The organism is Ignavibacteriales bacterium, from assembly GCA_026390795.1.
In the GTDB taxonomy this organism is placed as follows: Bacteria; Bacteroidota; Ignavibacteria; order Ignavibacteriales; family Melioribacteraceae; genus Fen-1258.
In genome coordinates this window covers 57,672-115,342 of sequence record JAPLFG010000001.1, presented here as the reverse complement: position 1 = coordinate 115,342, position 57,671 = coordinate 57,672, and the positions used below count along the sequence as shown (strand labels likewise).

Below are 57,671 nucleotides of genomic sequence, written 5' to 3'. Positions count from 1 at the left end.
TTTAACCAATTCCCTATTGATTGAATCAATCTCGGCTGCAATTTTTGTCGTGTCTTTCTTATCAAACATTTCCGGTTTGACATAAACAACATCAAAAATATTTTCGATTATTCCGTTACCCATTACACGGTCCGAAGCGATCAAAATATCTTCACCATATAATTCGTTCTCATCAAGTTCGATTGTTTCATCAGAAACAACCATAGGGCGTACTTGAAGAAATCCAAATCGAAGTTTGCGTGGTTCATTAGTTATGGTTACTGCAAATTCAATTTCAACAGGGCTGGAGAGAGCATCTTTGCAAACGATTAAAAGTTTCTTTATCAAATCATTGAAACGGAATTCATTCATCCACAGCAATTGAGAAAAATTTAATACTCGCGGTCCCGCATTTCCGGTTCCCATAACAATCCGCTGGGAAGAAATATCATAAGTGGAAGCAATATATTTAAGTGTATCATCATAATCGGCTTCGCTCAAATTTGCTTGAACCATAAACTCAGCTTCTTTGGTAGGATCATACTCTGTAAAGGAGCTCATATTTACAGCCCAAAAATTTGTCTGAGTATTTTTCATGATATCGGTTGGATCTCCAAATGGAGCCGGAGATTTTGGATGTGCCGGTGAATAACTCCACACTATTCCGCCGTCAACAATTGTCTTACCGAGACCAAGAGCAAGGTTAACAACACCTTGTTCAGGTTTAGCCATACCGCTAGGATAAAAATTAAACGAACGTGCCACACCGGAAAAGTTTGGGTAAAAACGTTCATTGTACCTTTGACCAACCACTTCCTGAATTATCACCGCCATTTTTTCTTCTTTAATTGAGTGCGATGAAATTTTAAAATAATCCTTCGATGCTTTGAAAAATGTTGACGCAAAAACAAATTTAATTGCTTCCGTTAATTTTTTGAATCTATCATCGGTACTTGGAAGATTATTTGGAATCATCTTGGTGGCAAAAATGCCGGCAAACGGATCGAACTTTGCATCTTCCAGCATACTCGAAGAACGTACTGCCAATGGGAGATGAATATTTTCGATTAATCGGAATAAGTCGCCAAGAATTTCGGTAGGTAAATCTGATTGAAGAAATGCAAGAATGATCTGATCATCGGTTTTGTCCGAATAAGCAATCTCATAAAGTTTATTTCTTTCCATGAACCAATCGAAGACTTGAGTTCGCAGAACAACCATACGTGGTATATTGAGAATTATATCCGGAAATTCGGCATGATCAATTTTCTGTTGAAGAATTTTATTGGCAAAAGCTAGACCGCTTGCCTTACCGCCGGGTGACCCTTCGCCGATCCAGGTAAAGTGTTCGTCCGATTCAAAAATCATTTCATCCGAGCGAGAAGTAAAAATACTTTTCTTTTCCAAGTCATCCATAGAATTTTAATTAATTAAAAAGCCGGAAACTGTTTGAACAAGTCGCACAATTTCCGGCTTAATTTAAAGAACTAAATCAATATCTCAAACCCATCCGCGGTCTTTGCATGCTTGAGCAACTCTGCTTATAGAAATTACATAAGCAGCATCCCTCATATAAAGTTTTCTTTTCTTTGCAAGATCGCTAACTGCATGGAATGCAGCAGTCATCTTAACATCTAATTTCCCAAGCACTTCATCTTTTTCCCAGAAATAATTCATGTTGCTCTGAACTTGTTCAAAATAACTGCATGTAACACCGCCGGCATTAGCTAAGAAATCCGGTATAACAAATATTCCTCTCTCTTGAATAACTTTATCAGCATCAGGAGTAGTAGGACCATTGGCGCCTTCAGCAATAATTTTAACTTTCTTACTCATCTTGTTAACATTATCGCTATTGATTTGGTTTTCCATAGCTGCAGGAATTAAAATATCAACTTCTTGTTCAATCCATGCACCACCGTCAAGAACTTCATAACCAAGTCCTTTTGCTTTAGTCTTATCAATACCGCCGAACTTGTCTGTAATTTTCAGGAGTTCCTGTAAATCAACACCGCTAGCTTTTTTGAATGTGTAAGAGCATTTATCATTCTGATCCCAGCTGGAAACACAAATAACTTTACCGCCGAGCTGTTGATATAATTCTATTGCGTATTGAGAAACATTTCCGAATCCTTGTACCGCTGCAGTTGTATCTTGTGTACGAATTCCCAATTCTTTCAATGCTTCGCGAAGGGTGAATACAACACCGTAGCCGGTTGCTTCTGCTCTGCCTAAGGAACCACCCATTCCAACCGGTTTGCCGGTAATAAAGCCTGGGAATTTAGCGCCATGAATTACTTCAAATTCATCTAGCATCCATAACATATGTTGTGCATTTGTCATAACATCAGGTGCAGGAACATCATTCAATGGACCAACATTTTTTGCCATTTGACGAACCCAGCCGCGGCATATCTGTTCTTGTTCTTTCATACTAAGATTATGAGGATCGCATATAACTCCTCCTTTACCACCGCCTAAAGGAATATTTACAACAGAACATTTCCAAGTCATCCACATGCCAAGGGCACGAACCGTATCAATAGTTTCTTGTGGATGAAACCGGATTCCGCCTTTAGCTGGACCACGAGCATCGTTATGCTGAACTCTAAAACCACGAAATACTTTTGTTGTACCGTCATCCATTTTGACTGGAATACTAAAATGAAATTCTCTTAATGGATTTCTTAATAATTGTCTCGTTGCATCATCAAGATTTAAGATTTCCGCAACGTTATCGAACTGGGCTTGAGCCATCTCGAAAGGATTAAAAGCTTTGTTGCTACTCATAAATTAACCTCAAATAAGAATTGATATTTTGATTGTTGGATGCCGAAAAAAGAAGGAAGTTTTTACAGAATTATTATATTGAATGAATCTATAAGTCGAATAATTAAAAACTTTCTAATCAACGGCTAAATTTTCTTTTACGAAAATTTTACTAAAGAAAAATAGACACGTTTGACTTGTGATGCAAGGAATTGATAATGCAATTCTCCTTTAAAGAGAAGAATTCCTAGAAAAGTGCTTATTTGATAGATTTTTGAGGATTTCGGCGGCTAATTCCGGTGTTAAGTCTCTTTGAGCCATCGCGAGCATTTCATAACCAACCATGAATTTCTTTACACTTGCAGAACGTAAAAGGGGCGGATAGAAATGAATATGCCAGTGCCATTCAGGATGTTCATTTGAGTCCGTTGGTGATTGATGAAATCCCATTGAATATGGGAAGGATGTTTCGAACAAATTATCATATTTAACTGTCACCACGCTTAAAATTTCTGCTAATGATTTTTTCAATTCATCAGATAGAGACAAAATATTTTGCGAATGATTTTTTGGAATGACAAAGGTTTCATACGGCCAGATTGCCCAGAAAGGAACAAGTAGAGCAAAATGTTCATTCTGAAAAATAATACGTTGATTAAGTTCAGATTCTTTCTTCAGATAATCACAAAGCAAACAACTTTTCTTTTCATCAAAATATTTTTTTTGTTGAACCGATTCTTTTAACGGCTCATTTGGAATTGAAAATTGCGCCCAGATTTGCCCATGCGGATGTCTGTTGCTACATCCCATCAATTCACCCTTGTTCTCGAATATTGTGACGTAGTTTATCCCATCGATCAAAGAAAGAGCCCGGTATTCATTAATCCAAGTATCAATTATCTTCAATAAATTTTCTTGATCCATTTCGGCAAGAGAAAGATCATGACGGGGAGAGAAACAAACTACCTTGCAAATACCGGATTCAACTTCCGCACGGATTAATCCATTATGGTTTATTGTTCCAGAATTCGATTCGGGTGTAAGAGCGCTGAAATCATTTTCGAATACAAATGTGTTTTTATAATCGGGATTTATGACTCCTCCTGCCCGAGAGTTTTTAGGACAGAGATAACACTCGGGGTCGTAGGTGAGTAAATTTGCTTTTGCAAACTGTTCAATCTTGCCCTGCCAGGGTCTTTTTGATCTGTGAGATGAGACTAATATCCATTCATCAGTGAGAATATTGTAACGTTTGTGTGTTCTGTTTTCGATATCAAACATTAGATTATATTTTTCTCTATTGGTTTTGATGCAAAGGAATTCTATTTTAAAATTAAGCAACCAAAAGATCAGTTCAAAGATAAGTAAGGAGCAAAGAAATGAAAAAATTATCAATGATTTTATTATTGATACTGTTTGCGTTTACATTTACAAACGCACAAAAAATTAAATATCCCGAGACAAAAAAAGTTGACCATGTTGATGATTATCATGGCGTTAAGGTTCCGGATCCGTACCGTTGGTTAGAAGACAATAATTCAAAAGAAACTGCCGAATGGGTTGAAGCGCAAAACAAAGTTACGCAAGATTATCTAGCACAAATTACTTTCCGCGATGCGATGAAAAAGAGATTAACCGAACTATGGAATTATGAAAAATATTCCGCTCCTTCCAAACACGGAAGTTATTACACGTTTTCCAAGAACGATGGCTTACAGGAACAAAGTGTAATCTATATTCAAAAGGGATTAAACGAGACTCCGGAAGTATTACTTGATCCTAATAAACTCTCCAATGACGGTTCTATCAGTCTTGGCGGACTGGCATATTCAAATGATGACAAATATGTGGCTTATGGCATTTCACGCGGCGGGTCGGACTGGCGTGAATTTTATGTTATGAATGTTGAAACAAAAAAACTTACAGACGATGTAATTAAATGGTCTAAGTTCAGCGGCACTGCCTGGTATAAAGATGGTTTTTATTACGGACGATATGATGAACCAAAACCGGGCGAAGAGTTAAAACAAAAAGTCGAATTTCAAAAACTTTATTACCATAAACTGGGTACTCCACAGTCAGAGGACTTGCTTGTCATGGAGGATAAACAAAATCCAAGATACGGATTTGGTGCCGGCGTAACTGATGATGAAAGATTTCTGATAATTTATGTCTCACAAGGAACAGCCCCGGAAAATCTTCTTTATTACAAAGATCTAAATTCCAATATGCCGATCACTCCGGTTTTCACAAAATTTGAGGCGGAATATAATTTAATTGATAATCTTGATGATAAATTCTTAATATCGACAAATTACCAAGCACCAAATAATAAATTGATCTTGGTTGATCCTAAGAATCCGGCAAAAGAAAATTGGAAAACTATAATTCCCGAATCAAAAAATGTAATGCAAAGCGTCTCTTTTGTCGGCGGTAAATTGTTTGTTACATATTTAAAAGATGCAACAAGTAAAGTTTCTGTTTATGATGTGGGTGGGAAATATTTATACGATGTAAAATTACCCGGTGTGGGAACTTGCGGAGGATTTGGCGGCAAAAAAAATGAGTATGAAACATTCTACACATTCACCTCATTCACTTATCCTCCTACAATTTATAAGTATGATATTAAAAACAATAAATCGGAATTATTTAGAAAAGCAGCAGTAAAATTTAATCCGGTTGGTTATGAGACCAAAGAAGTTTTTTACAAGAGCAAAGATGGTACAAAAGTGCCAATGTTCATTGTTCACAAAAAGGGGTTGAAACTTAACGGAAACAATCCTACCCTTTTGTATGCTTACGGCGGATTCAATATTTCGCAGCAACCGGGATTTAGCGTTGCAAGAATTCCATTACTCGAAAATGGAGTTGTTTATGCTCTAGCATGTTTACGCGGCGGAAGCGAGTACGGAGAGGAATGGCACAAAGCAGGAATGTTCGAGAAGAAACAAAATGTATTTGATGATTTTATTTCGGCGGCAGAATATTTAATTAAAGATAAATATACAAGTCCAAGCAAACTCGCAGTTCAGGGCGGCTCAAACGGCGGATTACTAATTGGCGCTGTAATTAATCAAAGACCGGATTTGTTCAAAGTGGCATTTCCGCAAGTCGGTGTAATGGATATGCTGCGCTTTCATAAATTTACAATCGGCTGGGCGTGGGTTTCGGAATATGGTTCGAGCGATGATCCCGACCAATTCAAATATTTAATTAAGTATTCACCTCTTCACAATATTAAAAAAGGTGAGACTTATCCGGCTACAATGGTAACAACAGCAGATCACGACGACCGTGTTTTTCCTGCACATTCGTTTAAATATATTGCCACACTTCAAGAAATGAGCGACGGGAAAAATCCAACTTTGATACGTATCGAAACCAAGGTTGGGCATGGCGCAGGAACAAGCACATCAAAATCAATTGATTTGGTAACTGATCTTTACTCATTCATGTTTTACAATATTGGACTTACACCGAAGTTTTGATGAATTGCCAGCTCGAAGAGCCAAATTATATTTTAATGAGACGGTTCATAGAATCGTCTCATTTTTTTAAATTTTTTCGAAATATACGGGGAACAATTTTCAAGAGCGAAATCGCTCCTCTCATCCGTAAAGAGAGTTTCTTATTGTAGAGCATATTCATAGCGCCTTTCAATCCATCATAAATACTTTTGTTGAATGGATGCCACCACAAATCTTTCTTAACAAATGGTAGAATATCACGGACGATTGTTAATGGCTGAGTCATTCCTTCGAAGCCGATTCTTCCATGGGTCCTTCCGATTCCCGAATTCTTGAATCCACCCCATGTTGATTCTGCCATGCCGTGGCTTACAGAATGATCATTTATTGTTACAACTCCTGCTTTAATCTGTCTTGCTATTTCTTCCCCACGTTTTGAATTTGTTGTCCACACGGAGCCCGTGAGTCCGAGTTGTGAATCATTGGCTAATTTAATCGCTTCATTGTAATCGGAAAATTTCATTACTCCGACAACAGGACCGAAGGTTTCATCGCACATAACCAGCATTTCGTGATTAACATTTGTAAGAACAGTTGCCGGAAGGAAATTTTTGAGTTTAACATTTTCCGGTACTTTAGATTGAGCAAATATTTTAGCTCCTTTACTCAACGCGTCTTCTACGTGCTTATTAACAGTTTCTATCTGCCGTTCGGTTGTCATACATCCGACATCGCAATTAAAGTCTTTATCATAATCAACGCGCAGCTTTTCTATTTTCTCTTTTAATATGCTCATGAAACTGTTATAAATTTTTTCGTGAACATAAATACGTTCGATGCCGCAGCATGTTTGTCCCGCATTCTGAAATCCTCCCCAAAGTGCCCCCACGGCAGCCCGGTAAGGATCAGCATCTTCACAAACAATCATTGCATCATTACCGCCAAGTTCAAGCACAATCGGGGTTAAAGTTTGTGCGGCTTTTCCCATCATGTATTTTCCAACTGATACTGATCCGGTGAAATATATTTTATCTAATCCGCAAACAATAAAAGCATCGCCTGCTATTTTGCCCGGAAGATTCACAAAATTGAAAATCCCTTTCGGAAGTTTAGCGTATTCGATTACTTCTTTAAGTATCAGTCCAACCATTTGTGTTTCTGAAGCGGTTTTTAATATCACCGCGTTTCCGGCAAGTAATCCCATTACGACTTCAGAAAATGGAATTGAGAACGGATAATTCCACGGGGAGATAATTCCTACAACACCGAATGGAACGCGTATGACCTTACTTCGTTTATTGATGAGAATAATATTTCCGTCGGAATTTTTTTTATCAGATAAAAACCGTTTAGCATTTTTGCAGTAATAACTAACCGCCATGGATGCCGGTAACACTTCCGTTGCCATTGCGTCAATTCGGGTTTTGCCGTTATCTCTTGAAATTGTTTCGGCAATTCGGTCGGCATTTTCAACTAGAAAATCTCTAATCTTTAGTACACGCTTAACTCTTTCATCAACAGAGAATTGTTCCCAAAGTTTTTGAGACAATCGTGCTTGTAAGATCATCTCTTTTAGATCTTCGACAGAATGCAATTTGGAAAAACCAATTGTTTCTCCTGTTGCAGGGTTGAACGATTCTGATTGCTTTTGCATACTAACTCCAAAAAGATTTGAGTTTTTGTCCTTGAAGATAAGAAAAGATGAGTCTTAAAAAGCTAGATAGTAATAACTTCTTTTGTTTAAAATATTAGTATGAATTCAGTTTAAAGTTTACCGATAAATCCGTAAAGCTATATCAAATTAGAATATTAGTTAGTCAACAATTCCATTGTGGATGTTAAAACAGTTCTTACTCCGGATTTAATTGTATTCTCAAAATCTGGTTTGAAATTTGGCGAATGTACAAAAGGAATATTCCAGCCACCTTGCTTCTTAGCCCAGTCTTCAGCAGATGCGGAACCAACCCAAATCATAAATGAAGGTACTTTTTCTTTAGTTCTTCCATATTGAGAAAAATCTTCCGATGCTGACCATGGTTGCGATTGAATTATATTACTCTCACCAAATTCCTTTTTAAGTATAGGTACTAACCTGTTAACCAGTTCATGATTATTGTAAACTGCAGGAGTTTGTTCTGAAATAATTATTTCCGGCAATTTATCACTGCTCAATCCAAAACTTTCCGCAATCTTCTCTGTTTTGGTTTTTATTGAATTGAGAATTTTCTTTTTAACATCATCATTAAAAGTTCGTACTGTAAGCCCCATCTCAACTTCATCCGGTATGATGTTATGTTTAGTTCCTCCTTTAATATATCCGACCGTTATTACAGCAGGATCAAACGGCGAAGTTTCTCTGCTGATGATTGTTTGATAACTTAAAATCATTTGAGCTGTCATCACAATCGGATCAACGGCTAATTGAGGACTTGCACCATGCCCGCCGATTCCTTTTACTTTTATCGTAATACTGGTTGCATCAGACATTGCATAACCCGGACAATATAAATCCGTTCCAACTTTAGCCGCTGGAGAAACATGAATAGCCAATGCATAATCCGGAACGCCGAATTTTTCATATAGACCTGCATCCAACATCATCCTGGCACCTTTTCCGATTTCTTCGGCGGGTTGGCCAATCATCATGATTGTCCCTTTCCATTTATTTTTATTTTCAGCAAGCATTCTTGCGGTTCCAATAAAAACAGACATGTGAACGTCATGTCCGCACGCGTGCATAACACCATTATTTTTGCTGGTGAAAAGAAGAGAGGTATTCTCTTTTACTGGCAAGGCATCAAGATCTGTTCTAATCAGTATTTTTTTCCCCTCACCGTTTTTTAGAATTCCTACTACACCATATCCGCCGAATCTTTCTGTTACTTCAAATCCGAGGTTTTTTAATTCTTGAGCAATTCGAGCGGAAGTTCTTTCCTCTTTTAGTGAAAGTTCAGGATCGGAATGCAAATCCTTGCAAAGTTTTTCCAGATCTGGGTAAATGGAATTTATATTTTGGGCATTTGTTCTGAGTGCAAATAAAATAAATATTGAAAGGATTATTTTTTTCATTTCAATTACTTTCTATTATACATATTGAAGATAAAAAAATATTCATAGTAAAAAGTAAATAAAAAAAATAAGCCCAAAGGCAGTGATCGCAATCTGTCTTTAAGCTTATTTATTACGTGGCGGAAAGGGGGGGATTCGAACCCCCGATACCGTTACCGGTACAACAGTTTTCGAGACTGCCGCATTCAACCACTCTGCCACCTTTCCAAACTGTTACTTCACATCTACTTCCTTATTTACGAATCGCAACTTACAAAACTGAATCGAAATACAGAAATTTGTGATTTACATTCTATTTGATTCATTATTCTTATTGTACGATTGGATTAATTCTACTCAATTATTAAATTAAGATAGGCACTAACTGAAATAATTTTTTAAAACTCCCTATGAAAAGCGACGAATTACAAAAAATAATTAAAGCAGCAGAATTGGTTAACTCCAATCTCAGTGTTAAAGAAGTTTTAAATAATATTGTTAAAGTCGCAGTTGAACTTACCAATGCCGACCGAGGCACTCTATACCTTCTGGATGCAGAAAAAAATGAGTTATGGTCTCTCATTGCGGTTGGAGTAGAGACACAGGAAATCCGGTTGAAGATTGGGCATGGTCTTGCCGGCTATGTGGCTAAAAGCGGTGAGACAATAAATATTGAAAATGCTCAAGATGATTCCCGTTTTAATTCAGAATATGATCTATTAAGCGGTTACAAAACTCAAAGTGTAATTTGTTTTCCCATTAGAGATAGTAAACACGAAATAATCGGGGTATTACAATTAATCAACAATCAATTTGGAAAATTTTCTCAGCGCGACGAAGATTTTCTGAATGCGCTTTCAATCCATTCTGCAATCGCTATTAATAATGCATTGATGCATCAAGAACAAGTAATTATCAATCAAAAATTAGAATTGGCAAAGCAGGAAGCGGAAAAATTTGAAATGTTGAAAAATCATTTTCTCTTGCAAATGTCTCATGAAATCAGAACTCCATTTAACATTATTTTAGGAAGTATTGAAGTCCTCAAGAATGAAAAGTTATTTCTAAAATCCAACGAAATGAAAGAAATATTTGAAATGCTGGAACACGGCAGCAACAGAATAATTAGAACAGTCGACGAAATAATGGAAATGTCGAAAGTTAGATCTGGCAATTATGAAATCCATATTGAAAAGATTAAACTTGAAGAAGACATTTTAAGTCATGTTATTAATAGTTATAAGCTGAACGCAGAAATGAAAGGTCTTCAATTTTTCTTTGAAAAGACCACCGATCTGAACGAAGTCCAATGTGATAAATTTATGACATATCAGATATTTCAAGAAATTATTGATAACGCTTTGAAATTCACAACACATGGGAGTGTGTACGTTAAACAATTCAAGAATGAAGAAGATAAATTGTGCGTTAGCATAAGTGACACTGGAATAGGAATTTCGCCCGATTATCTTGAGCATATCTTTGAACCATTTTCACAAGAAGATACCGGTTACTCCAGAAAGTTCGAAGGAAATGGATTGGCGCTTGCTCTTATTAAGAAGTATGCAGAATTAAACAATCTTTCTATCTCTGTAAAGAGCGAGAAAAATGTGGGATCTGAATTTTTAGTTGCCTTTTTATGACCGTAGTTTAATTTCCAATTTTTTTCTGTTCCCAATTCTTAATATATTTGCGCCCGAAATACAAGGAGAGGTGCAGGAGTGGTTTATCTGGCTACCCTGGAAAGGTAGTGTACCTGCAAGGGTACCGAGGGTTCGAATCCCTCTCTCTCCTCTAAAATAAAATCATCTAAATTATGAGAAGAATATTCATAGTCCTTTTACTCTTCATCACAATAGGTTTATTGCATGCTCAATCATCCACCGAGAATTGGGTACCAATAGTTATCGAACAAGATGAATCTCTTTTTATCAATATTACCGGACTATCCACCTACAAGGGTGACGAATTTTTTGTTTGGTCTTTGCAGGAATTGAAATCGCCAATGACAATGGAAGGAGTGGATGGAGATATTTACAAAATAAAAACTTACTACCATATTAATAAAGAGATGATGCGTTACAGCATATTACAAATTATCTATTATGATAGACAGAACAACGTTATAAAACAATACAGTTATGAGCATAATGTTAACAAACCAGAATTTATATTTAACTATCCTATAACAAACAATTCCGATGTTGCTAAAATATTGTTGAAAAGTTTCGAATATTTAAATCCAGGTGTAGAAAAGAAATAAATCTAATAATCAATATCTTCTTTTAGAATTTCCACTCCGCCAATTGAATTCATTTGCTGTAGAATATTATCCCTTCTATTAATTAAATATGAAGTTGGTTTTCTTGGATCGCGTTTTTCCGGATTGGGTAGAATAGCAATGATTGTTGCGGCTTCCGAAGGATTCAATTTAATTGATGGTTTACCGTAATATGTTTTTGATGCTGCTTCGATCCCATAAATTCCGTTCCCCATCTCAGCCACGTTCAAGTAAACTTCTATAATCCTTTCTTTACTCCATAGTAGCTCAAGAAGAAGAGTATAATAAGCTTCCACTCCTTTGCGGATTAGATTTTTACCCGAGAAAAGAAACATATTTTTAGCTACTTGCATTGAAACCGTGCTTGCACCTCGCACTCGTTTCTTTTTTAAGTTTTTTTTCATCTCATTCTCTTTCATAGCTTTTTCAATCTGTTCAAAATCGAATCCGAAATGTTCAAAAAATTTTTGGTCCTCCGATGCAATCACTGCGAGTGCCGCATATTTAGATACGTTTTGAATCTTTACGGATTTTTGATTCACATCCGAAAAGGAGAATAATCCTAATAACGGTTCAGTTTTTGAATTTATAAATGCAGTAACAGGCGGGTCAATTATTCTGAAAAATAATATCACAAAAACTGAAAATGCTGTATATAATAAAAAGAATGATAATAAGAATTTGATTGTACGCCAGATAAACTTCATTACTCCTCGGGTATAAAGATTTTGCCAATATTTTAAAGCTGCAATGGTAAGATCGAACTCATTTACCAAACAGAACTATATATAACCATTTGGTGTTGCTTAAATAAGAATTTGAATTATTAACTGCAAATGAATAAATTGTTCCAAAATAAAATCAACTAATTATTAAAAATCTGAGAGGTAAATATGATTTCTGACAAAATGCAAAAAGCACTAAATGATCAAATTAATGCAGAGATTTTTTCTTCCTACCTATATTTAGCTATGGCTGCTCATTTGGAAAGTGAAAATTGGAACGGAATGGCTGCCTGGATGAAAATTCAATCCGGTGAAGAATACGGTCACGCAATGAAATTTTATAAATATGTTCACGATGTTGAAGGAAAAGTTACACTTACTGCAATCGAAAAGCCGAAATCAACGTGGAAATCCCCGCTCCAGGCATTTGAAGAAGCACTAAAACATGAACTTTATATTACCGATCGGATCAACAAACTTGTAGCTCTTGCACTCCAGGAGAGCGACTACGCGACGAACATTTTCTTAAATTATTTTGTAACCGAACAGGTTGAAGAAGTTTCTACTTCAACTCAGATTGTTAATAAATTCAATATGCTTGGCGATAACAAGACTTCCCTCTTTTTACTTGACCGTGAACTTGGAATGCGGGCTAAATAAGTTCAAGTCTGTCTAAAAGGCGGTTTAATAGCCGCTTTTTATTTTTAAAAAATATTTTTTCGGTAATATATTTTTTACTATTTTTCGCCACCAAAAATTGAAACAAAGAGGTTTTTAAATGGCTAGAAAATGTCAGCTATCTGGCGTTGGTCCGGTGAGTGGTCATAGCATTTCTCATGCACACAATAAAAGCAAAAGAAGATTTTTACCAAATCTTCAAAAGAAAAGAATATGGGTTAAAGAATTGAATAAATTCGTTACCGTTAGAGTTACTGCTGCCGCTTTGAGAACTGTCTCGAAAAACGGAACCGCTGATCTTGCTAAACTCGTTATTGAGAAAAAAGTTAAAGCTAGATAAGATTTTGCATTTGTGAAAACCCTCGGCTCTGCCGGGGGTTTTTTGTTTTAAATTGCGTTTGATTTTGATTTGTACCGAGTATAACTTTGCCCGCAAATAATTTTACGAGGCATGTTTTGATCTTCATAAAAATTACTCCTAAAAATTTATTCTCGATTCTTCTCATTTCTTTTTACTTGTTTACAACAATTAACGCACAACAATTAGAAAAAAATAAATTACAAAGTTATAATCAAATTGCTCGAACAATTGTCCGAAATGCATTAACTGAAAAGCGAGGATATGATTGGCTTAAAGAACTCTGCACTATAGGTCCCAGATTAAGCGGTTCCGATAAATCCTTACGTGCAATTCATTGGGCGGAACAGAAAATGAAATCACTTGGTTTCGATTCTGTCTGGTTGCAGCCCGTTATGGTTCCAAAATGGGAACGCGGTAAAATTGAAAAAGCTTTCGTCTCTAATTCTAAAAACTTCCGAAATAAAAAACTTACAATTGTTTCATTTGGCGGCAGCGTTGGAACATCCCCAAAAGGAATTACAGCTCAATTAATAGAAGTAAAAAGTCTTGATGAAGCGAAATCTCTCGGAGAAAAAGCTAAGGGGAAAATAATTTTCTACAACCGCCCATTCGATAACGGGTTACTTAATACTTTTGAAGGATATGGTAAAGCCGTTGATCAAAGAATTAATGGTGCTATTGAAGCGGCTAAAGTTGGAGCGATTGGCGCAATCGTTCGTTCGGTGCAATCCAGTTATGATAACATTCCGCACACCGGCGTAATGAATTATCAGGATGGTATTCAAAAAATTCCTTGTGCCGCAATTAGTGTAATTGATGCTGATTACTTGAGCAAGGCAATAAAGGAAGAACCAAAATTAGAAATTACCATCAAGATGAGTTGCGAAAATTTTCCGGAAGTACAGTCGTATAATGTTATCGGGCAATTAACTGGTTCTGAAAAACCGAACGAAGTAATTGTTGTTGGAGGACATTTTGATAGCTGGGATAAAGGTTGCGGTGCTCACGATGATGGTGCCCCATCTCTTCAAACTATGGAAGCTCTCGATCTATTAAAGCGTAATGGTGTAAAACCGAAACGAACAATCCGGTGTGTACTTTTCATCAATGAAGAGAATGGATTGCGAGGCGGAATTGAATATGGAAAATTTTCTGAATCATCTAATGATAAACATTTAGCAGCTATTGAATCGGACCGAGGTGCATTTACTCCTCGCGGATTTAATGTTACAACTGATTCTTTATCATTCAAAAAAATGCAAAGCTGGTTACCGGTTTTAAACTTAGCAGATATCGATTGGGTTAGGAATGGCGGAAGCGGCGGCGATGTTGGACAAATTAAAAATGCAAAAGCCCTTTTGGGGTATGTCCCGGATGATCAGCGCTACATGGATTTACATCATTCGGACAATGATGTTTTTTCGGCAGTTAATCCGAGAGAAATGGAACTTGGATCTGCAGCAATTGCTATTATGAGTTTGTTATTGAGTGAAGAAGGTTTATGAGTCGTCCTAAAATGATGTGAAGAAACACAAATTGGTTGCAAAACCATATTTTGTTTATTTCAGTAAAGTGAATTTTCTCAAATGAATCAAACAATTTAGATTATAGATTTAAGATCAATTGTTCGAATACAAAATTAGTATTTATAGACTTCAACATTAGAAATGCATTTACTGCAGAAAGTGTTTCCTTTTATATCTACTTCTTCAATCCCATTTGATGCATGCATAACACAATCCCAGTCCGCGCAATGACGGAGACCATAATTATGGCCAAGTTCGTGAAGAGTTTCTTTAATTGTACGTTCCAATAAAAGATCATCGTTCGATATGCCGGAATAAAATTCTTCGTGCAAGCGGCAGACAGAAAGAATGGAATGTTTTCCATTAAGCTGCGCTTCTCCAAAAACAAAAGTTAATGCTGGCACAAAAATATCAACATCGGTCACCATAATTATTTTACCGTTATATATATCGGTTAGCTTTATTGCTTCGGCAAGTATCTGTGTAGAAAAATATTGTTTGCGCTCTATTGAGAAGAAATCATCTAGATTTACATTTAGGATAATGACATGAATTTTGCAAAGAAATCTTTTCGATAATTCAGTAATAAGGTTTTGCAGTAGTAAATTGTTGTGAAATTTAATGGGTGCTATAAAGATATCCATCAAAATTCTTCTTTGCGGAGTTCGTACTTATTTATTTTATTGTAAAGTGTGACCCTGTCAATCTCAAGTAACTGAGCTGATTTAGAAATATTCCAGCTATTCTCAAGTAAAGTTTTGAGAATATATTTTTTTTCCATTGAAGAAAGGCTCTTCGAATCACCATCCAAATCAAAATTATTCTTCGAAACATGAAATGGGAGGTCATCAACAATAATAGAATCAGATTTACCAACCACCATCGCTCTTTCTATAGCATTCTCCAATTCACGAACATTCCCCGGCCAATCATAGTTCATGAGAAATTCCATTGCTTCTTTTGAAACGTTTTTTATCTTTTTATTCATAACAGTTGAAAATTTATTAATAAAGAAATTTACAAGCAGAGGAATATCATCCCTTCTTTCACGCAGGGGTGGAATAACAACTGTGAATACATTTAACCTGTAATAAAGATCTTCTCTAAACTTGCCTGCTTTAACGAGTTCTTCCAGAAGTTCATTTGTTGCAGTAATTACCCTAAAATCACTTTTTATTAATTCATTTCCGCCAACCCGGTTAAACTGTTTTGTTTCGATAACTCTTAACATCTCAATCTGCATCCTTAAGGAAATCGAGCCAATCTCATCAAGAAAAATTGTTCCTCCGTTAGCCATTTCAAATTTCCCTTTTCTTTTAAATTGAGCGCCTGTAAATGAACCCTTTTCGTGTCCGAACAATTCGCTCTCAAGAAGTGATTCGGCTAAAGCGCCGCAGTTCACAGTAATAATCGGAGAATATTTTCTACCGCTATTAATGTGGATGGCTTTTGCAACCAACTCTTTTCCAGTACCACTCTCACCTCTTATCATAACAGTAGTATCTGTGCGGGCAACAGAATGCACAAGCTCATAAATTTTCTTCATCTGATTGCTATCGCCAATCAAATTATCAGGTTTAATTATTTCATCTATATTTTCTTTCAACTGAGTGTTTTCAATCTTTAGCGCCCGTTGTTCAAGTGCTTTTTTGACAAGATGCGCTAGTTCGTCAGGATCAACAGGTTTTGTTACATAATCGTATGCCCCGGTTTTCAAAGCCGTAATTGCGGTTGGTACCGAAGCAAAAGCCGTTATGAGGATAATAAGAGCATCTTTATCGATTGCCTTAATTTTAGATAACAAATCCAGGCCACTCATTCCCGGCATTTTCATGTCGACAAGAAGGAGATCAAATTTTTCCTTTGCATATTTTTTTAAGGCAGTTTCACCATCCTCGGCGGTATCAACTATATAATTTTCCTCTTCAAACCAGTGATAAAGAGATTCCCTTACAATTTTTTCATCATCGACTATTAAAATTCTTTCGTTATTATTCATAGACCTTCCTGCTAAGCAAGTTGTTCGTTTTGTGGCAATACTATTTTAAACGTAGTACCTTGATTTGAACTTTTTTCTACTTCTACTTTCCCTTTATGATTAGTAACAATTCCGTAGACAACAGCCAGTCCAAGCCCGGTACCTGTAGAAGCTTCTTTTGTTGAATAAAACGGTTCGAAGATATGAGGCAAATCTTTATCGGCTATTCCTATGCCTTCGTCTATTATCCTAAGAACAATATTATTTTTTTCAAGTGTTAAGTTAAGTGTGATTTTTCCACCATTAGGCATTGCTTCAATTGAATTGATCAGAAGCGACATCAGAGCCTGTTGTATTTTGTATGCGTTGCAGTAAATTTCAATTGGTAGTTCAGGGAATTCTTTGATTATAGTTATGCGGTTTATTTCAAGATGATGGTTTATAACAGCCACACTATTATCGATTATTTTTACAAAGTTTTCTTTTGCATATTCATCCAATTCAGAGTGCGAAAAAATCAGTAAGTCTTTTACAATTTGTCCGCAGCGGGCAGATTCATGCGAAATCAATTCTAAATATTCAATAATTTTTGAATGCTCAGAGTCTTTCTGTGAAGCTTGTAACTTTTTTGTTATCAATTTGCTGTAAGTTAAAATTCCTGCAAGCGGATTATTCAACTCATGCGCTACAGTTGCTGATAATTTTCCGAGTGAAGCCAACTTCTCAATTTGATTAACCTGGTTGTAAATATTTTTGAGTTCTTCCGTCTTTTCATTTACTTTGTCATTCAAAGTTTCCGACCAATTTTTTATTTCCTTATAAGCCTCATCAAGTTTTGTTGACATCTCATTAAACCGGCGTGCCATTTGTCCTAGTTCGTTTTTAGAATTAATTCCAATTTTATAATCCAAATTTCCGTTTCCTAATTCTTCAATGCCTACTCTTATTTTTTTAATTGGTTTGTTAACTAAAATTGTTATGAACAAACCGGAAAAAAATGAAATAACAACGACAATAAAAACCGAACCTAAAATTACCTTCCTCGTACTGTTTTGGATTATTGAATCAAGCTGCTCAAGCGAAACAACAACGTCGAGAACACCGAGAATATTAACTTTGGGCGAGTGGGCATGACAGTCCGCGTTTGAACAATCTGGATCATTTTGAATTGGATTAATTAGGCCAAGAACTCGTGTATTTTCTGAATTTTTATAAATTCTAATTTTATCTTGGTTTGTTAAACTTTTTAGCGGAACTGAACTGTTGTGGCAGGCAATGCAAGCTTCGTCCTTCATATTAACTTTTTTTAGGATCTCATCAGGGTTTGTGGAAAAAATTATTAAACCTTGTTTGTTGTAAATGCGGATTTCTTTAACACCAATTTCAGTACGCAATGTTTTAATAATTTCATGAACATCTTCACGTCTGTTCAGAAGCATACTATATCGGGTTGATTTTTTTATCAGGTCACTTATACTATACGCGCTTTGGAATCTTGTATCAGTTAAATAACTATCAAGATTTTTAATAATAAAGTAGGTATAAACCGAAAGAATACTAATCAGGATAAATGAAATAGATATTATAAGTCGAACGCTTAGCTTATTTAGAACTTTTGTTTTCATAACCTCTAATTCCTATTTTAAAATTAGATAATACTTTAGATACTTTCACTCAATTAGATAGATTTATTATTTTTATAATGAATGAAACTGGTAAATTATGGGGTCAAGAACTCATAATGAGCATCATAAAAGTGGACGGTGGGTCGGTGTTCAAACAATTTCTTCTTAAGGGTTAAAAGAATTTAATATAGCTGCATATTTTTTACTACCGAGAAGTTGGTGAAGAGATTTGATTTGGGTTCCACCGTCATGCATTGTTTCTCCGACTGTAGGCACCTTCAATTTAATCTCCTCGATAATATCAATAGCTCTACTATGTGTTCTACCCCATTCCTCTTTGGATAAGCTGCCGTTTTTAATATCGTGGTTATCGCAACCAATTATCGCAAACCATTGAGACTTCCAGGGAATGTCATTTGAATCGCCGACTTTATCGTGAATTAAAAAATTCTTAGGTGCTGATAGATTAATCTCACCCCACGGACCAAAAATTTGAATTAATTGTTGACCAGCAAAAATATTTTCCCCGCACCCAAACAATATAAGTGAGCTTAATGAATCAAGAAAGCAAATTAAGACAGGATTAATGCCGAGATAAAATGTATTAGGGCAGATTTCCTTAGCGACAAAATTATTTTTTAGATAAATAACTTGATTATCGTATTCGATGCTTTGCAATTTGTCGGAGATAATATTTACAACACTCGATATACCGGTAGACAGTGATTCTTTTTCATTCAATAAATTGCGCATAACTTTATCAAACAGGCATTTTTCACAGTCAAATTGGTTATCGCATAATTTATACTCGATAACATGAGATGCCATCCAGATGCACTTCAGCATCTCATAATTGCTCTTGATTCCATTTTCATTTTTCATATCATTTACTCAAAATTATTAGTTCTAATTTATTGGCACTCTTTCCTTTATCAAGTCTTTGGATTCTTCTATAATAAAAACTTTAAAGTTTTTAGCGATCAGTCTGAAAGCAAATAGTGCGAATACTACAAGCATTGAAGTAATGCTTATTTCGTCAAATGATGGGAAATAATTTACTCCCGAAGAGGCAGTTAAACCGGTAATACTCACGTTGAATCTGTTAAGAATTAATCCGGAAATAACAAAGATCGAAATTAGGTAGAGCCATTTTTTATCTTCTCTAAACTTTTTGTTGCTGAGCAAACAGATCGGGACAATGGTTCCAATCAAAATTTCCAAATAGAAAAGTGATGTTTCAGTTGAAGGTATCGTCAAATAAATTAGTTTTCCGTTTTCAACAAAATCATAAATCTTCAACAAAAAGCAGGCTATTAAAGCTATAAAAACAGCATAAGCCGCCCCTGATAAAATATTCATATTTAATTCGGGATTATTAAATTGATCTTCTTTCTTAAAAGCTCTGGCAATTAGATATGACTCAAAGATTATCATAGACAAGCCTGAAGCAATACATGAAATATAAAAATGCACAGGGAGCAATGCTGAATACCATAGCGGATGCAGTCTTCCAGGAACTATCAAATATAATGAACCGAAAGATGATTGATGAAGAGTCGAAAATAAAACACCGGCAATCACAACAGGTATGGAGATTATTTTCAGAAATTTTATTGGCGCTTTGAGATTGTATTTTTCAAGGACAACCGGGGCAAACTCTAAAATTAGTACCGTTGTATAACAAATTAAGCACCATGTTATTTCAAACATTACTGAATGAATATTCCACATTATAAGCGGATGCCAAAAATTTTCCGGTCTCCCTAGATCTACTACTAGAAGGCAAACCACAACTGAATATCCGAGGAAAGCTGTCAGGATTGCAGGTCTAACCAACGGCTCATATTTATGGATGTGAAATATGTGTACCGTAGCTGCGATTGTGAATCCTGCAGCGGCGAGTCCGACTCCTAGAAAATCAAACCCTATCCACAAACCCCATGGTGCGGCATCATGAAGATTAGTTGTTGCACCTAGTCCTCGAGAAAATCTATAATAAGTTGAAAATAAACCCATTGTTACGATTATAACTGAAACCACTTTCCAAAATGTAGGTTTTAAAATATCGTTGACTTTCATATGCTTTAATTTCCATTAGTAGTATTTTTTTCTTCAATTGCAATTTGATTTTTTCTTTTTGTAAGCCAATACATCGCACTCAGGAATACTCCTCCACCTAATACAACCGATGGAATCTGTTTCATTGCCCTCATTGAAAATTCAGGCATTGATTCTTTTGGCAATTTCGGAGTATACCCCAGCTGCTCGAATGGTATAGGCGAGATGATCAGGACATGACCACCGCCCGCTTCTTCAAGACCGTATATATGCTGATAATATTTCTCGGGATTGTATTTCAATCTATTTTTGGCCACTGCAACAAGTTGATTAATATCGCCATACAGCGTGGCTTCATTTGGACATGCTTCGACACAACCGGGCAACTGACCGGCTTTAACTCGTTCATCGCAAAGATTGCATTTGCGTACGCGGGGTTTCGTCGTTCCCCATTCATAGCGGGGAATTTTATGAGGACAAGCCTGCATACAATATCTGCATCCGATACATTTATCAGCATCATAAACTACTGCGCCGGTAGGGCTCTTTTTTATTGCACCAACCAGACATACAGAAACACAAGCCGGTTCATTACAATGCATGCACAGTTTTCTAGCATAATTTTCACCGTATTCTTCAACTACTGTAAAAGTTTTATCTGAGAGATGATCTTTTAAAAAATCTTCATTTGTTTGGGGCAGATTATTTACCTCTTTGCACCCCTGATAGCAGGAACCGCATCCGACACAAAGCGTAACATCAAAGAGTATTCCGTTTTCTTGTGACATATAATTTCCGGTTTTTATAATGAGAGAAATTCTTTTTCAAAATCATATGCACTTTGGTCAACTAATAAAGAGGCAGTCTCGTTCGTTAAAGATCCTCCATCATACATAGTTGTTCCGACCATCTCTACGTTCGGCAAATGACTATCAATAAAATTATTTAATTTGATAAATTCTTTTTTCATCCAGTTTAAGGCTTCTCTTCCCGAAAAAAACAGTTCCCGATTTTCAGGAAAATCCTTTGATATTAACTGAACGCCCCATGTCTCATATGGCTCGGAGATTTTATTTCCAATTATATTTGCGTTAAGAGATTTTACAATTCCATTAACAGGAGACTGGAATTTTATGATTTTATTTCCGTAAGCGCCTTCGAATATCATTTCTCCACGTTTTAGCTCTTTGCCTACCTCCGCGCATTTTAGAATTGATAACGTCCCCAATGCCGTCGTTCCAAAGGCATCAATTCCGATATCAATTATCCCGTCTGTATTCTTCTTAAGCCAAGTATGCCCTTTCGAAATAATTATATTCGCGGGAATAGCAAAAATATTTCCATTAAATATTTCTACATCATGCAAAGTCAATGGCGGAACAAATGCCGGATGATTTTTCCTCTGGATTTTTAATACAATCAGATCAACTGAGAGGATAAATAAAAACGCTGTCAGAACAAAAATTGCGACCATATAGAATCCTTTTGGTATAAGTCATTTCATTATTTTAATTGTTTTAAACTTTCTCTGCATCATTTGGATTTTTCTCATCCGTAGTTGCGCTTCCCGATTCTCCTTCTTTATGCGGTTTACCGCCGTCATACATTGTCTCGATTGCAAGTTTAACCGACGGGTCGAATCTCGGAGTGAATGATTTTGCAACTTTGTTTTTCTTATTTGATGCTATAATTAACGGGTCGATTACAAATCGAACGAGTAAATCAACAGCAACAAAAACTAAAATGAGTATGACTAAAAATGCAATCATGATGATCTCCTTGTAACATTTAATTGTAGCTATTAATACCCAATAACCATACCATGAATTTTATTTTTGTAAATGTCTTTATATGTTCTTGATAAATATAGAGTTATGAGATTGGTGTCGAATTATTAAACGATGAGATAAGAGAAAAGTGTAAGTATATACAACAGTGTGCTGTTGATATTTACATCACTCTTCAATGGAGACTGCTACTTTGTTGTGACCATATCCATACTATAAATTACTTTGGACTTTCTTACTTAATATAAAAGAGCTTTTAAGATTTGTAGTAGTCTTTGCTCATTTTGGCTCTCTTTTATTTTTTGTTGGGCGTAGTCAACTTATTTCAGGACGAGACAAATAAAAAAAACCTCTCTACTACGTAGAGAGGTTCATTAAATAACAGTCAACCTATTTTAGGACGACTCAATATTTCTACCTTTTTCGTTCAGTAGATTTTTTCGATTCTCGTTCGCTTTTGTTTGAGCCTCTATCATTTCCCCTTTCCATTCTTGGTTCAGGTCTTTCATAGGATTGTTCACGTCTCGGTTCAACTCTTCTTTCGGGATTAGACTGTCGTTCGGTTCTTTTCGGCTGATCAAAAACCGGTTGGCGTTCCCGTGTTGATTCTTGGTTAATACTCTCATCCCTCTTTTGATTGCGATCCTTTTCTATTCTCTGATTTTCAGCATCGATTCTGATACGATCGCGTTCAGCGTTTCTTTTTAATTGATCATTTGATTGAATACGATTAGTTTCTTCACGAATACGTTTCTCATCGTTTTTAGTATCACGTTCAATATTTACGTCGCTGTTTCTATCTCTGGTGCGGTCGTTGATAACACTTCTACCTTCTTCACGAGTGATAGGAATTCTTATTTTGTCTCTCTCAATTGAAGAACGATTTTCGCCGCGTTTGAAATCGAATCGATCCATACTTCGGCTCTTTTCTACTTCTCTTTCTGATGGTCTGTAAGCAGTAACTCTATCACTCCGTACTTCACGATTCCTTTCAAAGTCACGATAGTTATCTACTGAAGAAATTTCTCTTTGAGCTATCCGGTAACCACCTTTTCGTTCTATTAGTGACCGATCTACTCCACCGTTTACAATCCTATCACGGTTGGAATAATAATTTGTTCGATATTTAGTTCGTTCAAAAATTCTTGCGCAACCTCTTTCATCCAAGAAATAATTGTAGACTCTGCGGTCGTAGAATCTGCTGTACCCGACAAAATTCCAATAATTGTAATGTGAGTGCCAGCCGATCGAAAAATGAATTCCAAAATTGATATTAAAACTTGCATATGGAGGAAGAGGCGCCCAGCCAATATAATCATCATCATATCTCCATTCTACCCACGAAGGTCCCCAATCGTAATCAGGAATCCAGATCCACCCGTAATAATCGTCATTGAACCATCTTCCGTAATGATATGTAGCCCATCCAAATGGTTCATACGAATCCCAATACCAGCCATCTGAAGTCCAACTCCAGCGCCCTCTCGAATAAGGGCGCCATTGATTATCTATTCTGTTTGGATGCCATACAACTAGATCATTATCCAATTGAATCCAATCACCGTACGGTCGAAGTGAAGAATAAAAGAAATTAAATGAAATCCCTACGTCAGGTTTTGCATCTAACTTCATACTCATAAAAATTAAGAGTGCGGTTGTTATTAATATTGTCTTTTTCATGACGTACCTCAATGTTTAATACAGACTTTTAAAGACAAGGAATGTGCCATTAAAATAATGCTGAAAATAAACGAAAATAAACCAATTACCGAAAGAATTGTTCACTGAAGAAGACATTAATTATTGTTTTGAATACAATTTTGGCGCATAAAATTTATAATTACTACAACATTCTTGATTAATTTTCATAACGGAATAAACTAAACGGAGATAAAATGATTCATCAATTTTTTATAGATAAAAGAGTGCATAATTCTTTAACATTTTCTAAATATTTTGAGCAGATGAGATTAGATTCAGAAGTATCAGATCTATCTAACCTTACAGTCAAGGAGAAAGAAGATCTCCATATGGTAAAACTAAATTATCAGAGAGTATCTAGAATTTTAAGAACATATAAAATGAATGAAGAACTTCTCGGGTTAATAAAAGAAATTTCTACTCCGCAGATATGGATGGTTATTTCTGAATCATGGTGCGGAGATTCAGCACAAAACCTTCCTTACATTGCTAAAATTGCCGAGAGTAACCCTTTAATAAATCTTAGAATAATTTTGCGAGATTCTAACTTAGATATTATGGATCTCTATCTGTCTGATAATATGTCTCGAAGCATTCCGAAACTTGTTGTTTTTGATGAAGATGGCAATGAATTATTCCAGTGGGGAGCGCGTCCAAAAGAAGCGCAGAAACTTGTAACCCGACTTAAAAATGAAGGGATGGAAAAAGAAAAATTTCTTGAAGAACTTCATCTCTGGTATGGTAGAGACCGTGGAAGAACATTAGAGAGTGAATTAAAAACGCTTTTTGAACAGAGCAGCAAATTGCTAATAAGTAAATAATTAATCTTTATTTTTTATCAATGATCTTAAATTCGACAAGAATTGTTGCATTACATTCACTTGCTTTATTGTCGTTGATACCCGGAACAAATTTTGTTTTTCGAAGCGCTTCTTGAGCGGCTTCATCGCATCCGTATCCAAGACCTTTTAGAACTTGCGTTTTAATCACATCCCCGGAACTATTAATAGTCGCAATAATTGTAACCGTTCCCTGTATGCCGTAGCGCAATGCATGTTCCGGATAGATGAGAATATTTTGAATACCTTTCATTCCGCCAATAGGTACGGGGCAGATTTGTACATCACATAATATTTCAGGCTCAAATTCAGGTATAACTTTTTCTTCTTCTTTTTTAGCAATTTCATATTCGGGTATACTAACAACAGTTGTATCAGCTTTGGCAGCAATTGTTTTGTCACTGTTAGTTTTATAATCTGAAACGGTTTCGAATATTTTACGGCTCACAAGTTTTCCGCTGGAATAATCAGAAAGTTCTTTCAAATCTCCGTTTTCTAAAAATTTCCTATAAGAACCATCTTTTACTCCCTTATTAATAAAATATTCTTCTTTCATTAATCCACTCGAATAATATTCTCTTATATATCCGTCAAGAACTCCCTGGCTGTAGTTCTTCTCGGTTTCAATTTTCCCGTTTGAAAAATATGTTATTACAGCCCCGTCAAGAACGTCGTTTACATATGATGCTTCGGTTTGGACTGTTCCATCGGCATAATAACTTTTTACAATTCCGTTTTGAGCGGGCAAAGATTGCACCCAAAGAAGAAGAATAAATGTCGATAAGTAAATTTTTCCCATAAGTTCTATACTTAAAATTATCTGTAAGCAAAATAATATTTTTAAATGATGAACTACAGTAAGTAATTGAAAAGAAGTGAGATTCACTTTCTCGAATTATATAATAATAAAACCATTTTATTAAAAGTGGAATATGATAGAGTTTTCAAATTGACACTATTAGTGAGCTTATTACCCTTAAAAGCTTTATCTAAAAATGCACAGATTAATTTATAGGTTTGCTCGAACCATGGATGGAACAACCAGAATGTATGCGGAGTATCCGGTATTGTGTGAACTTCATAATATATATTGTAAATCTTCAGTTTTTCAATAAATGTCTCTCTCCCAGCATGGAATCTTTCAATTGAACTGTTAATGAAAATAATTGGCGGTGTTTTATTACCAACATAGTTTAACGGGGATGCTTCATTCCAAAGTGCGGGTCTCTCTTTGAATGAATAACTAAGCCAGAGTTTTCCAACAGAAGGTTTTTCGGGATCATTATCTTTACCGCTTTCAGCCGGATCAGTAAAATCAAGTATACCGTCAATATTGATTATTGCTTGTACATTACTCGAATGATTGAGATTACCATAGGTTCCTTCAAATTTTTTCAAACCATTTGTAGCACCAAGAAACGCTGCTAAATGACCTCCGGAAGAAGATCCATAAACAGCGATCTTACTCGAATCAATATTAAATTTATTTGCGTTCGAGCGCATCCATCTAACCGCAGATTTCAAGTCATAAATTGCAGCCGGATATTTTGCCTCCGGTGAAAGACGGTATTCAACAGTCGCAGCTATATAACCGTGAAGTGCCAGCTGCTGAGCCATCGGAGCTTCCATTGAACGGTCACCTGATCTCCAACCTCCGCCATGAATTAATATTACGCCCGGGAATTTTTTATTATCTTTTTGTTTAGGTGAATAGATATCAAGATGAAGTTTTCTGTCTCCTAAAGAACAGTAGACAACATTTTTTTTCTCAATTACTCCGTTCTGTAATTCTTGTTTAACAAGTCTAGCGAATGGGAAATCCTTTGCGATTTTTTGAGCGGTACCAATAAGTGTGAATGAAGTATCAGTTGGTACTTCCTTTTTAATCTTTATTTCTTGAGCGGTTAAAAGCGGTGAAGTGACTAAAATTAATAAAAGAATTTTTAGTTTCATTTTGGGCGCGTTAATGCAGAAAAGATAAATTTAAAAAGCCCGACTTCTGAAAGTCGGGCCTTTTGATAATTGGAATTAATTTATTTCATCAATACCATCTTTTTAGCGATACTTACATTTGGACCACTCAATTTATAAACATAAACACCGGAAGAGAGTTTGCTTGCATCGAAATCGGTTTTGTAAGTGCCCGCAGTTAATTCTCCATTCATTAAACTTGCAATTTCTTGACCAAGCAAGTTGTACACTTTCAATGAATAAAAACCGGATTTAAGAATTGAGAATTCAATCATTGTTGTCGGGTTGAACGGATTAGGATAGTTTTGAGAAAGTGAATATGTAGTGGGCAATGCATCGGTTTTTTCTACTCCTAATCCAATACCATTTTCCCAATCTATTTTTTGAGTTGGAAACCAGTTTAGATCGCCAACAGGATAGCCGCCTATTCCACCTCGATAAGCCGGGTATGCAATTTCATATGTACAGTTTAATGTATCACGATAATATTGAATTGTTCTACGATCCATATCATTAACTAAATAATTATACCCCGGTACATTCTTTGTGTAATTACCGCCGGTTGGACTAATATAATAGTTCATCAAATTTATCATTAGCTTAGGAGTTTTTACTAAACTGAAGTTGGTCATTTTTGTAAAAGCTGTTGCTGCCCCGCTGCCTAAACGAGATAAAATATGGTTTGTAAGTTGTGCACCTTCAAAATGACGTGGATGAGCAGCGAAAAAAGCCAAACCTGCATTTGAAGTACTGTAGTAATTTTTCTCGACTTTCCAAACAGTAGTATCGTTAGGGGCCGTAAATATCCAAGGCATTGTATTTTGTCCATTAGGATATTTTTCACCTGTATTATTAAACTCAACGTTGCGGGTTACATCGAGTGAATCCGCACCTAAGGCAAATGCATCTACAAATAAATTATTTGTTATCTGTACTTTTTTCCCAACATTTCCTAATGAGAGTAATCCATGGAATCCCATACCATTTAAAAATGTGTTATGATCTATAAGAGCATAGCCTAAGATTCCTGTCACTGTATTACCAGTAGCAAGATTAAGATGACGGACTACCCGGTCTTGGTAATTTGTAAAAGTGTTATTAACTAAAATCAATGAATCGCATGCTTGTTCGCGTAGATCAAATCCCTTTCCAGCTCCAAAGTTTGATGTTGTTAAAGAACCCATGTTTGCGAAAATACAATTGGTTACTTTTATTAATTTTGTACTGCTTCCGGTTCTAACGTGGTTACCATTAGTGTTTGTAAGTATGCAGTCATCTAAAATAATTCTGCTGCCAACTCCTGTAGTATTAATTAATCCACCTTGCATATTGTTTATTTCTGTCGGTGTTGGTTCAAAGATTCCGGCAATAGCAATATTTGTAAATTCAATACTAGCGCCGTTCAATACAACAAAATTTCCTGGAGGTCTTTGTGGATTTGCACCGGTGCCTGTTGGATATAAATAAATAATTGGTTTGGGTCCAGCCGGTGCTCTTAATCGTAGTTTCACACTGGTCCCGTTAAGTGTAAGAATTTCAGTTGAAAGATAAACCCCTCCGTTTGTTAATTCGTAAATTCTTGTGGGAAGAATACCATGGTTTGCTGTTGTGTCTGCTCTAATTTGAGCAATTATGTATGAACTCGGAGTACCATCAAATGGTCTAAGTTGTAATACTTGACCGAAAGCCAACGATGACACAAACAACATGAGGATAAAAATAAATGATAGTTTCTTTTTGTTCATTACTGCCTCCTGATTAATGAAAGTTAATTAATATTTCTCGCTTATGAGATAATACCTTTAAAGAAAAATTTTATCCATTAGTTTCATAAAGTTATTTTGACTCCAAAGTCAGCAGTTAGTCCGTACAATTCACTTGTATTTAATATTTTGTAACCATTGACACGATTGTTTATATACCTATCTTCTTTAATATTAGATAGATTACTTAAATTAAGAATTAGAGATAAGTTATCAGAAAGAACTTGTTTGAGAGCTAAATCATACCTTGTATAACCGCTTACAACCGCATCTCCACGTCCTGTAGGCGAATACGAACTGTTGTATTCAGCCTGAGTGTACATAGAGATTCTTCCGGAAAAACCACCGATATCATACCCAAGTGAAATGTTTCCATAAAACTTCGGCTGATTTTCCAGTTGTTGTTTTAATTGAACTGGTCTCTGCACATAAGTAGGTGTTTTGGGAAATGGAGGAGGTAGAACCTGTACAAATACTGTATCAGTTACAGCCCCTATAAGCCATGTTTCGGATTTTACCAGGGATGCATTATAACTCAACACAATATTTTTTAGAAGCCCTGGCAAAAAAGAAAAATTAATCTGATGTTCAATTTCAAATCCCCAAACCTTAGTAGGGTTCGGTGAATTATAAGGCGCCGTTAATTGATAAGTTTGAGTTAATGGAAAAATAGTTTTCCAATTTAAGCCAAGACTTTCAATCATAGTATTACCAGAAGTGTTAAACTGAGTCAGCATGTGATACATATTGTCAATCTCTTTATAAAATGCCGATATAGAGAATAAACCGATATCATTACCATAAAAAGAAGTATTAATTTCAAAATTCCACGCTTCAGCTGTTTTCAATAATGGATTACCCAAAATAAGTTGTCTGTCAGATCCTACTAATGATGGCCGCCAAGCAAAAAATGAATTCAATCTCATTGTGAAATCCGGTCTTGCTAATGATTTATAAGCTGCGAGGCGTATGTTTAAAAAATCAGTTGCTTTTATGTTAACGTGAAAATTTGGAAGTACAATTGTTTGAGTGTAGGATGATGTAGTGTCTCTTGTATCATCGAGTGGAACCGGGAATCCGGTAAAGTCAACTTTTGAGTATTTGTTTTTATAATTATTGTTTTCTGACTCTATTCTTACTCCAGCAATGAAAATTACTGATTGACCAATGTTTAGAGTATTCATTAAGTAAGTGGATGTTACAGATTCAGTTATATCATAAGAATTGGCGTTTACCGAAGGATCATTATAATATTCTTTTCCATTACCATTTTTGTCAACACCATTTTTATTAATTTCATACCACTGACGCAATTTATCCTTATCAATTAAGGGGTACAGATTATAGAGATCATACATATTTCTCGATTGAGGCGTAGAATCTAAAAATTCACTCAAGGATAATGTATTGATTAAGGGATTAGCTTGATATCTCTTGAAGAAATCTTCAAAATAAGTATTATTTAGATCCTTGGCTCTAATGGTACCATCATCTAATTGTTCATAAGGTCTCCAATAACCCAAATAATAAGGTGCGTATCGTTCAGAATTGGCATTTGTTCTGGTTTTAGCTTTGTAATTTAAACCGCCTTTTAATTCGCCCGTTAACCAAGTATCAAAAGAATAATTAGAAGCTAGATTTAGAAATGCAGATTTATCTTTATCCAGATTATTCTGTGTACGGTAATAAGCATTGTATAAGGTAGAGCTGGCAAAATTGTTCCAAGCGAATGGAATAATAACCTCCGGATTGGTTTTTACTCGCGGGTAGTTAGCCTTCATTCCCGAAGTATTTGTTGATGCTTCAAGAAAATCGAGTTCATAATCATACGGGAATTTTGCAACTGATTGCGCAAAAGATAATCCCCAATTTACTTTTAAATCGAACAGATTATTATCCCCGGTTAACGCGGTATTAAAAGTGCTCATTTCTTGTTCTCTATCCCTGTAAGAATATGTGACTGATCCGCCTGTACCGCCACCTGTAGGATAATCTCTGGAATGCAGCATAAAATCTCTTTTTGTACTATTGAAAACAGTATTCAATTTAATAGTCCCATTATCGGGAGTGTCATAATCAAACAAAAAACTGAATCCTTTTCTTGTTCTTAATTCGTCTGTAAATTCAAGAGTAAAATTGTTAATTACGTAATCTGTTTGATTAACTATAGTTTGGTCATAATCAAGGTCTATTTTTTCACTACTTCGAATTTTTTGCTCAAGATTACCATTAACTTGAACACCAAGTAAATTATCAAAAAATCTTTCACCATACTTAACTGAAAAATCATATTGTTTAAATGAGTTCATTAAATCATTGTAATTACCTTTAGCAATCACGGTAAGTTCTCTTTCAGACGGAGCTTTTTTTGTAACAAGGTTTACACTTCCGGCAATCGCTTCAGCGTCTTTATCTGGCGTTAATGCTTTATATAGCTCAATTCCGGCTAAAGAACTTTGCGATATTGTAGATAAGTCTAATCCTCTACTTGTAGCATCTGTTGAGGCAATTTTTATTCCGTCAATAGTAAAACTTGTAAACTTATCACTCAGTCCGCGTAAAATAATTCTATTTGCCTCTCCGCCGGATCTTATAATCGAGACACCAGGTAATCTACCAATTGCTTCAGCAGCATTAACATCCGGTAATTCTTGAATCTTCTGTTCAGATACAACATTCATTATTGTATTAGAATTAATTTGTTGATTGATAGCTGCGGCCTGGCCAAGTGCTTGTGCGGATATAACAAGTTCTTTTCCCATTATAACATCAGTCTGCAATTGGATCGATAATTTAATGACGCTTTCTTTACCAATAGTAATCAGGATTTGCTTACTCTTATAACCAACGTAAGAGATTCTCAAATTGTAATTACCTGCGGGGATTTTTACAATTCTGTATTCCCCTTCTATGTTGGTAGCACTTCCAAGTGCCGTACCAACAATCGAAACACTGGCACCTATTAATGCTTCTTGAGTTAAAGAATCAACTACAACTCCATGTAGTGTACTTTGTCCAAAAAGATTTGTTGATATTATAAATGAGAAGAGAATTAATATTAGACTGGTAAATTTTGGTTTCATAGATTTAATTCCTTGTAGTTCTTTTCTAAAGATTCATTTGATTGTAGCCTTAATTTATGTGCTCACCGAAATGAGTAATAATTCGATACTAAAACAAATAAAAATTTTTCTATGTAAAGACTGAAAAAAATTTAGGAACCACTATTAAGTGCAAAAAATCGAGATGAATAGCTTTTAAATTTTTGCAACTAATAACCAAATAATAAAATTAATTTGAATAATCGCTCTGAATTAATCGTTTACTTTATCGCTTACGTAATTTCATAAGTTTTTTAATCATTGTCAAGAATTAAAATAAATATACCGCCTAAAAAAAATTATTCTCGTTAATGTTTTATAAAATACCAATAAGTTCAAAAATTCTAATTGTGTTCAAGACCTGATCCACATCTACTCTTCTCCCTCTTTCTTAGAACAACTTAGATACAAAAATTACAAATTTGCCAAGTATCACCGATATAATACGTCTATCCAATAATACATCTCACTTAATTTCATTAAAATCAAAATTTCTGGAGATATTAATGCCTCTACAGTATTTCAGTCATAGAAACTGCATCCATATCATCGAATGCCTGATTTTCTCCACCCATTGCCCAGACAAAAGTATAATTACTTGTCCCGGCTGCACTGTGGACCGACCATGCAGGAGAGACAATTGCCTGCCGATTTCTCATGATTACACTCCTTGTTGCATGCGGCTCGCCCATCAAATGCACAACAATATTATCATCTTTGAGATTAAAATAAAGATATATCTCAGAGCGGCGAGGATGAGTATGCGGAGGCATTGTATTCCAGACATTTCCTTCAGCAAGTTCTGTAAATCCCATTACCAGCTGGCAACTCTGAACACCATCTTTATGAATATATCTGGATAGTTTCCGAACATTGGCTTGAGCTTGTGTGCCGAGCTGACGCGAATCGGCATTCTCTTTCGTCATTTGTACAGTTGGATATTCTTTATGCGCGGGATAACTAACAATATAAAATAATGCTGGTTGAGAAGAATTCTTACTGGAGAAAAAAACTTCCTTAGATCCTCTGCCAATGTAGAGCAACTCCTTGTTTTCTAAAGTAAATTCTTTTCCGTCAACCGAAACAGAACCAGCATTCCCAATATTAATTATCCCTACTTCGCGGCGTTCGCAGAAGAAATCAGCTGCCATTTCTTTCTTGCTGCTTTCTAATTTCAATGGTTTATCAGTTGGAACTGCCGAACCAATTATTGCGCGGTCAGTATCAAGATAAGTTAAAGAAATTTTATTATGCTCGAATAGATTTTCAAAAACAAAAGCCGGGCGGAGCTCATCCGTTGTTAAGCGAGCAAAGCCCGTTTGATTTGGTAAATATCGCGTTTCCATATTTATTTTCCTCTAGTTAATTTATCTAGCCATCCAGCCGCCGTCAACAACCAAAACATGGCCATTAACATAATCTGAAGCTTTTGATGCAAGATATATTGCCGCACCTTGCAAATCATTTGGAGTTCCCCAGCGTTCGGCTGGGATTCTATCCAGAATAGCTTTTGAACGGATAGGATCTTCGCGGAGCGCTTTTGTATTATTAGTAGCAAAATACCCGGGGGCAATTGCATTTATATTAAGCCCAAATTTTGCCCATTCATTTGCAAGTGCTTTTGTTACCTGAGCAACCGCACCTTTACTCGCTGAATATGATGGAACAGTAATGCCGCCTTGAAAACTGAGAAGCGATGCAACACTAATTATCTTTCCGTATTTCCGTTTCATCATATCTTTTGCTACTGCCTGGCTAAGAAAAAACACAACACGCGAATTAAGATTCATAACTTCGTCCCAATCTTTTTCAGAGAAGTCGATTGCAGGAGTTCTTCTTATTATGCCTGCATTATTAATAAGAATATCAACCTTTCCGAAAACATCTAATGCTTTATCTACAGTTTTTTGAACAGCGCCATCTTCCATTAGGTTGATAACGAGCTGTTCTGCTTTTCTGCCAAGGTCATTAACCTCTTTTAAAGTTTCTTCAGAAGAGACATGATCGACCAATAATATATCAGCGCCAGCGGAAGCTAAACCCAAGGTCATGCCCTGACCAAGTCCTGTACTCGCGCCGGTAACGATTGCAGTTTTTCCAGTAAGATCAAACAGATTAGTCATTTTATTTTTTCCTTTTTCTTAGAAATACTATTTAATAATGCATTACAATACTCGATATTTTTTTCGGGATTCCATTTTCCGGCAAACGTCCATTCAGCAGTGATTTCTTTTGGTGATGGTGAGCCCGGCGCTTTGTTTAGATTATTAGCAAACCAATTGTAATCTCCGCCATCGCGATGACAATTAAAATAGAAATATCTCTCTCCCCATTTGTAAGAAGAAGCAGGTTGAGCAAGATAAATCGGTTTGTCTGCCATGTTAGAAGAAAATTTACAATCAAGAAGATAAAATTGTCCGTCACGGTGATTTCTTCCAAGTGGAAAATCCTTTACTCCATCAAATGTAGAATTTCTAATTACAAATTTCTGATCGGGATTATTGCTGCCGTCATGCCAAATGCTCGCGGTTAGGTTATGTCCGTAGAATTTCGAATCTGTTATGTAACACCATCCGCGCGGACAAACATAATCCACCCAGCCTTCGAAGTAACAATTCGCGTGATAATACATTCCGTCTACTGTATTCCAAAGACTGAGCGTATCACCCCCATCGGCTTTAACATTACAATTAAGAATTACGACCTTTGTTCCGCCACCGCGAATAGCGAATTGGTGATCATTCGGTTTTTCTTCCATCGAATGCGTTGAACCGTAATTATTATACACAGTAAGATTTATTATAGAAAGATTGGTTACTCCGTTCGCAATGTTGATTACAGCAGATCCCCAATCATTACCCGGATGTTCTGCAATCCAATTTCTGCGAAGTTCCGCATAAATTATTATTGTACTGTCTCTATCTTCACCAATGAGTGTAATAAAATTCTTCTCGATAAAGATTTTTTCATTGTAGACGCCATCCTTAATATAAATAACAAACGGTTTTTCAGATTTCAACGGGGCAGCGTTTACTGCTTCTTGAATTGTTGTGTAATTTCCGCTACCGTTTTTAGCAACTATAAGATCTACGCCGACTTCCGTAAAGCATGATGATTGCGTTAAAAATAATAGAAATATTATTAGAAATATTTTAACAAAACTTTTCATCTTCAATTTTCATTTTTAACAATAATTGCTTTAGAGAGAAGCCACTTAAATAAATTTTCCGCCGCTTTATAGTTCTGGAAATCTTCTGGAAGTTTGCGGTGATCAATATATTCGTTATATAACCACGGATCACCGACCGCAAAAACAAATCCCTTTCCAAAATTTGAAGTCGTCATGATTATTTCATCACCTCTGACTAAAACAGGTTGAGCGGGCTCTTTTAAAGAGAAAGTACTGATTTCTTTCAGATATATTTTTTTAATTCCTTCGAAGAGTGGATGGTTTGGGAATAGATCAAACTTTCCCATATCATAATTTTTACCGTCAACTTTATTCAAGCTAACTTCATTGAAATGAATTCCGAATTTTTCAGAAAGATTATTGAAATGTTCAAATTCCGAATTGCCTTTATCATTGCCCATTAACAGAAGTACACCTCCATCTTTTACCCAACTAACAATTTCATCAATTGAATTATTAAGTAAATAATTTGGATTGGATGTTTCAAGAGGAGTATCGGGATCAACAATAATGTAAATACTTGCATTTTTTAATTCATCTTTAACCGGGGCGTTATGAATTTCATACAGAGTAGCTCCAAAATTTTCTATTATGTTGCCCAGCTTCGAAAAACCGGAGTTTTCTTTATCTTCCCAAGTATAATGGAATTGATATTCATTCCCGGCAGCATCTTTTTTCAATTCATGATTAAAGAAATAATCGAGTGATACAACTTTACCTTTTGCTATTTCAGAATGATCATAATTTGATTTTAGCATTTTCACTATCGGTAATTTCAATTCTTTGATTCCGTCAACAACCATCTGTGCTATTACGATCGCACCAATACGAGTGAAATGCGTGTTGTCAAATTTTCCATCCGGTAATGCCTTGTAAGTTTTTGGTGGAACGCTAAGGAGAAATAAATTTTTTGTTCCTTCGGCGCCAAGTTTTGAAAACAGCTCCAAACTTTTTGCATGAAGATCAATTAACGGAACATTTAATAATGCGGCAACCTCACGAACAACCCCGGGATAATCTCCGTGCTGATCAACAAATTTTCCAGCATCATCAAACTTTCTTCTGTTAACCGGAGTAATTAGAACTGGGAAAGCGCCTTTGGCTCGTGCATCGTTTACATAACGGATCAGATTCTGTTTATATGCCGTATGCGGTTCGGCATACCGTGTTGTATCGGTAATTTTTGAATCATTATGTCCAAACTGAATGAAAACATAATCGCCCGGTTTTAGCTTATCATAAACCGCTTTCCATAATCCTTGATCAATAAAACTTTTTGTACTCCGTCCGTTCATTGCATGATTATCTATTGCAACATCATCATTAAAGAAGTTAGGAAATAATTGTCCCCATCCTCTTTCCGGATTATCATCAAGCGGTTTATCCGCCATGGTTGAATCGCCGATTAGATAAATAGTTGGTTTGTTCTCGATTAAAAAATTATAAAACAAAAAAACCGTGACTACTAAAGCACTTACAATAAATATTTTTTTCAAAAAAATTATCTTTTTCATTAAACCACTCCTCAAATTAAAAAGCTTTTCCTTTTTCCAATTCTACTGCCGCATTTATAAATGGTCCGAGTCCTTTAAGATCGTTCGTTCGCGTCGGCTCGCTGATATAATATTCAAAACTACCGCCGCGGTACGGCTTGCCGCCCAATCCCGCACCTTTGCATGTTTTATGAAGATTTATAAAGCCGTCTTTATCAATTGTTACAAGATTTTTAATTACTCCATCAAAAGATTTTTTAGCTTGAGCTAAAAACTTTTTAGGCAGATAGCCGTTATTGGCGCCTTTGGTGAATGCGTATGTAAACATACATGAAGCAGAAGCTTCAAGATAATTTCCTTTCCTTTCCGGCAGATCGGTAACCTGATACCACAAATTAGTTTTTGGGTCCCGGTATTTTAGCAAAGAAGTGCAAAGTCGTTGTAAGATTTTAATTAGTTCAGTTCTTCCTTTATGTATTTCAGGAAGAAAATCGAGAACATCAACAAGAGCCATGACATACCATCCCATCGCACGCGACCAGAAATGAGGTGATCTGCCTGTTACCGGGTTTGCCCATTTCTGCTCTTTGCTCTCATCCCATGCATGATAGAGAAGCCCGGTTCTTTTATCGCGAGTTTGTTTTTCGATCCAGACAAATTGATGTACTATGTCATCAAAATTTTGAGGCTCGTTAAACAATTTGGAATATTCGGCATAAAATGGTTCTCCCATATACAAACCGTCAAGCCACATTTGATAAGGATAAATTTTCTTATGCCAGAATCCGTTGCTTTTAGTTCTGGGTTGATTAGCCAACTGTTTGCGCAGAGAGTCAGCCGCAATTTTATATTTCTGCTGATTGGTCCTTGTATATAGATATAAAAGTTCTCGTCCTGTATTAATATTGTCAATATTAAAGTCCAGGTACTTATATGTTTTTATTTTACCGTCATCAGTTACGAACTGATCTATATTGGTTTTGATATAATTAAAATATTTTTCGTCTTTGGTGAGTTTTCCTAATTGGTGCAATCCTTCCAGCAATACGCCCTGATCGTAAGTCCACTTTCCGTTGAATGTACTCGTGTCATTAATAACATCAGCCGGGTGACGCAAGATAAATGAGTCGGCAATTCTAACCGACCATGGTTTGCCAGTATCAATTTTAATATCTTGAACTGTTTGTGAGTTAATAGAAAATGCGGGAAGACAGATCAGAAAAAATATTTTTTTAAGGAAAGAAAATCTTTTTTTATTCATTTCAGATAGTCTCCTAATAGTTCAAAGAGTATTTATAAACAATCCAGATTATTTTAACAAAACTAATTTCAGTGATCTGAACTGATTCTTAAATTTAACAGTGCAGAAATAGTTTCCGGAAGCAACTTTGCTTCCTGCTTGGCTCATTCCTTTCCAGTTAATTTCATGAATTCCTGCTTCATTAAAACCATTGAATAATTCTTTTACTAATCTTCCGTTGACATCATAAATTTTTATTTCAACTAATCCGGAAGCTGGAATTAAATATTGGATCGTCGTTTCGGGATTAAACGGATTTGGATAATTCTGCAATAGTGAAAATTTATTTGAAATAATAATACTGGATTCAACTTTTGTCGGTCCCGGAACAAATTCAAATGCACCGAGATCAGGAGCCAATCCTAAAAATGGAATTCCAACATCAACACCCGCGTCAATTAGTTTGCTGCCGGATTGAAGGTGCATAAGATCTATTTCCGGCAGACTCCCGTCAGATTTTCTTGGACCATACGCAGCGGCGGTATTTATACTTTTAAAATCAGCACCGGAAACAGAAAACCCAGCTGACCAAGTGTTGCATTGTTCAATCACCGTACTTAGAAGACGGACGCCTGATGAACCAAGTGAGATACTGTTTTTAATTGTTAAAATTTTCCCTTCGTTTAAAGTTTCATTTATTGAAAAATTATAAGAGCCGTTGTTTAATGCGGAACAATTATATAATGTCATTGAACCACGGTTATGATTCTGATCGAAACCTTTTACACGATTATCAAAAACGAGACAATTTTTTAGAATAAAATTGTGCGCTAAGTTTTGACCAGTGCTTCCTCCCATCTTAAATCCATTTCCATTTCCGGAACTCGCACTTCCATCTTTAAGGTAACCATTCTTGAAGCACCAGCAATTTTCTAAAACCGTTGTAACATCAATCGCTGTATCCAAATATCCATCCCATCCATCATCAGAGTTCTGCCAGGCTCGACAACCATAGAAATAATTATTGTCACCGACACCCAACTTTGGAGCGAAGCCATCTGCATTAGCTTGCGATGGATCAGCATTATTGTATGAATCACAGTTGATGATCCTGTTGTCATGCCCATTCTCGCTGATTTGTAATCCTGTGTCTTTGTTATCATGTATCGCGCAATTTTCAATAATGTTGAATCCGCCTGTAATATAAATTCCATTATCTCCGGCATTCTTAACTTCAAGCCCTTTAACGTGCCAATAATTTACTGCTATATTGAGTCCTCTTGAACTGTTACCGAAAGGTTGTGTAGAAAAATCAAGAATCGGTAATTCTCCAGGATATGCCCAAAGATTAAAATAACCTGATGCGGAACCGCTAAGCGTTGGTCTAACTGTAACGGATAATAGATAAGTTCCACCGCGTAAATAAATTGTCCCGCTGGAAGTAAGTGCGCTAATTCCTTTGTTTATTGTTTTAAATGGTGCTTCGATTGATCCGATGTTTAAATCGTTACCTGAAGCTGGATCTACATAAAATGTTGAGGATTGAGCCCACAAATTAACAGAGAAAAATAAGAATGAAACAATAAAGCATCTTCTTATTAACCAGGCCATAATTAATTCCATTTTATATTAAAAATATTTTCTCATCATGAGAAGTTCAATACTCAACATTTACCGGATTGCCCAGTTCCAGTATTGTATCGTTCAAATAATTAATGAACTCTTCTTTGAACTTTATCCCGTTTAGTTCCATCTCCGGAGCCGCAGCAAAATAGTAAGTGAGCTTCCCATCTGCCGGTTTTAAAATTGTAATAAAACTTGCCGGATCTTCTGTAATTTTTAATAGATCTGTTCGTTTGAAGAAAAGAGCAAGGCCGAGATTATCACCGGCTAAACTTTGCTTGCCGTACGAGGCTATATAACTCCATTCAAGATTATTTTCATCATTGATTAATGAACATCCTTCATGTTTTGCTAAACCGGTACAAATATTTTCAGCATTGCCGGTTAATGTAATTTCCTCTTTTGTCAATCTGCTTCCGGCTGAAATTGATATTAACGAATTGAGATCAAATTTTTTCTGTCCAACCTGCCAGCCGGAATATTGAGTGAGAATATTTGACTTGATAATTCCGTCGGTTAAAATTTTGCAAACAACTTTCTCCGTTTTAGATATTGTATTGACTTTTCCATCATACCACATTCCTATTGAACCGATTCCCAACGATTCACCTACTTTGAAAACGTCCATTCCCCAATCGCACATTACGGTATAAGATTCTTTGCTGTCGGAGACAAGATCATTGTTACCAACACGATCAAGAACTACATCGTCAATCTTTTTCGCAAAAATGTCGTTACGGTTTCTCGAATCAAGATAAAACCGGTAAGCTACTTTATCCGATTCCCATCCGGGTCCTTCAAATTTTATTAATGCGTCATGCGCAAAATGATTCTGCGGCATTTTTAATTCCGGCACATTCACAAATTTTCCACCGGTATAAAATCCGTCTTTCAATGTATAATCAACTTTAGCAGCAAGAATTGCCTGTGTTCTCTTTTTGAATTCTTTTTTAAGCACTGCCATTTTATCATATTGGACAGTGATCGTTTTTTTCTCATTCGCTTTAAAATCTAAAAGCAGAAGAATGTTATCGGGAATTTTGTCGCCATCGAGATCTTCGGTCTGAGTAGGAATTTGTGTATTGCCATCGAACGCTATAAATGCATTCTCGTTAAAATCGTTGTACTTAATTTTAATTTTGTCGAGCGGAATAGAGATGAGAACATTCTGCTGTTCACGATCAAGATTATTCTGAGCTTTTATATAGAAATTTGGAAGTGCCTTTCCTTCCCCATTTTGGTTCTCCGATGCAGAGATCGTTTGTATTTGAAATCCGAATACAATTAGCAAACACAGAATTAATCTAATCTTCATAAATCTCTTAAAATGGAAATTCAATTTCATTATCTCTTCTCCTTCTCTTAAAATAATTAAGCGCACTCTTTCCGTAGAACAATAGCTGAATAAGAAAATGAGTGCGCAACTCCTAATGGAGGCACCATGGAGTTTTTAAAAAAGATTTTGCAAAAAAATCAGTGCGACTTAAAATCATTGAGATAGAAAAATTTCTCATCTCGATTACTTAACCGATAACTTTAATCGTCAAAAAAATATTTAGTAACCCACATTTCTTCTATCTTTTTAGACGATTACTTTTTCATTGAAATTACTGGTTAACACCTTTTGCATAAGGTTTACTATTAATAAACAAATTTTTCAGCATGGGATTTTCAACATTTTCTAAAACAGATTTTTCAGCAGCTTGATTGAATTCGCAGTTCTCAATTACCAAATTTTTTATAGGCGAATTTTTCAAACCTATTAGGAACATCGCAAATTTACTTTTAGAACTCGTTATGTTTCGAATATCAATATTACGCCAGACAGGCAGAAATCCGCCATCCTCCCCTTCCTTCGGTTCGTATTTCATATCAAAATGAATTACCGCGTCTCCTACTTCACCAACTTTAATATTTCTAATAAAAATATTTTCAACAATACCGCCGCGGAAAGTATTTGCTTTAATCCGTATCGCCCGGTCTAGATTTGGGCTGTCCATTTCGCAGTTCTCAGCAAAAACATTTCTGCATCCACCGGATATTTCGCTGCCGATAGTTACTCCGCCGTGTCCATCTTTCATTTTGCAATTTTGTATAACAATATTCTCGCTTGAAACGTTAATTCTTCTTCCGTCATTATTTCTTCCGGATTTTATTGCAATGTTATCATCACCATTTTTAAAAAAACAATCTTTTATCAAAACATCTTTGCATGATTCAGGATCGCATCCATCCGTGTTTGGACCTGAACCAATTGTCGAAACTTCTTGAATTGTAATATTCTGCGAAAGGAGCGGGTGAATTACCCACATAGGAGAATTTAAAAAAGTAACTCCCTCGATAAGAATATTTTTACATTTACATAATTGGATAAAATTTGGACGTAGATAATGCCCTTTCCCGAAAATTCTCTGTTCAACGCGTACCTGTTCTAAGTTCATTTTTACAAGTAAAGGTCTGCCCAAACTATCGTTTTGAGATGGAGAATCTTTTGTCCATCCGAATTCTTTATTTCCCTTCCATCTCCACCAGTTTTCATTTGTAGCTTGTCCGTCAAGGATACCTTTTCCTGTTATTGCAATATTTTTCTGATCATAAGCATAAATGAGTGCTGAATAATTATAACACTCAATTCCTTCCCATCTAGTCTTGACTATAGGTAGGTAGTCATCCGGGTTCGTACTGAATTTTAATAACACACCGTCCTCAAAATGAAGATTCACATTACTCTTCAAATTGATCGGCCCATTCACAAAATAATTCCCTTTTTGAATAATGACCCTTCCGCCGCCGGAAGCAGAACACTTGTCAATTGATTCTTGAATTATTGCTCTGGCATCAGCCTCTGAGGTTAGCTGAATTCTATAATCTTTTTTTGGAAAGACCGGTTTTTTTATATTACTTAATATTTTAGGAAGTTGTTTCCAACCGGTGGAATTATTCTTTGGCAGATCATTACAATAAATGCTATTGATAAAAATTGAAGAAAGGAATATTACGAGAAAAATCCGAATAACTGTTGATCTGTTTTTACATAATGACTTGCTTTGCATTGTGCAGCTCCATAAAATTTTTACTGGTTTTGAAATCAGCCTTTGTTATATTTTATGCATGTTCCGCGCAATATCATGTTAGTATCTAAAACTATTTGCTTTGGTTCAAACTCTTCTTTGTTGTCAATGTTTTCCAATAGGAGTTCCATTGATCTAATTGCAAGCTGATCCGTTGGCTGATTGACGCAACTTAGCGGAGGAGATAAGAAACTTTGTACTTGTGAATTTCCAAAGCAGATTACATCTATATCATCCGGTATTCTCAATCCAACTTCTCTTGCAGCCATATAAACACCAAGTGCAACCGGATAAGTAACTGCAAATATCAGATCGGGAAGATTTTTCTGATGGTATAATTTCATGAATGAATCATAACCGCTCTTTTCTCCAAACCCGCCTTCAAGTATCCATTCAGGATTAACTTCAATTCCGCGATCAATCATTGCTTGTTTGAAACCGATGATTCTCTCTCTGGCAATATTAATATTTGGATGACCCGCAAAATGAGCAATCCTTTTGTAACCGAGATTTACTGCATGAGTAATTACGTTATAAGCACCAGCTCTATCATTTACAATAACAGTATTGCAATCAGTTAAGTCGGGAATACGATCCATAAATACAATCGGTACATCCCGGTTCATGGCGGTTTTGAATATTTCAAAATTCGTTGTGTTTTGAGCAATTGAAATTATGATACCGTCTACCCTCATTGAAAGAAGAGTTTGAAGATGTTTTCTTTCTCTTTCACAATCTTCTTGCGATACCGTAAGAATTATTTCATAATTATTTTCAAACGCATAATCATAAATATGTTCGATTATTGAACTGAAAAAGTGGTGGGCGATTTTCGGAACAACAACACCAATTGCATTCGATTTTCTCGCTGATAGATTTCTCGCCATAAAATTCGGGGAATATCCGAGTTCATTAGCAACTTTTTTAACAAGCTTTGTGGTTTCTCTTGAAATATCCGGATGACCGCGTAAAGCTTTGGAGACAGTTACTGAAGATACATTGAGCCGTTTTGCAATGTCTTCCAGAGTGATGTGTTTTGCTCGCATAATTATTTTCAATCCCAATCATTATAAAATATACTGCCCAAAAAATAATATCGTGTTCAAATCAGAGAGTGTCATCCCAGAAATTAAAATAATTTCTAGCGTTGTTGTAGCTTATATCTTTTACCATATTTCCAACAAGTTCAAGATCGTTAGGTATTAATCCTTTTTCAAGTTCATCACCTAATAAGTTGCACAGAATTCTTCGGAAATACTCATGCCGCGGGTAAGATAAAAAGCTTCTTGAGTCTGTCAACATTCCAACAAAACGACTCAACAGCCCGATATTGGAGAGAGCATCAATCTGTTTTTCCATCCCGCTTTTTTGATCCTGAAACCACCACGCGCTTCCAAATTGCAGTTTACCGGCAATAGTTCCGTCCTGAAAACTGCCTATCATGGATGCAATCAATTCATTATCAGCGGGATTGTTATTGTACAGAATTGTTTTTGTTAATTGATTCAGATCATCAAGCCGGTTCAAAAATTTTGCAAGCGGTCTGGCAATTTCAAAATCACCTATTGAATCAGCTCCAGTATCGGCACCCAACTGACGGTATTTTCTGGAATTTGTATTTCGCAACGCGCCAAGATGAAATTGCTGTACCCAACCTCTTTCGTAATCCATCACTCCAAACTCGAACATCATTGCCGATTTGAATTTGAGAATATCTGTAGGATTCAAATCTTTTTTCGATAATATTTTTGAGAATATTGAATTAATTTCTTGAACTGTATAATCTTCCGCGTAAGCAGTTTCCAATCCATGGTCGGATAAACGGCAACCGTTGGAATGAAAATAATTGTGCCGATTTTTGATCGCATCAAGAAATAATTTATAATCGGTTATCGAAATATTTGAAGCGCTTTCCAATTGAGCAAGCCATAAATGAAATTGGTCCAGATCTTCAATTGCCATTGCGCTATCGGGACGGAATGCGGGAATGACTTTAACACCGAACGGATTTTGTTTTATCTTTTGATGATATTCCAAAGAATCGACGGGATCATCGGTAGTACAAACGATTTCAACATTGAATTGTTTTATCAAACCCTGTGTTGAAAATTTCTCCTCAAGGAATAATTCATTGCAGCGGTTCCAAATCTCTTCTGCAGTATTGCCATTCAATAATTTATCCGTTACACCGAACGGCTTCTTTAATTCCATATGTGTCCAATGATACAATGGATTCTTAATTGTAAAGGGTACGGTTTCCGCCCACTTAAAAAATTTCTCTTTATCGCTTGCATCGCCGGTAATAAATTTTTCATCAACACCATTTGCACGCATAGCCCTCCATTTATAATGGTCACCGTCAAGCCAGGCTCTTGTAATATTTTCGAACTTTCTGTTCTCAGCAATCTCCTTGACCGGCAAATGGCAGTGATAATCAATTATCGGTTGTTTTTCCGCATAATCGAAAAAGAGCTTCTCGGCAGTTTTATTCAACAGGAGAAAATTCTTTTTAATAAATGCTTCTTTCATAGTCTATCCAAAATTATTCAGTTAATTAAAACAATCAGTTATTCATAATTAAATTGTTTCTTTAATCGGTTCCAATTTTGGCGCTAACAAATTAAAAATAAATAAAGCGATCAAATAAACAGAACCGGAGATGATGAACAACCATACATAACTGCCTGTCAGTTGAAGGATAAAACCGGCAAATGTGGCAATTAACATTCCACCCACAGCACCTGCCATACCGCCGAACCCAACAACCGACGCAACTGCTTTTTTCGGGAATAAATCGGAAACAGTTGTAAATAAATTTGCAGACCATCCTTGATGAGCCGCAGTAGCTATGCTCAGCAACGCAACGGCAATCCACACATTGGATGCCTGTGAAGCGAATACAATTGGTACGACGCAAAGCGCCATCACTAACATCGCCGCTTTTCTTCCTTTGTTTACGGAGAAACCATGTTTTATAAAAAATGAAGAGAGCCATCCGCCACCGATGCTTCCGACATCTGCCATGACATAAATAATAATCAACGGAAGACCAATTGCGTCGAGTGTAATACCGTAACTTTTAAATAAGAATTTCGGAATCCAATAAAGGTAAAACCACCAAATCGGATCGGTTAGAAACTTTGCAATTGCGAAAGCCCATGTCTGTTTGTATTTAATCAATTGTAACCACGGAATTTTGACACTGGTTTCAGCGGGATCGGAAAGAATATAATCTAATTCCAATTTTGATAATTTTTTATGCTCTTCAGGTTTCTCATAAAATATCCACCAAAGAACTAACCAGATAAATCCCAATGCACCTGTAGCAATAAATGCTTCCTGCCAGCCGTATGTAATTGTAATCCACGGGACAACCAAAGGTGCGATAATAGCGCCGATGTTTGAACCTGAATTAAAAATACCCGTAGCAAAAGCTCTCTCTTTTTTGGGAAACCATTCAGCTACAGTTTTAATAGCGGCGGGAAAATTTCCGGCTTCACTTAATCCTAATCCAAACCTGGCTGCTGCAAAACCGGTAACGCTACTTGCTGCCGCATGAAACATCGCAGCGATACTCCAACCAAAGATGGCAAGCGCATATCCAATTTTCGTCCCGAATCTATCAATCAATCTGCCCACAAAAACAAGTCCAATTGCATATGCTGCTTGAAACGCTGTAACTATGTAACCATAATCAACTTCATTCCAACCTATCTCTTTTTGAAGTACGGGAGCCAATATTCCTAATACCTGACGGTCGATATAATTAATTGTTGTCGCAAAAAAGATAAGCGCAACAATTGACCACCTGTAATGACCGACTTTTACTTGCTTCTCATTTTTATCAATAACTTCACTCATATGAGATCCTTTTTAAAATGGAAAATTTTTTTTTAGAATTAGATTCCTTTCAGTTAACTCGCTACTCAATTATTATGAAATTTTGTAATACTTAATGCAGAAGAAGAGATCGTTTTTATTTCATCGAATTTTTTACCGGAGATTAAATCGCTCTTTACCATCCAGCTTCCGCCGCACGCCAATACCTTTGAAAATTGTATATAGCTGAGAAGATTTTTTCCATCAATCCCTCCGGTTGGAATAAATTTAAGATTGCCGTATGGAGCAGAGATAGCTTTAAGGTAATTCAAACCCCCAAGCGCTTCTGCCGGAAAAAATTTTACAACCTCTAAATTAAATTCCAGAGCTCTTTCTATTTCGGAAGGAGTTGCGATACCCGGTACTATCGGTATTTTATTTTCAACACAATACTCGACAACTTTCGGGTTTAATCCGGGAGAGACAATATATCTCGCTCCAGAACCCATGGCGCTCTTTACTTGATCAATTGAGAGAACGGTGCCGGCGCCGATTAATATTTCCGGGAATGAATTCGCAATCAGTCTTATAGATTCCTTTGCTGCTTTAGTTCTAAATGTCACTTCAGCCACCGGAAGCCCCCCTTCCATTAATGCATTGGCTAACGGAACTGCATTATCCGAATCGTCGATCACAATTACCGGAACAATTCTGTAACTACCAATCTCTTCTAATATTTTGTCCATATCTGAATCTCAAATTTTTAAACGGAATAAGTTGATGAAGCTGTAGCACCGCCACGTCCGGTCCAGTTAGTATGAAAGAATTCTCCGCGCGGTTTATCTGTTCTTTCATAAGTATGTGCACCAAAGTAATCCCGTTGAGCCTGCAATAAATTAGCAGGCAATCTGCCATTTCTAAATCCGTCAAAATAATTTAATGCTGTTGATAATGCCGGAATCCATATTCCGTTTAATGCAGCGGCTGAAACAACTTTTCTCCAGCTATTTTGAGATGATTCAATTTTCTCTTTGAAGAAAGGATCAAGCAGAAGATTTGTTAGATCGGCATTTCCATCGAATGCATCTTTGATCTTGCCAAGAAAAATGGAACGGATGATACAACCACCTCTCCACATCAGAGCAATTCCACCATTATTTAATTTCCAGCCAAATTCTTGAGCAGCATATTTCATTAAAACATAGCCCTGAGCATAGGAAACAAGTTTCGAGGCATAGAGTGCCTGCATCAAATCATTAACAAATTGTTTTTTATCACCTTCAAACTTCGGCTTCGGACCAGATAAGATTTTTGAAGCTTCAACTCTATCATCTTTTTGTGATGATAAAGTTCTTCCATAGACTGCTTCACCAATTAATGTTAGCGGTGCGCCGTAATCTAACGATGCCAGTACAGTCCATTTGCCTGTTCCCTTTTGACCTGCGGTATCAAGGATTTTTTCAACCAAAGGATTACCGTCTTCATCTTTATATGCAAGAATATCTCGCGTAATTTCAATAAGATAACTGTTAAGTTCTCCTTCATTCCATTCTTTGAATACTTGATACATTTCATCGTAAGTCATTCCAAGCAAGTCTTTCATAATTTGATAAGCTTCGCAGATGAGCTGCATATCGCCATATTCAATACCATTATGAACCATTTTCACAAAATGACCTGCACCGTTTTCACCGACCCAATCGCAACATGGAGTACCATCTTCTACTTTTGCAGCAATTGATTGAAAAATCGGTTTTACAAACGGCCAAGCTTTTGGAGAACCACCGGGCATAATGGATGGACCTTTGAGTGCGCCTTCTTCGCCGCCAGAAACACCGGTTCCGATAAAAAGAAAACCTTTATCTTCCAAGTATTTGGTTCTTCTAATTGAATCGGGAAAGTGAGAATTACCGCCATCAATAATTATATCACCTTTATCAAGATGAGGAATTAATAATTCAATGAAATCATCAACCGGTTTTCCGGCTTTTACCATTAACATAATCTTTCTTGGTGAACTTAAGTTCGCGACTAAATCTTCTATTGAACTTGTACCAATAATTTTTTTTCCTTTACCGCGTCCGTTAACAAATGCATTTACTTTTTCAACTGTTCGATTGTAGACCGCGACTGTAAATCCATGACTTTCCATATTCAAAACAAGATTCTCGCCCATAACCGCGAGACCAACCAGACCAATATCTGCTTTACTCATTATCTACTACTCCTATTTTCTTTAATTATTAAATTTTTCTTTGAATGCCCACAATCCTAATGCCGGGTTAGAGATATAAAATATCTCTTCACCGTCCGGAAGAATATTAATTCCATCTTTTAAAATTGCGGGATTGTATTTTTTCAACATTTCATTCAGATCGGCATAATTAAAATTCACGCTTTCGATTTCCTCACGATTTAGATTCCCTGGACAATATGTAATTTTGAATCTGTTCTCGGAAGAACCGTGAATTAAATGAGCGGCAGCGCTCAAATTATTTTTTAGATCATCATTCTCTTCTACAAATTTTAGAACTTCAGGTGTAGTTACATATCCGTATTTGCGAATCAGCAAATCAATCGTTTTATCTTCACCAAATTCTTTTAGACCCGGAGCCAATACAATTAGCTCTCCGCCATCGGCAATTGCCATTCTTGTTCTATAAATACTTTTATTACCGAGCCACGTACTTTTGTATTCAGATGAATCCAGATAAACAACCACTTTTTTCAGAGGTTCATCAAGCAGTTCGAAATTAACTTTAAGTGAGAGTGCAGCCGCTTTTTCAAATGTTTCATTATTATTTCCGATGAAAAGACCGCGCACAACCAATTTTCCGGAATCGTCTTTTCCAACAACCGTCAACACATAAATAATTGGTAAATGATTGGCGAAATTCTCGGAAGCGTAGTTCAAGACTTTTCGAACGGGAGTATCTGCGCGTCCCATCATTCTTTCCATTCCATATACTGCACCGAGAAAATGACTTTTATTAATGCCTTCTTGACCGCCCGTTCCGACAAAAATATTTTTATTATAATTTGCCATTCCAACTACTTCATGAGGGACAACTTGACCAACCGATAAAATCAAATCGTGTTTTCCTTCCACAAGTAATTTATTAACCTGCGCGGGCCAACTGTAATTCAGTTTTTCTTCTGAGACTTTATTTATGAATTCGGCAGGAACTTCTCCGAGAGTAGATAAATCATTTTTCCAATCATGCACTCTGAATAAATTGTGAGGCACACCTTTATACATTTTCTCAATTTGTTTTTCTGTCATTGCTGTGTGAGTACCGAGTGCGGGAAGAATATCGGAAAGAGCTTCTTTATAATATTGATAAATATAAGTTGTCAAGATTCCGGCTTGAGAATGGTACCGTGTAAAATCAGGCGGTATTGCAAGTACTTTTTTCTTCTGTCCCAGTTTTGCTAATGTTGAAAAGATTGCTTCTCGCAGCACATTCTCATCCAGTACATCAGTTTCACTGCCTCTGTCAAATAATAACATTTAATATTTCCATTCTAAAATTTTATTGTGATTTAATTTTACCTTTGAATACGTGCTGACCCGCCTTCGGCGAATGCGCGAACATCTTCAACCGTTGCCATTGTTGTATCACCTGGAAATGTAGTTAGCAATGCTCCGTGCGCCCAGCCAAGTTTAACTGCAGTCTCAGGGCTTTCATTTTCAAGCAAACCGTATATGAATCCTGCTGCAAAACCGTCACCGCCGCCAACACGATCAAACACAGCAAGTTCACAAGTCGGAGCGGAATAAGTTTTTCCGTTGATCCATGCAACAGCGCTCCAGCTATGATGATTAGTCGAATGGACTTCACGGAGAGTTGTAGCTACAATTTTTACCTGCGGATATTTTGCAACAACTTTATCGATCATTCCGAAGAATGTACTGGGATCGAGTTTCGATTTAGCTGCAACTTCAGGCCCGGCTATTCCCAAACCTTTTTGCAAATCTTCTTCGTTACCTACCAATACATCTACATGTTTAACTATACGATCGATCACTTCGGCGGCTTTCTTTTCACCACCCCATATATTCCACAATTTTGCTCTGAAGTTTAGATCGAAACTTGTTACGGCACCGGCTTCTTTTGCAGCTTTCATTGCTTCAATTATCAATTCACCCGTAGTCTCAGAGAGCGAAGCAAAAATTCCACCGCTATGAAACCATTTTACGCCGTTTGCAAATATCTCTTTCCAATTAATATCTCCAGGTTTCAACAGAGCAGCGGCTTCATTAGCTCTATTATAGAACACAACCGGCGGGCGTAATCCCAAACCTTGATCACTATAAACTGTTGCCATGTTCGGACCGTTTACGCCGTTATGTTTAAAATTTTTGAAATAAGGTTTTACACCCATTGCTCTTACACGTTCAGAAATAAGATCGCCGATTGGATAATTTACAATTGCCGAGACAATTGCACTATTCATACGGAAACAATCTGCAAGATTTGCGGCTACATTAAATTCTCCGCCGCTAACATGAATTTTACATTCCATTGCTTTTCTGAATGGGATAATACCGGGATCTAGTCGATTTACTAAAGCGCCGAGTGAAACAAAATCGAGTGCACAATTTGATTTAATATTGAGACCATTATTCATTATTCATAATCCTTATCTTTAGAATACTAAATTTATTTTTGATTAATTCTTAAACACCTGAATAAGCGCTGAATCCGCCATCAACTGGAATTACAATTCCAGTAACAAATTTTGATACATCCGAAGCTAAATAAAGCAGAGTACCAATAAGTTCTTCGGGTTCACCAAATCTTCCCATTGGAGTACCGGCCAAAATTTTATGAGCACGTGCGGTTAGTTCACCAGTCTTTTCATCTGTCATCAAAAACCGATTTTGATTAGTAAGAAAGAATCCCGGTGCAATTGCATTTACTCTTACATTAACTTTTGCAAAATGAACGGCTAACCACTGAGTGAAATTATTTACAGAAGCTTTGGCAGCTGAATAAGCCGGGATTTTTGTAAGCGGCCTGAAAGAATTCATAGAAGAAATATTTATAACCGAACCGCCGCGCTGAAGCATATCTTCAGAAAAAACCATTGTAGGGAGAACCGTTCCGAGAAAATTCAAATCAAAGACACTTCTAAAGCCATCAAGGTCTAAACCGAAGAAGGATCTGGATAGGTCAGCAATATTATCGTTAGTAATAAATTCTTCTTTTGCGGTTGCAGTCGGTGCATTTCCTCCAGCCCCATTGATTAGGATGTCAATTTTTCCAAACTTATCGTTAATCTCTTTCTTAGCATCTTTCAAACTCTGTTTATCTAAAACATTACCAACAGCGCAAAGAACTTTTGCACCCGCTTCTTTTGCAATTCCAAGTGCGCATTGTTCACATCTACCTTTTTTATAATCCAGAATAACAACTGTTGCCCCGGCATTAACCATTGCCATAGAAAACACACTTCCAAAGACACCGCAGCCACCCGTAATTACACATACTTTCTCTTTTAAATCCGTAAAAGAATTTGATTCCATTAAAATTACTCCATTTATTTATTTTCAGAATGATCTTCCATCAGACAAAAAATATCCAATATTCAAATTTAAGATTCATCCAATCATAAAAAAGCGTATCGATTTTAGTTTTTGAATGAAGCTAATAATATCAATATCTGGCTCTCCGTATTAAAAATAATTTGTGAATTTGTTGCATTTGAATTATTTTCATCCTTAAAGTTATCGTTAAAGTAAAATTCATGAACGAACTTAAATAAAGAAAGTAATTTTGTCAATCAGTTTTTAGTATAAATATGAATTTAATCTTGAATTAGGTGGAAGATTGTTAATAACTGGAGAAACTGTGAAATTAGAAAAATATTCAATTGGAATCGGTGACAGGTTTGGCAAGGAATGCATACCCCAGCTAGAGGCGATTCAACTTGCTAACCAAAATGGAATTGACCTTGTTCCCGTATGGAATAAATCGTACCGAGAACATTCAATCATAGGAAGCAACCCTTCAAATACTCAGAAGATAATTCAATCGGCGGTCAAAGAATTTAAATGGAATAAATCATTTTACTTAGACGCCGATCATATTACTCTCAAGTCTGTCGATCATTTTCTCGATTATTCTAATTTCTTTACTCTTGATGTGGGAGAGTTTATTAATAAAAGAGCGAGTGATGAAGAGATCAATTCCTTTCTGAAAATAGTCTCTTCATTTAAAGGTAAAGTTAAAATTGACGGTTTGGAAAAAATGTATGATGTAGACGGTTCTCTTTTGTTAATGGTTGCAGAGAAATATCTTGCGGCGATCAAAGAGGCAGGAAAAATTTATAGACATATTCTTTCAAAGAAATCAGATGGAGATTTTGTCGTCGAAGTTTCATTCGATGAGGTCGATCAGGCGCAATCCCCGATTGATCTCTTCTTTATACTTGCAGCTGTAGCGCAGGAAAAAATACCAATTCAGACAATTGCGCCAAAATTTGTGGGAAAGTTTCTTAAAGGAATCGACTACATTGGAGATCTGACCGAATTTGAAAATGAATTCAAAGAGATAATTTTAATTATTGAACAGAGTAAAAAGATTTTTGATCTACCTCAAAATTTAAAATTAAGCGTTCATTCCGGCAGTGATAAATTTTCCATTTATCCAATAATAAAAAAGATCATTAAAAAACATAATACCGGAATTCATGTAAAGACCGCCGGAACGACCTGGCTGGAAGAATTGATCGGGCTTGCCTTATCCGGAGATAGAGGTTTATCGCTCGTAAAAGATATTTATACTGAAGGCTATCAAAGATACGACGAACTATTGCAGCCGTATCTGCATTCGGTTGAAATTCAAAAGTACAAACTGCCAACACCGGCTGAAGTAAATACCTGGGACCAGGAAAAACTAATTGCAGCATTAAGACACGAACCATTGAGTAAAACATTAAACGTAAATTTACGTCAGCTTCTTCATATCTCATTCAGAATTGCAGCGGAGAAAGGAATCATTTATTACGATGCAATGGATGAAGCAAGAACATCAATAAATAGATGTGTGACTGAAAATCTTTTTGAAAGACACATTAAACCGATTTTCTTATAAAAGTTATTTTGCTTTTTAGTAAAACTAAAAGCTCGAAATCAATCTACCGATCTCGAGCTTTTATATTATCAACTTCTTACTTGCAATATTATTTATCTTTCTACTCTTCCCGAGCCGCCGTTCTGAAGTAATTTTTCTACTTCTTCGACCGATACTAAATTAAAATCACCGGGAATAGAATGCTTTAGGCAGGAAGCCGCTACAGCAAACTCAAGAGCATCTTTCGTGTTATTTTTTGTTAGCAAACCAAAGATCAATCCGCTCGCGAATGAATCCCCTCCTCCAACACGATCTACTATTTCGATTTCATAACGTGAAGAACGGTAAGGAGTCTTGCAATCTTTATCATCTAGTAGAAGTGCGCTCCAGCCATTTTTAGAAGCAGAAAAACTTTCTCGTAAAGTTATCGCCACAGATTTGAAATTGTAGATCTCTTTTAGTTTACCCGCGACATTAAAATATCCTTCCTCGCTCAACTTCCCTGCTTCAATGCTTGTGTCATGAGCGGTAAGTCCTAAACTCTTTTCAGCATCTTCCTCATTGGCAATACAAACATCAACATATTCCATGAGCGGTTTCATTACGGATTGTGCTTCCTGCTTTGTCCACATCTTTGCTCTAAAGTTTAGATCACAACTTATTGTAACGCCGGCTTTCTTCGCCGCTGTGCAGGCAGCTATAAGGCAATCTTGCGAAGATTTCCCAAGCGCGGGAGTTATTCCAGTCCAATGAAACCAGTCAGCGTTTTCAAATACTTTTTTCCAGTCAACTTCTTCTTTTTTCATATGCGTAATAGATGAGTCGGCCCGATCATAAATCACTTTGGAGGCGCGCTGACTTGCGCCGCTTTCTAAGAAATAAATTCCTACTCTGTCACCGCCTCTTACAATAAAATCGTCTTTCACACCAAATCTTCTTAGATGGTTTACTGCCGCTTGCCCTATTTCGTGATTTGGAAGTTTTGTAACATAGTAAGAATCCAATCCGTAATTAGAAAGAGAAACTGCAACGTTTGCTTCTCCGCCGCCGTAATTAGCATCAAAATTTTGAGATTGAACAAAACGTGTAAAACCTGGTGTTGAAAGCCGAAGCATTATTTCTCCAAATGTTACAACTTTTTTCAAATTATTCTCCGTGAAGTTTCTTAGAAAACCAATATGCAATTATTTTTTTGAATGATTCATTCAAACATATTTAAAAATTAGAAATGATGAAAAGCAATTTTATTAACGAACAATGGCTAACTTTTGAATAGTTTGAGCTGATTCATTTCCTTTCTTTGAAATAATTTTATACAAATAAACACCGTTTGCTATTAGTTCTCCATCCGTATCTCTTCCATCCCAATATATTTTATTGAAATCATATTTTAATTCTGCAGAAGTTAAGTTAATCTCTTTTATCATTCTTCCGGCAATAGTAAATATTTTTATTTTCAATTCATCAGGTAATTGAGTCAGCTTAAATGTGAAAAACGTTTCGTCCTTAAATGGATTAGGATAATTATAAACATCAAGCAGCTGCAAATCTTTCTGGACTTCAAACTTTCTTGTTACACCGGCAGAATCGATCAACGCCCCGGTTGCATTTCTTCCTATGATTTTCATAAAATAAAATCCGCTTTCGAGGATAGGTTTATAGTCCACAGTAAATTTAGGGTTAGAAGTCGAAAACGAATAACTGAGATTCGAATTATTATTGAAATAAATCTGCTTATTATTGAGATATATTTGAACTGCCGTTGTGTCTCTAATAGGCACAAGCGATTGATCGCTTAGCTCAATTCTTATATTTGGATTTGCAGAAACAAAATCACCGTTGATAATATCGTTGCCATCAAAAGTTAATTTCAATGAAGCCGGCATTGTGTTTGGTTTTATATATATAGATACAGGATACAAATTGTTATCCTTATAAAGCTCAAGGATTTTGTTTTCCGGATCAATATTTATATTAAGTTGAACCGGGCCGTTAATATCTGACGTATTATATAGAACGTTGAAAAATTTATTTTGTTGTGATCCAAGAGAATCTACAATTGTTTGAAATATTTTTTCATGCGAGTTGTCTTTTTTAATTAATTCCACATTCACTTTGAAATTTTCTGCTTTCGATTCACCAACATTATAAACATAAAATGAGAGATTGATATTCTCGCCTTGGTCTAGAGAATCCTTGGCGACAGTAACGACCTGATAGTTCAAAGCTAATTCCGAAGATCCATTATAATTGACTCCAACTGTGTTTATTTCAGGCGATTCTTTTTTACTATTGGCAAACATTTTTACCATAAACTTGAGTTTGGGATAAATCGACGCATTAATTCCGCTCAGACTCTTTGTACTATCCTTCAAATCCATTACTTGCAACGTATCTGTTTTGCCGTCATTTTTTTCTCCAATTGGGTAAAGCAAAAGTTGACTCCCATTTGGGATTGATCTTGAAATTGTAAAATCTTTCCATCTCACCGAATTTGAAATAACAGGTAAAATAACTGTACCGGAATCAGCATGTACCATTTTGTTCAATTCGATAATTGCCTGTCCTTCATAAATCTTTTTATAGTCTTCCGCTACACTTCCCTTCGGCGCGCCTTTAATTCCAATCATACACCATGATTCACGATAACCAACATTATTTATATACTGGCTTCCAAGAGTTTCAATTGCTTTTCTGACCGGTGTACCGGTACTAAAACCAAGAACAGATTGTGCGCCATCATCGCATATAGTTAACGCAAGTACAGTACCAACTGTCAATGAATCGATGTATTGTTTTAATAATGTTCCTGACGTTGCGGAAGGATAAAGGAAATACCGGAACGAATGAGGAGTTAGACTAACTGTATCAATTAGTGCGGTGGCAATTCCCCAAAAAAATGAATTTGGTAAAGTCTCTTCCGAGTTGATCTTTAAGGAGGCAAATTTGCCTTCGTTCGAACCAGCAGAAATTAGTTTAAGATTTTTACTTTTATTTTCAAGCTTTAATACACCCATAGTCGAATCGTAAATTATAGATTTGAATATTACATCATCATTGAGAAATGAAGGTTGATAATACCATTTGTATGGTATATTGGTATTCAAGAAGGAATATGTATCCGACCAGTCGCCCAAGCTATTACCATTGATTCTAGATCTCCAATAATATCTCTTATCGGGTATCAGATTAACAAATGTAAATTTAGTAACTAACGTATCCACAGATTTCTCAAGGGTGCGCGATGAAGCAAAACCTGGATCTTCCGAATAGGAAACTTGGATAATTGGATTTTTAATATCTAATGCAGTTGTAGGATTTAAAACGGTAATACCGTTTTGTTTTGTTAAATAAAACTTATCGCTCACTATAAACTTTATTGAACTGGAATAAACATTGAATTCCAATTCAGCATAATTATCTGTCTTAGTTATTTCATCAAATAGATTATCAGGATCTATTTGAACTTCCAGATTGTGTAAACCCGGTTTTTTTTTAACTGGTATTTTTAGTGTTAAAGAATCTTGGAATAATGGAGAATTAATATTTTTATTTATATCAAATACTATTACCGAGTTAAATGTATCAGTTATTCTAATTTTTAATGCTTCATCGGTCACCAAGCCATAATTATTTACTTTAATTTTTATAGAAATGGAATCTAATCCATCGGTAATATCTTTATTTAAAATCTCAATTGAGTTTTTATCTATAAAGAAATTTGGTTTGGGAGGAATTTTTATTTTAATAATTGGATCACCAAACAATAAATTGCAATATATAAAAACATTATTCACATCCGATATCCCTGTTTGTTCAATTAACTTTAACTTTGCGATATTATGAATTTGTCCTACTGACTGAGTCTGGTTTTTTAATAATTCCTCATAAAATAAAATTGGAAATTTTGTTGAGGTAGATAAATATCCGAAACTTGAATTTCCCAGATAATTAATTGCCTGTCCTGAATTGTCGATAGATATAAAGAGCTCACCAAAAGCATCTACATCAGGTTCAGCGAATTTTCCAGTTGAACAGCCAAAATCAGAAATCAGCGGGAATCTATCCTGATAACTGTTCTTGATATCTTCGACCTTTGTTATTCCATTATCCCATGTCTGCGTTCCGCTATGACCAACATATGAAACAATAATACCTCCATTTGCAATTTTGCTGCTTATAACATCACTGCTATATGGTCCAAGATTAGTTGGTGGAGAAAGTGTTTTATAAAAATGTGTCCCATTTCCGCCAACAGGTTTTACAGTTATAATATTATTTAGAACTGCATCATTTACTGCTTTAATTTGTGCTAACTCAGATGGATTTTGTGCATCTCCTCCGCTAAAAAGCAGATAGTCTTTATTCCATTCATCATAAGGTTTATTCAGATAACTTTTATGTTTATTAAGATAAAATAGCACTTGGTCATTATTACTTGCAGGTATTCTACCAACGCTCATTTGTGGAACCGCAAGATTCGAATTATCCCAGAT

General features: G+C 36.0%; 45 protein-coding genes and 2 tRNA genes (2 of these 47 cut by a window edge). 9 read left to right on the top strand and 38 right to left on the bottom strand.

The features are described 5' to 3' along the window. The 3 genes from NTX65_00425 to NTX65_00415 all read right to left on the bottom strand — a co-directional run. A protein-coding gene (locus NTX65_00425) for a hypothetical protein (GenBank protein ID MCX6167776.1) crosses the window boundary here: on the bottom strand, window positions 1-1,395 show its 5' portion. The gene continues 351 nt to the left of window position 1, outside the view; the window shows 1,395 of its 1,746 coding nt (coding positions 1-1,395); the start codon lies at window positions 1,393-1,395; its stop codon lies off the left edge, out of view. An 84-nt stretch (window positions 1,396-1,479) separates the two neighbouring features. Then, window positions 1,480-2,769, bottom strand: a complete 1,290-nt coding sequence (locus NTX65_00420; protein ID MCX6167775.1) for a Glu/Leu/Phe/Val dehydrogenase — start codon at window positions 2,767-2,769, stop codon at window positions 1,480-1,482. A gap of 210 nt (window positions 2,770-2,979) precedes the next feature. Further along, on the bottom strand, window positions 2,980-4,029 hold the full coding sequence (locus NTX65_00415) for a UDP-glucose--hexose-1-phosphate uridylyltransferase (GenBank protein ID MCX6167774.1): 1,050 nt from the start codon (window positions 4,027-4,029) through the stop codon (window positions 2,980-2,982). A gap of 98 nt (window positions 4,030-4,127) precedes the next feature. Here NTX65_00415 and NTX65_00410 point away from each other — a divergent pair, with 98 nt between their 5' ends. Continuing rightward, window positions 4,128-6,239, top strand: a complete 2,112-nt coding sequence (locus NTX65_00410; GenBank protein MCX6167773.1) for a prolyl oligopeptidase family serine peptidase — start codon at window positions 4,128-4,130, stop codon at window positions 6,237-6,239. 58 nt (window positions 6,240-6,297) lie between these two features. Here the strand turns inward: NTX65_00410 and NTX65_00405 are convergent, their stop codons facing one another. The 3 genes from NTX65_00405 to NTX65_00395 form a co-directional block, all read right to left on the bottom strand. Beyond that, entirely contained in the window at window positions 6,298-7,872 is a 1,575-nt protein-coding gene (locus NTX65_00405; protein ID MCX6167772.1) for an aldehyde dehydrogenase family protein, read from the bottom strand. A gap of 155 nt (window positions 7,873-8,027) precedes the next feature. Continuing rightward, window positions 8,028-9,287 carry an amidohydrolase gene (locus NTX65_00400; protein ID MCX6167771.1) on the bottom strand — a complete coding sequence of 420 codons (1,260 nt, stop codon included), beginning with the start codon at window positions 9,285-9,287 and terminating at the stop codon, window positions 8,028-8,030. Window positions 9,288-9,404: 117 nt separating this feature from the next. Next, window positions 9,405-9,494: transfer RNA gene (locus tag NTX65_00395), tRNA-Ser, on the bottom strand. Window positions 9,495-9,676: 182 nt separating this feature from the next. Here NTX65_00395 and NTX65_00390 point away from each other — a divergent pair. The 3 genes from NTX65_00390 (at window position 9,677) to NTX65_00380 (ending at window position 11,529) form a co-directional block, all read left to right on the top strand. Further along, entirely contained in the window at window positions 9,677-10,909 is a 1,233-nt protein-coding gene (locus tag NTX65_00390) for a GAF domain-containing sensor histidine kinase (GenBank protein ID MCX6167770.1), read from the top strand. Between the two features lie 64 nt (window positions 10,910-10,973). Further along, a tRNA-Ser gene (locus tag NTX65_00385) sits at window positions 10,974-11,060 on the top strand. A 22-nt stretch (window positions 11,061-11,082) separates the two neighbouring features. Then, window positions 11,083-11,529, top strand: a complete 447-nt coding sequence (locus NTX65_00380) for a hypothetical protein (protein ID MCX6167769.1) — start codon at window positions 11,083-11,085, stop codon at window positions 11,527-11,529. A gap of 2 nt (window positions 11,530-11,531) precedes the next feature. On the opposite strand, the gene mtgA is transcribed toward NTX65_00380, so the two are convergent. Next, window positions 11,532-12,254, bottom strand: a complete 723-nt coding sequence (gene mtgA / locus NTX65_00375; GenBank protein ID MCX6167768.1) for a monofunctional biosynthetic peptidoglycan transglycosylase — start codon at window positions 12,252-12,254, stop codon at window positions 11,532-11,534. Window positions 12,255-12,440: 186 nt separating this feature from the next. Between mtgA and NTX65_00370 the strand changes: the two genes are divergently transcribed. From NTX65_00370 to NTX65_00360, 3 genes are all read left to right on the top strand, one after another. After that, window positions 12,441-12,932 carry a ferritin gene (locus tag NTX65_00370; GenBank protein MCX6167767.1) on the top strand — a complete coding sequence of 164 codons (492 nt, stop codon included), beginning with the start codon at window positions 12,441-12,443 and terminating at the stop codon, window positions 12,930-12,932. A gap of 118 nt (window positions 12,933-13,050) precedes the next feature. Next, a complete protein-coding gene (rpmB, locus tag NTX65_00365; GenBank protein ID MCX6167766.1) occupies window positions 13,051-13,290 on the top strand; it encodes a 50S ribosomal protein L28 in 240 nt (79 codons plus the stop codon). 116 nt (window positions 13,291-13,406) lie between these two features. Further along, window positions 13,407-14,816, top strand: coding sequence for a M20/M25/M40 family metallo-hydrolase (locus NTX65_00360; GenBank protein MCX6167765.1), 1,410 nt, complete (start codon window positions 13,407-13,409; stop codon window positions 14,814-14,816). A 134-nt stretch (window positions 14,817-14,950) separates the two neighbouring features. On the opposite strand, the gene NTX65_00355 is transcribed toward NTX65_00360, so the two are convergent. From NTX65_00355 to NTX65_00315, 9 genes are all read right to left on the bottom strand, one after another. Continuing rightward, window positions 14,951-15,481, bottom strand: a complete 531-nt coding sequence (locus tag NTX65_00355) for an archaemetzincin family Zn-dependent metalloprotease (protein MCX6167764.1) — start codon at window positions 15,479-15,481, stop codon at window positions 14,951-14,953. Next, entirely contained in the window at window positions 15,481-16,836 is a 1,356-nt protein-coding gene (locus NTX65_00350) for a sigma-54 dependent transcriptional regulator (GenBank protein ID MCX6167763.1), read from the bottom strand. Before NTX65_00350 ends, NTX65_00355 begins: the two co-directional genes overlap by 1 nt. A gap of 11 nt (window positions 16,837-16,847) precedes the next feature. Next, window positions 16,848-18,440, bottom strand: a complete 1,593-nt coding sequence (locus NTX65_00345) for a HAMP domain-containing sensor histidine kinase (GenBank protein ID MCX6167762.1) — start codon at window positions 18,438-18,440, stop codon at window positions 16,848-16,850. A gap of 165 nt (window positions 18,441-18,605) precedes the next feature. After that, window positions 18,606-19,322 carry a hypothetical protein gene (locus NTX65_00340; protein ID MCX6167761.1) on the bottom strand — a complete coding sequence of 239 codons (717 nt, stop codon included), beginning with the start codon at window positions 19,320-19,322 and terminating at the stop codon, window positions 18,606-18,608. Window positions 19,323-19,346: 24 nt separating this feature from the next. Beyond that, complete coding sequence (gene nrfD, locus NTX65_00335) at window positions 19,347-20,519, bottom strand: polysulfide reductase NrfD (GenBank protein ID MCX6167760.1); 1,173 nt, start codon at window positions 20,517-20,519, stop codon at window positions 19,347-19,349. A gap of 5 nt (window positions 20,520-20,524) precedes the next feature. After that, window positions 20,525-21,286: a 4Fe-4S dicluster domain-containing protein gene (locus tag NTX65_00330; GenBank protein ID MCX6167759.1), complete on the bottom strand. Its 762-nt coding sequence runs from the start codon at window positions 21,284-21,286 to the stop codon at window positions 20,525-20,527. A 14-nt stretch (window positions 21,287-21,300) separates the two neighbouring features. Next, entirely contained in the window at window positions 21,301-21,972 is a 672-nt protein-coding gene (locus tag NTX65_00325; protein ID MCX6167758.1) for a hypothetical protein, read from the bottom strand. Between the two features lie 43 nt (window positions 21,973-22,015). After that, window positions 22,016-22,267, bottom strand: a complete 252-nt coding sequence (locus NTX65_00320) for a hypothetical protein (GenBank protein MCX6167757.1) — start codon at window positions 22,265-22,267, stop codon at window positions 22,016-22,018. A gap of 432 nt (window positions 22,268-22,699) precedes the next feature. Next, window positions 22,700-23,965 (bottom strand): hypothetical protein, encoded by a 1,266-nt coding sequence (locus NTX65_00315; GenBank protein MCX6167756.1) that lies wholly within the window; start codon window positions 23,963-23,965, stop codon window positions 22,700-22,702. Window positions 23,966-24,180: 215 nt separating this feature from the next. Between NTX65_00315 and NTX65_00310 the strand changes: the two genes are divergently transcribed. Then, window positions 24,181-24,807 (top strand): thioredoxin family protein, encoded by a 627-nt coding sequence (locus NTX65_00310; protein ID MCX6167755.1) that lies wholly within the window; start codon window positions 24,181-24,183, stop codon window positions 24,805-24,807. Between the two features lie 7 nt (window positions 24,808-24,814). On the opposite strand, the gene NTX65_00305 is transcribed toward NTX65_00310, so the two are convergent. The 20 genes from NTX65_00305 to NTX65_00210 form a co-directional block, all read right to left on the bottom strand. Next, window positions 24,815-25,624, bottom strand: a complete 810-nt coding sequence (locus NTX65_00305) for a TonB family protein (protein MCX6167754.1) — start codon at window positions 25,622-25,624, stop codon at window positions 24,815-24,817. A gap of 83 nt (window positions 25,625-25,707) precedes the next feature. Further along, window positions 25,708-26,778, bottom strand: a complete 1,071-nt coding sequence (locus tag NTX65_00300; GenBank protein MCX6167753.1) for an alpha/beta hydrolase — start codon at window positions 26,776-26,778, stop codon at window positions 25,708-25,710. 80 nt (window positions 26,779-26,858) lie between these two features. Next, window positions 26,859-28,541 (bottom strand): T9SS type A sorting domain-containing protein, encoded by a 1,683-nt coding sequence (locus tag NTX65_00295; GenBank protein MCX6167752.1) that lies wholly within the window; start codon window positions 28,539-28,541, stop codon window positions 26,859-26,861. 83 nt (window positions 28,542-28,624) lie between these two features. Then, the gene (locus NTX65_00290; protein MCX6167751.1) at window positions 28,625-31,642 is read right to left on the bottom strand and encodes a TonB-dependent receptor; all 3,018 of its coding nucleotides are present in this window, start codon (window positions 31,640-31,642) and stop codon (window positions 28,625-28,627) included. A 530-nt stretch (window positions 31,643-32,172) separates the two neighbouring features. Then, window positions 32,173-33,006 carry a 5-dehydro-4-deoxy-D-glucuronate isomerase gene (kduI, locus tag NTX65_00285; protein ID MCX6167750.1) on the bottom strand — a complete coding sequence of 278 codons (834 nt, stop codon included), beginning with the start codon at window positions 33,004-33,006 and terminating at the stop codon, window positions 32,173-32,175. A 21-nt stretch (window positions 33,007-33,027) separates the two neighbouring features. Next, window positions 33,028-33,783, bottom strand: coding sequence for a 2-dehydro-3-deoxy-D-gluconate 5-dehydrogenase KduD (gene kduD, locus NTX65_00280; GenBank protein MCX6167749.1), 756 nt, complete (start codon window positions 33,781-33,783; stop codon window positions 33,028-33,030). Continuing rightward, window positions 33,780-34,829 carry a pectinesterase family protein gene (locus tag NTX65_00275; GenBank protein MCX6167748.1) on the bottom strand — a complete coding sequence of 350 codons (1,050 nt, stop codon included), beginning with the start codon at window positions 34,827-34,829 and terminating at the stop codon, window positions 33,780-33,782. Before NTX65_00275 ends, kduD begins: the two co-directional genes overlap by 4 nt. Window positions 34,830-34,831: 2 nt before the next feature. Continuing rightward, window positions 34,832-36,364, bottom strand: coding sequence for a rhamnogalacturonan acetylesterase (locus NTX65_00270; protein MCX6167747.1), 1,533 nt, complete (start codon window positions 36,362-36,364; stop codon window positions 34,832-34,834). Window positions 36,365-36,380: 16 nt separating this feature from the next. Beyond that, window positions 36,381-37,604: a glycoside hydrolase family 88 protein gene (locus tag NTX65_00265; protein MCX6167746.1), complete on the bottom strand. Its 1,224-nt coding sequence runs from the start codon at window positions 37,602-37,604 to the stop codon at window positions 36,381-36,383. 48 nt (window positions 37,605-37,652) lie between these two features. After that, complete coding sequence (locus tag NTX65_00260; GenBank protein MCX6167745.1) at window positions 37,653-39,194, bottom strand: right-handed parallel beta-helix repeat-containing protein; 1,542 nt, start codon at window positions 39,192-39,194, stop codon at window positions 37,653-37,655. 46 nt (window positions 39,195-39,240) lie between these two features. After that, window positions 39,241-40,551, bottom strand: coding sequence for a DUF4861 domain-containing protein (locus tag NTX65_00255; protein ID MCX6167744.1), 1,311 nt, complete (start codon window positions 40,549-40,551; stop codon window positions 39,241-39,243). Window positions 40,552-40,813: 262 nt separating this feature from the next. Next, entirely contained in the window at window positions 40,814-42,259 is a 1,446-nt protein-coding gene (locus tag NTX65_00250) for a glycoside hydrolase family 28 protein (protein ID MCX6167743.1), read from the bottom strand. 35 nt (window positions 42,260-42,294) lie between these two features. After that, entirely contained in the window at window positions 42,295-43,323 is a 1,029-nt protein-coding gene (locus NTX65_00245; GenBank protein ID MCX6167742.1) for a LacI family DNA-binding transcriptional regulator, read from the bottom strand. Between the two features lie 61 nt (window positions 43,324-43,384). Beyond that, entirely contained in the window at window positions 43,385-44,806 is a 1,422-nt protein-coding gene (gene uxaC / locus NTX65_00240) for a glucuronate isomerase (protein ID MCX6167741.1), read from the bottom strand. 48 nt (window positions 44,807-44,854) lie between these two features. Next, window positions 44,855-46,138 carry an MFS transporter gene (locus NTX65_00235; protein ID MCX6167740.1) on the bottom strand — a complete coding sequence of 428 codons (1,284 nt, stop codon included), beginning with the start codon at window positions 46,136-46,138 and terminating at the stop codon, window positions 44,855-44,857. 65 nt (window positions 46,139-46,203) lie between these two features. Beyond that, window positions 46,204-46,842 (bottom strand): bifunctional 4-hydroxy-2-oxoglutarate aldolase/2-dehydro-3-deoxy-phosphogluconate aldolase, encoded by a 639-nt coding sequence (gene eda / locus NTX65_00230; GenBank protein ID MCX6167739.1) that lies wholly within the window; start codon window positions 46,840-46,842, stop codon window positions 46,204-46,206. A 17-nt stretch (window positions 46,843-46,859) separates the two neighbouring features. Continuing rightward, the gene (gnd, locus tag NTX65_00225; GenBank protein ID MCX6167738.1) at window positions 46,860-48,311 is read right to left on the bottom strand and encodes a decarboxylating NADP(+)-dependent phosphogluconate dehydrogenase; all 1,452 of its coding nucleotides are present in this window, start codon (window positions 48,309-48,311) and stop codon (window positions 46,860-46,862) included. A gap of 21 nt (window positions 48,312-48,332) precedes the next feature. Then, on the bottom strand, window positions 48,333-49,607 hold the full coding sequence (locus tag NTX65_00220) for a lactate racemase domain-containing protein (GenBank protein ID MCX6167737.1): 1,275 nt from the start codon (window positions 49,605-49,607) through the stop codon (window positions 48,333-48,335). Window positions 49,608-49,645: 38 nt separating this feature from the next. After that, window positions 49,646-50,728 carry a sugar kinase gene (locus NTX65_00215; GenBank protein ID MCX6167736.1) on the bottom strand — a complete coding sequence of 361 codons (1,083 nt, stop codon included), beginning with the start codon at window positions 50,726-50,728 and terminating at the stop codon, window positions 49,646-49,648. A 49-nt stretch (window positions 50,729-50,777) separates the two neighbouring features. Then, complete coding sequence (locus NTX65_00210; GenBank protein ID MCX6167735.1) at window positions 50,778-51,626, bottom strand: SDR family oxidoreductase; 849 nt, start codon at window positions 51,624-51,626, stop codon at window positions 50,778-50,780. Window positions 51,627-51,951: 325 nt separating this feature from the next. Here NTX65_00210 and NTX65_00205 point away from each other — a divergent pair, with 325 nt between their 5' ends. Further along, complete coding sequence (locus NTX65_00205; protein MCX6167734.1) at window positions 51,952-53,196, top strand: tagaturonate epimerase family protein; 1,245 nt, start codon at window positions 51,952-51,954, stop codon at window positions 53,194-53,196. A gap of 92 nt (window positions 53,197-53,288) precedes the next feature. Here the strand turns inward: NTX65_00205 and NTX65_00200 are convergent, their stop codons facing one another. After that, window positions 53,289-54,320, bottom strand: coding sequence for a sugar kinase (locus tag NTX65_00200; GenBank protein ID MCX6167733.1), 1,032 nt, complete (start codon window positions 54,318-54,320; stop codon window positions 53,289-53,291). Window positions 54,321-54,422: 102 nt separating this feature from the next. Next, window positions 54,423-57,671 carry the 3' portion of a C25 family cysteine peptidase gene (locus tag NTX65_00195; protein MCX6167732.1) on the bottom strand. Its footprint extends 2,154 nt past the window's final position, so the window shows 3,249 of its 5,403 coding nt (coding positions 2,155-5,403); the start codon falls outside the window, past its right edge; the stop codon is at window positions 54,423-54,425.

Bases quoted from the DNA above. Each gene is read 5' to 3' on its own strand.
- NTX65_00345 (MCX6167762.1), bottom strand. From the start codon at position 18,440: ATGAAAACAAAAGTTCTAAATAAGCTAAGCGTTCGACTTATAATATCT.
- NTX65_00400 (MCX6167771.1), bottom strand. From the start codon at position 9,287: ATGAAAAAAATAATCCTTTCAATATTTATTTTATTTGCACTCAGAACA.
- eda (MCX6167739.1), bottom strand. From the start codon at position 46,842: ATGGACAAAATATTAGAAGAGATTGGTAGTTACAGAATTGTTCCGGTA.
- kduI (MCX6167750.1), bottom strand. From the start codon at position 33,006: ATGGAAACGCGATATTTACCAAATCAAACGGGCTTTGCTCGCTTAACA.
- NTX65_00350 (MCX6167763.1), bottom strand. From the start codon at position 16,836: ATGAATAATAACGAAAGAATTTTAATAGTCGATGATGAAAAAATTGTA.
- NTX65_00370 (MCX6167767.1), top strand. From the start codon at position 12,441: ATGATTTCTGACAAAATGCAAAAAGCACTAAATGATCAAATTAATGCA.
- NTX65_00310 (MCX6167755.1), top strand. From the start codon at position 24,181: ATGATTCATCAATTTTTTATAGATAAAAGAGTGCATAATTCTTTAACA.
- nrfD (MCX6167760.1), bottom strand. From the start codon at position 20,519: ATGAAAGTCAACGATATTTTAAAACCTACATTTTGGAAAGTGGTTTCA.
- NTX65_00330 (MCX6167759.1), bottom strand. From the start codon at position 21,286: ATGTCACAAGAAAACGGAATACTCTTTGATGTTACGCTTTGTGTCGGA.
- NTX65_00290 (MCX6167751.1), bottom strand. From the start codon at position 31,642: ATGAAACCAAAATTTACCAGTCTAATATTAATTCTCTTCTCATTTATA.
- NTX65_00215 (MCX6167736.1), bottom strand. From the start codon at position 50,728: ATGAATAATGGTCTCAATATTAAATCAAATTGTGCACTCGATTTTGTT.
- NTX65_00325 (MCX6167758.1), bottom strand. From the start codon at position 21,972: ATGGTCGCAATTTTTGTTCTGACAGCGTTTTTATTTATCCTCTCAGTT.
- NTX65_00315 (MCX6167756.1), bottom strand. From the start codon at position 23,965: ATGAAAAAGACAATATTAATAACAACCGCACTCTTAATTTTTATGAGT.
- uxaC (MCX6167741.1), bottom strand. From the start codon at position 44,806: ATGAAAGAAGCATTTATTAAAAAGAATTTTCTCCTGTTGAATAAAACT.
- NTX65_00305 (MCX6167754.1), bottom strand. From the start codon at position 25,624: ATGGGAAAAATTTACTTATCGACATTTATTCTTCTTCTTTGGGTGCAA.
- kduD (MCX6167749.1), bottom strand. From the start codon at position 33,783: ATGACTAATCTGTTTGATCTTACTGGAAAAACTGCAATCGTTACCGGC.
- NTX65_00410 (MCX6167773.1), top strand. From the start codon at position 4,128: ATGAAAAAATTATCAATGATTTTATTATTGATACTGTTTGCGTTTACA.
- gnd (MCX6167738.1), bottom strand. From the start codon at position 48,311: ATGAGTAAAGCAGATATTGGTCTGGTTGGTCTCGCGGTTATGGGCGAG.
- NTX65_00380 (MCX6167769.1), top strand. From the start codon at position 11,083: ATGAGAAGAATATTCATAGTCCTTTTACTCTTCATCACAATAGGTTTA.
- NTX65_00355 (MCX6167764.1), bottom strand. From the start codon at position 15,481: ATGGATATCTTTATAGCACCCATTAAATTTCACAACAATTTACTACTG.
- NTX65_00295 (MCX6167752.1), bottom strand. From the start codon at position 28,541: ATGAACAAAAAGAAACTATCATTTATTTTTATCCTCATGTTGTTTGTG.
- NTX65_00300 (MCX6167753.1), bottom strand. From the start codon at position 26,778: ATGAAACTAAAAATTCTTTTATTAATTTTAGTCACTTCACCGCTTTTA.
- NTX65_00255 (MCX6167744.1), bottom strand. From the start codon at position 40,551: ATGAAATTGAATTTCCATTTTAAGAGATTTATGAAGATTAGATTAATT.
- NTX65_00250 (MCX6167743.1), bottom strand. From the start codon at position 42,259: ATGCAAAGCAAGTCATTATGTAAAAACAGATCAACAGTTATTCGGATT.
- NTX65_00245 (MCX6167742.1), bottom strand. From the start codon at position 43,323: ATGCGAGCAAAACACATCACTCTGGAAGACATTGCAAAACGGCTCAAT.
- NTX65_00340 (MCX6167761.1), bottom strand. From the start codon at position 19,322: ATGAAAAATGAAAATGGAATCAAGAGCAATTATGAGATGCTGAAGTGC.
- NTX65_00265 (MCX6167746.1), bottom strand. From the start codon at position 37,604: ATGAATAAAAAAAGATTTTCTTTCCTTAAAAAAATATTTTTTCTGATC.
- rpmB (MCX6167766.1), top strand. From the start codon at position 13,051: ATGGCTAGAAAATGTCAGCTATCTGGCGTTGGTCCGGTGAGTGGTCAT.
- mtgA (MCX6167768.1), bottom strand. From the start codon at position 12,254: ATGAAGTTTATCTGGCGTACAATCAAATTCTTATTATCATTCTTTTTA.
- NTX65_00320 (MCX6167757.1), bottom strand. From the start codon at position 22,267: ATGATTGCATTTTTAGTCATACTCATTTTAGTTTTTGTTGCTGTTGAT.
- NTX65_00405 (MCX6167772.1), bottom strand. From the start codon at position 7,872: ATGCAAAAGCAATCAGAATCGTTCAACCCTGCAACAGGAGAAACAATT.
- NTX65_00260 (MCX6167745.1), bottom strand. From the start codon at position 39,194: ATGGCCTGGTTAATAAGAAGATGCTTTATTGTTTCATTCTTATTTTTC.
- NTX65_00220 (MCX6167737.1), bottom strand. From the start codon at position 49,607: ATGTTATTATTTGACAGAGGCAGTGAAACTGATGTACTGGATGAGAAT.
- NTX65_00420 (MCX6167775.1), bottom strand. From the start codon at position 2,769: ATGAGTAGCAACAAAGCTTTTAATCCTTTCGAGATGGCTCAAGCCCAG.
- NTX65_00390 (MCX6167770.1), top strand. From the start codon at position 9,677: ATGAAAAGCGACGAATTACAAAAAATAATTAAAGCAGCAGAATTGGTT.
- NTX65_00270 (MCX6167747.1), bottom strand. From the start codon at position 36,364: ATGAAAAAGATAATTTTTTTGAAAAAAATATTTATTGTAAGTGCTTTA.
- NTX65_00415 (MCX6167774.1), bottom strand. From the start codon at position 4,029: ATGTTTGATATCGAAAACAGAACACACAAACGTTACAATATTCTCACT.
- NTX65_00235 (MCX6167740.1), bottom strand. From the start codon at position 46,138: ATGAGTGAAGTTATTGATAAAAATGAGAAGCAAGTAAAAGTCGGTCAT.
- NTX65_00275 (MCX6167748.1), bottom strand. From the start codon at position 34,829: ATGAAAAGTTTTGTTAAAATATTTCTAATAATATTTCTATTATTTTTA.
- NTX65_00210 (MCX6167735.1), bottom strand. From the start codon at position 51,626: ATGGAATCAAATTCTTTTACGGATTTAAAAGAGAAAGTATGTGTAATT.